The 41,198-nt window shown below is 72.9% G+C and carries 43 protein-coding genes and 2 pseudogenes; 17 read left to right on the top strand and 28 right to left on the bottom strand.

Features of this window, described 5'->3' with window-relative positions:
- Positions 1-144: 144 nt before the first annotated feature.
- Positions 145-420 carry a hypothetical protein gene (locus FM076_RS15395; RefSeq protein WP_173867895.1) on the bottom strand — a complete coding sequence of 92 codons (276 nt, stop codon included), beginning with the start codon at positions 418-420 and terminating at the stop codon, positions 145-147.
- A 278-nt stretch (positions 421-698) separates the two neighbouring features.
- Here FM076_RS15395 and FM076_RS15390 point away from each other — a divergent pair, with 278 nt between their 5' ends.
- Both FM076_RS15390 and FM076_RS15385 read left to right on the top strand, forming a co-directional pair.
- A complete protein-coding gene (locus FM076_RS15390) occupies positions 699-1,643 on the top strand; it encodes a hypothetical protein (RefSeq protein WP_345945027.1) in 945 nt (314 codons plus the stop codon).
- Between the two features lie 180 nt (positions 1,644-1,823).
- Positions 1,824-2,054 carry a hypothetical protein gene (locus FM076_RS15385; protein WP_173867894.1) on the top strand — a complete coding sequence of 77 codons (231 nt, stop codon included), beginning with the start codon at positions 1,824-1,826 and terminating at the stop codon, positions 2,052-2,054.
- A 42-nt stretch (positions 2,055-2,096) separates the two neighbouring features.
- Here FM076_RS15385 and FM076_RS33820 read toward each other — a convergent pair whose 3' ends face one another.
- Positions 2,097-2,465, bottom strand: a complete 369-nt coding sequence (locus tag FM076_RS33820) for a metal-sensitive transcriptional regulator (RefSeq protein ID WP_243274517.1) — start codon at positions 2,463-2,465, stop codon at positions 2,097-2,099.
- Between the two features lie 217 nt (positions 2,466-2,682).
- On the opposite strand from FM076_RS33820, the gene FM076_RS15375 reads away from it, so the two are divergent.
- Together FM076_RS15375 and FM076_RS15370 are read left to right on the top strand one after the other, a co-directional pair.
- Positions 2,683-3,303, top strand: a complete 621-nt coding sequence (locus tag FM076_RS15375; RefSeq protein WP_173871204.1) for a DUF47 family protein — start codon at positions 2,683-2,685, stop codon at positions 3,301-3,303.
- Positions 3,304-3,309: 6 nt separating this feature from the next.
- Entirely contained in the window at positions 3,310-4,305 is a 996-nt protein-coding gene (locus FM076_RS15370) for an inorganic phosphate transporter (protein ID WP_173871203.1), read from the top strand.
- A 223-nt stretch (positions 4,306-4,528) separates the two neighbouring features.
- Here the strand turns inward: FM076_RS15370 and pstB are convergent, their stop codons facing one another.
- The 4 genes from pstB to pstS all read right to left on the bottom strand — a co-directional run bounded on the left by pstB (position 4,529) and on the right by pstS (position 8,730).
- Positions 4,529-5,305 (bottom strand): phosphate ABC transporter ATP-binding protein PstB, encoded by a 777-nt coding sequence (gene pstB, locus FM076_RS15365; RefSeq protein WP_173871201.1) that lies wholly within the window; start codon positions 5,303-5,305, stop codon positions 4,529-4,531.
- 30 nt (positions 5,306-5,335) lie between these two features.
- Positions 5,336-6,409, bottom strand: a complete 1,074-nt coding sequence (pstA, locus tag FM076_RS15360) for a phosphate ABC transporter permease PstA (RefSeq protein ID WP_173871199.1) — start codon at positions 6,407-6,409, stop codon at positions 5,336-5,338.
- Complete coding sequence (gene pstC / locus FM076_RS15355; protein ID WP_173871197.1) at positions 6,406-7,374, bottom strand: phosphate ABC transporter permease subunit PstC; 969 nt, start codon at positions 7,372-7,374, stop codon at positions 6,406-6,408. The genes pstA and pstC overlap by 4 nt, the downstream gene beginning before the upstream one ends.
- A 231-nt stretch (positions 7,375-7,605) precedes the next feature.
- Positions 7,606-8,730, bottom strand: a complete 1,125-nt coding sequence (gene pstS, locus FM076_RS15350; protein ID WP_173871195.1) for a phosphate ABC transporter substrate-binding protein PstS — start codon at positions 8,728-8,730, stop codon at positions 7,606-7,608.
- A gap of 343 nt (positions 8,731-9,073) precedes the next feature.
- On the opposite strand from pstS, the gene FM076_RS15345 reads away from it, so the two are divergent.
- Both FM076_RS15345 and FM076_RS15340 read left to right on the top strand, forming a co-directional pair.
- Positions 9,074-10,162, top strand: coding sequence for an NlpC/P60 family protein (locus FM076_RS15345; RefSeq protein WP_173871193.1), 1,089 nt, complete (start codon positions 9,074-9,076; stop codon positions 10,160-10,162).
- Positions 10,163-10,567: 405 nt separating this feature from the next.
- Positions 10,568-12,061, top strand: coding sequence for a PP2C family protein-serine/threonine phosphatase (locus FM076_RS15340; protein WP_173871191.1), 1,494 nt, complete (start codon positions 10,568-10,570; stop codon positions 12,059-12,061).
- On the opposite strand, the gene FM076_RS15335 is transcribed toward FM076_RS15340, so the two are convergent.
- The 3 genes from FM076_RS15335 to FM076_RS15325 all read right to left on the bottom strand — a co-directional run bounded on the left by FM076_RS15335 (position 12,048) and on the right by FM076_RS15325 (position 14,052).
- A complete protein-coding gene (locus FM076_RS15335) occupies positions 12,048-12,392 on the bottom strand; it encodes a DUF2516 family protein (protein ID WP_173871189.1) in 345 nt (114 codons plus the stop codon). The two genes, FM076_RS15340 and FM076_RS15335, sit on opposite strands and share 14 nt — an antisense overlap.
- Before the next feature lie 124 nt (positions 12,393-12,516).
- The gene (locus tag FM076_RS15330; RefSeq protein WP_173871187.1) at positions 12,517-13,263 is read right to left on the bottom strand and encodes a hypothetical protein; all 747 of its coding nucleotides are present in this window, start codon (positions 13,261-13,263) and stop codon (positions 12,517-12,519) included.
- A gap of 384 nt (positions 13,264-13,647) precedes the next feature.
- Positions 13,648-14,052, bottom strand: coding sequence for a helix-turn-helix domain-containing protein (locus FM076_RS15325; RefSeq protein ID WP_173871184.1), 405 nt, complete (start codon positions 14,050-14,052; stop codon positions 13,648-13,650).
- Between the two features lie 224 nt (positions 14,053-14,276).
- Here FM076_RS15325 and FM076_RS15320 point away from each other — a divergent pair, with 224 nt between their 5' ends.
- The 4 genes and pseudogenes from FM076_RS15320 to FM076_RS15310 all read left to right on the top strand — a co-directional run bounded on the left by FM076_RS15320 (position 14,277) and on the right by FM076_RS15310 (position 16,911).
- The gene (locus tag FM076_RS15320) at positions 14,277-14,870 is read left to right on the top strand and encodes a CGNR zinc finger domain-containing protein (protein WP_173871182.1); all 594 of its coding nucleotides are present in this window, start codon (positions 14,277-14,279) and stop codon (positions 14,868-14,870) included.
- Positions 14,871-14,962: 92 nt separating this feature from the next.
- A pseudogene (locus FM076_RS33815) lies at positions 14,963-15,149 on the top strand (NAD(P)-dependent oxidoreductase); the annotation flags it as partial.
- Between the two features lie 217 nt (positions 15,150-15,366).
- Positions 15,367-15,570 (top strand): annotated as a pseudogene (locus FM076_RS33810) (MerR family transcriptional regulator); the annotation flags it as partial.
- Positions 15,571-15,819: 249 nt separating this feature from the next.
- Positions 15,820-16,911 (top strand): PP2C family protein-serine/threonine phosphatase, encoded by a 1,092-nt coding sequence (locus FM076_RS15310; RefSeq protein ID WP_243274933.1) that lies wholly within the window; start codon positions 15,820-15,822, stop codon positions 16,909-16,911.
- Positions 16,912-17,164: 253 nt separating this feature from the next.
- Here FM076_RS15310 and FM076_RS15305 read toward each other — a convergent pair whose 3' ends face one another.
- A complete protein-coding gene (locus tag FM076_RS15305) occupies positions 17,165-17,563 on the bottom strand; it encodes a MerR family transcriptional regulator (RefSeq protein WP_173871180.1) in 399 nt (132 codons plus the stop codon).
- Positions 17,564-17,658: 95 nt separating this feature from the next.
- Between FM076_RS15305 and FM076_RS15300 the strand changes: the two genes are divergently transcribed.
- The gene (locus tag FM076_RS15300; RefSeq protein WP_173871179.1) at positions 17,659-18,846 is read left to right on the top strand and encodes an alkene reductase; all 1,188 of its coding nucleotides are present in this window, start codon (positions 17,659-17,661) and stop codon (positions 18,844-18,846) included.
- Here FM076_RS15300 and FM076_RS15295 read toward each other — a convergent pair.
- The gene (locus FM076_RS15295) at positions 18,750-19,856 is read right to left on the bottom strand and encodes a LysR family transcriptional regulator (RefSeq protein WP_345945025.1); all 1,107 of its coding nucleotides are present in this window, start codon (positions 19,854-19,856) and stop codon (positions 18,750-18,752) included. The genes FM076_RS15300 and FM076_RS15295 overlap by 97 nt on opposite strands.
- 69 nt (positions 19,857-19,925) lie before the next feature.
- Between FM076_RS15295 and FM076_RS15290 the strand changes: the two genes are divergently transcribed.
- The gene (locus FM076_RS15290) at positions 19,926-20,537 is read left to right on the top strand and encodes a short chain dehydrogenase (RefSeq protein ID WP_173871177.1); all 612 of its coding nucleotides are present in this window, start codon (positions 19,926-19,928) and stop codon (positions 20,535-20,537) included.
- Positions 20,538-20,618: 81 nt separating this feature from the next.
- Here FM076_RS15290 and FM076_RS35325 read toward each other — a convergent pair whose 3' ends face one another.
- Positions 20,619-21,533, bottom strand: coding sequence for a TetR/AcrR family transcriptional regulator (locus FM076_RS35325; protein WP_428814865.1), 915 nt, complete (start codon positions 21,531-21,533; stop codon positions 20,619-20,621).
- Between the two features lie 264 nt (positions 21,534-21,797).
- On the opposite strand from FM076_RS35325, the gene FM076_RS15280 reads away from it, so the two are divergent.
- The 3 genes from FM076_RS15280 (at position 21,798) to FM076_RS15270 (ending at position 25,310) form a co-directional block, all read left to right on the top strand.
- Positions 21,798-23,531 (top strand): ABC-F family ATP-binding cassette domain-containing protein, encoded by a 1,734-nt coding sequence (locus FM076_RS15280; protein ID WP_173871175.1) that lies wholly within the window; start codon positions 21,798-21,800, stop codon positions 23,529-23,531.
- Positions 23,522-24,430, top strand: coding sequence for a virginiamycin B lyase family protein (locus FM076_RS15275; protein WP_173874761.1), 909 nt, complete (start codon positions 23,522-23,524; stop codon positions 24,428-24,430). The genes FM076_RS15280 and FM076_RS15275 overlap by 10 nt, the downstream gene beginning before the upstream one ends.
- Positions 24,431-24,551: 121 nt before the next feature.
- Positions 24,552-25,310: a class I SAM-dependent methyltransferase gene (locus tag FM076_RS15270; RefSeq protein WP_173871173.1), complete on the top strand. Its 759-nt coding sequence runs from the start codon at positions 24,552-24,554 to the stop codon at positions 25,308-25,310.
- Between the two features lie 183 nt (positions 25,311-25,493).
- Here FM076_RS15270 and FM076_RS15265 read toward each other — a convergent pair whose 3' ends face one another.
- The 4 genes from FM076_RS15265 to FM076_RS15250 all read right to left on the bottom strand — a co-directional run bounded on the left by FM076_RS15265 (position 25,494) and on the right by FM076_RS15250 (position 29,165).
- On the bottom strand, positions 25,494-25,913 hold the full coding sequence (locus FM076_RS15265) for an ankyrin repeat domain-containing protein (RefSeq protein ID WP_173871171.1): 420 nt from the start codon (positions 25,911-25,913) through the stop codon (positions 25,494-25,496).
- A gap of 139 nt (positions 25,914-26,052) precedes the next feature.
- Complete coding sequence (locus tag FM076_RS15260; RefSeq protein ID WP_173871169.1) at positions 26,053-26,742, bottom strand: HAD family hydrolase; 690 nt, start codon at positions 26,740-26,742, stop codon at positions 26,053-26,055.
- 113 nt (positions 26,743-26,855) lie between these two features.
- Positions 26,856-28,049, bottom strand: coding sequence for an aminoglycoside phosphotransferase family protein (locus tag FM076_RS15255; RefSeq protein ID WP_173871166.1), 1,194 nt, complete (start codon positions 28,047-28,049; stop codon positions 26,856-26,858).
- Between the two features lie 246 nt (positions 28,050-28,295).
- Complete coding sequence (locus FM076_RS15250) at positions 28,296-29,165, bottom strand: GntR family transcriptional regulator (protein ID WP_173871164.1); 870 nt, start codon at positions 29,163-29,165, stop codon at positions 28,296-28,298.
- Positions 29,166-29,486: 321 nt separating this feature from the next.
- On the opposite strand from FM076_RS15250, the gene FM076_RS15245 reads away from it, so the two are divergent.
- A complete protein-coding gene (locus FM076_RS15245; RefSeq protein WP_173871163.1) occupies positions 29,487-29,669 on the top strand; it encodes a hypothetical protein in 183 nt (60 codons plus the stop codon).
- Positions 29,670-29,847: 178 nt separating this feature from the next.
- Here the strand turns inward: FM076_RS15245 and FM076_RS15240 are convergent, their stop codons facing one another.
- The 3 genes from FM076_RS15240 to FM076_RS15230 form a co-directional block, all read right to left on the bottom strand.
- Positions 29,848-31,119 (bottom strand): GNAT family N-acetyltransferase, encoded by a 1,272-nt coding sequence (locus tag FM076_RS15240; RefSeq protein ID WP_173871161.1) that lies wholly within the window; start codon positions 31,117-31,119, stop codon positions 29,848-29,850.
- Between the two features lie 287 nt (positions 31,120-31,406).
- Positions 31,407-32,357 carry an asparaginase gene (locus FM076_RS15235; RefSeq protein ID WP_173871159.1) on the bottom strand — a complete coding sequence of 317 codons (951 nt, stop codon included), beginning with the start codon at positions 32,355-32,357 and terminating at the stop codon, positions 31,407-31,409.
- Between the two features lie 122 nt (positions 32,358-32,479).
- Complete coding sequence (locus FM076_RS15230) at positions 32,480-33,040, bottom strand: ABC transporter substrate-binding protein (protein ID WP_173871157.1); 561 nt, start codon at positions 33,038-33,040, stop codon at positions 32,480-32,482.
- Positions 33,041-33,202: 162 nt separating this feature from the next.
- On the opposite strand from FM076_RS15230, the gene dtd reads away from it, so the two are divergent.
- On the top strand, positions 33,203-33,628 hold the full coding sequence (dtd, locus tag FM076_RS15225) for a D-aminoacyl-tRNA deacylase (protein ID WP_173871155.1): 426 nt from the start codon (positions 33,203-33,205) through the stop codon (positions 33,626-33,628).
- Positions 33,629-33,706: 78 nt separating this feature from the next.
- On the opposite strand, the gene FM076_RS15220 is transcribed toward dtd, so the two are convergent.
- The 9 genes from FM076_RS15220 to FM076_RS15180 form a co-directional block, all read right to left on the bottom strand.
- Positions 33,707-34,717, bottom strand: coding sequence for a YgfZ/GcvT domain-containing protein (locus FM076_RS15220; RefSeq protein WP_173871154.1), 1,011 nt, complete (start codon positions 34,715-34,717; stop codon positions 33,707-33,709).
- A 9-nt stretch (positions 34,718-34,726) separates the two neighbouring features.
- A complete protein-coding gene (locus tag FM076_RS15215) occupies positions 34,727-35,173 on the bottom strand; it encodes a transcriptional repressor (protein ID WP_173871152.1) in 447 nt (148 codons plus the stop codon).
- A 90-nt stretch (positions 35,174-35,263) separates the two neighbouring features.
- On the bottom strand, positions 35,264-36,052 hold the full coding sequence (locus FM076_RS34975; RefSeq protein ID WP_202034919.1) for an LAETG motif-containing sortase-dependent surface protein: 789 nt from the start codon (positions 36,050-36,052) through the stop codon (positions 35,264-35,266).
- Positions 36,053-36,373: 321 nt separating this feature from the next.
- The gene (locus FM076_RS15205; protein ID WP_173871150.1) at positions 36,374-36,937 is read right to left on the bottom strand and encodes an FABP family protein; all 564 of its coding nucleotides are present in this window, start codon (positions 36,935-36,937) and stop codon (positions 36,374-36,376) included.
- 219 nt (positions 36,938-37,156) lie between these two features.
- Complete coding sequence (locus FM076_RS15200) at positions 37,157-37,528, bottom strand: DsrE family protein (protein WP_173871148.1); 372 nt, start codon at positions 37,526-37,528, stop codon at positions 37,157-37,159.
- A 93-nt stretch (positions 37,529-37,621) separates the two neighbouring features.
- Positions 37,622-37,909 carry a DUF1416 domain-containing protein gene (locus FM076_RS15195; protein WP_173871146.1) on the bottom strand — a complete coding sequence of 96 codons (288 nt, stop codon included), beginning with the start codon at positions 37,907-37,909 and terminating at the stop codon, positions 37,622-37,624.
- Between the two features lie 32 nt (positions 37,910-37,941).
- Entirely contained in the window at positions 37,942-38,778 is an 837-nt protein-coding gene (locus FM076_RS15190; protein ID WP_173871144.1) for a sulfurtransferase, read from the bottom strand.
- A gap of 578 nt (positions 38,779-39,356) precedes the next feature.
- Positions 39,357-40,073 carry an LmeA family phospholipid-binding protein gene (locus FM076_RS15185; RefSeq protein WP_173871142.1) on the bottom strand — a complete coding sequence of 239 codons (717 nt, stop codon included), beginning with the start codon at positions 40,071-40,073 and terminating at the stop codon, positions 39,357-39,359.
- Between the two features lie 97 nt (positions 40,074-40,170).
- A partial coding sequence (locus FM076_RS15180) for a hypothetical protein (RefSeq protein WP_207730269.1) occupies positions 40,171-41,198 on the bottom strand: 1,028 nt, incomplete at its 5' end.

The following is a 41,198-nucleotide window of genomic DNA, read 5'->3' as shown; positions in this document are numbered from 1 at the left end:
CCGTGACCTGTATGCGCGGCCTGCGGCCTGCGGCCTGTGCGCCGGCCGCCCCGTGGCCCGAGTCCCTGAGGACCGCGGCCCACGCCGTGGGAGGGCCGGGTCCCGGTGCCGCCCCGGTGTCCTGAACTGCCCGCCGCGAGCGGTCTACAGCGCCCCCGTCGGAGTGTCCGGCGGGGGCGCCGCCGTGTCCGGGCGGGCGGCATGGTCCGGGCGGCCTGACCGGTACTCGCCCGGGTGGCTCTGCTGGTGGTCGAGGGCGTCGGCGCGGGCCCTCTCGCGGGCGCGGCGGGCCGGTCCGCGCCAGCCGCAGGCGCAGGACGCGGAGCAGAAGGAGCCCCGTTCGCTCAGCGACGTCTCGTGGGGGATGCCGTCCGCGGCGGGGAGGGGGTCCGGCTGGTGTTCGGGGGCTCGCTCTCGCACGTGACCACCGTACTGGGGCCGTGACGGTCGGTTGGCGGGTCTCGTTGAACCGGTCGATCCGGACCGGCCGGTGAACCGGTACGGCGACGACGACCGGTGCGGCAGCGACCGGAACGAGGGGTCGGCGGATGACACTGGGGCGGCTGGAGCGGCGGTCACGAAACGGCGCGGCCGGCTCCCCGCCGCACGGCACGGTACTCCGGCCGCCGTACGGCACGGTACTCCGGCCGCCGTACGGCACGGTACTCCGGCCGCCGCCGACCTCGGTGTCGGCCGCGGTGTCGGGGGCCGTGCTCGCGGTCCTGGTGCTGTGCGGCTGCTCCGGGGACGGGGCGGTGGCGACCGGCGGCCTGCGGGCGGCCGGGCCCTCCCGTCCGGGCAGCGCGGCCGTCCTGGCGGCGGCCGACGCACTGGCCCGGGCGCGGACCGCGCGGGTGCGTACCGCGCTGGAGACGGTCAGCGGTGCCACCCGGGTCACCATCGAGGGCCGCGGCGTCTTCGATCTGGCGCGCGGCACCGGCAGGCTCCGCGTCGTCCTGCCGCCCGGTGCGGACGGGGCGCGGCCTGGGGAGCGCAGGCCCGTCGCCGAGCTGGTCACACCGGGCGCGCTCTACATGAGGAACCGCGCCGGGGTCCCGGACGACAAGTGGGTGCGGGTGGAGACGGCCGGCCTGCCCGACGGCAACCTGGTGACGGGCGGGGCCACCGACCCGGTCACCGCCGCCCGGCTGCTGCGCGGCGCCCGCCGTACGGTCTACCAGGGCGCTCCCGAGCTGGACGGCGCACGGGTGTGGCACTTCAGCGGTGTGGTGGACATCGAGCGCGCCGCTGCCGCGGCGCCGCCCCGGGCGCGGCGGCAGTTGCGCGCGGCGGAGCGGGGCTTCTTCGGCCGTACGGTGCCGTTCGACGCCCATCTCGACGCGCGGGGGCGGCTGCGGAAGATCCGGTACCGCTTCTCCTTCGCCGCCCACGCGGCCCGCGCCGCCCAGACCTACGGCGCGGCCGGCGGCCCCTCCGGGCCGTCGGCGCCCGCCCCGTCCGGCCCCGCCTCCGGCGGCCCGGCGACCGTACCCGGCACGCCGCCGTCCGCCGGACCGGGCGCCGGACCGGACGCCGGGCTGACGGTCTCCTCGACGACGACGCTGCACTCCTTCGGCACCGTGGTGCGGATTCCCCGGCCCGAGCCGGGTGACATCTGGGCGGGCACGATCGCCGCTCCCTGACCGGCCGTTCGGCCGGGGGCGGGCCGGAGGACGGCCACGGCGGGCCCGGACGTTCGTCAGGTAAATGGTTCGGAAGTGCCATGCGCGGACGGTGCGGCACTCCCTACGCTGGGAAGCCGGGCTCCGGCCCGGCCGCGGCGTTCCGCCCGGTGGATCCGTGCAGCACGGGAGGTGATACGTGTGCCTGTACCAAGGCCCGACGACAGGGGCGACGGCCGCGGGGGCCGCTGCGGACGGCGTTCGCTGATGCAGGACCACCAGGATCACGCGGCGCTGGCCGAGATCGAACTGTGCGGCGAACTGATGATCGCCGCCTCCGCCGCCGAGGGCCCCCTCAGCGCGGCCCGTATCGATGAGGTCCTGCGCCGCGCCGCCTGCGAGCTGGACGACGTCCCCGGCCCCGCCCGCTGAGGCGCCGGCCCGCGGTCCCGCCGCGGCGCGGGCCGCGTCCGCTCAGGTGCGCAGGAGGCGGGCGATGGCGGCGGTGGCCTCCTCCACCTTGGCGTCCATCTCGGCGCCGCCGTCCTGTGCCGCGTGGGCGACGCAGTGGCGCAGGTGCTCCTCCAGCAGCTGGAGGGCGAAGGACTGGAGCGCCTTGGTGGAGGCGGAGACCTGCGTGAGTATGTCGATGCAGTACACGTCCTCCTCCACCATGCGCTGGAGCCCGCGGATCTGGCCCTCGATGCGGCGCAGTCGCTTGATGTGAGCGTCCTTGTTCTTGGTGTAGCCGTGCTCGCCCGTGGCCGCGTGTGCCGAACAGCACTCCGAGGTGGCTTCGGCCACGGTGTCCGGGGTCTCCGGCGTGGTCTGGGGCGTCGTCATGCGGTCCTCCAGGTGGGGTCGAGGGGCGGGCGGGGATGGGTGTGGGGCCGTTTCGCCGGGATCCTCATACCCCCAGCGGGTATATGATACCGGACTTCTCGGAGCCCGCTTCAGTGTCCGAGCCTCCATGGGTGACACTGGGGGACACCGGTTCGCTGTGGCCGGATGATGCGCCTAGCATCAACGAGACCGTCATCGAGGCACCCGAGGACCCCCAGTGCGCTTTCGTCTGACCCCCAGGGAGACGAGCTTCTACGACATGTTCGCGGCCTCCGCGGACAACATCGTGACCGGCTCCAAGCTCCTCATGGAACTGCTCGGGGCGGATTCCTCCGCGCGGACCGAGATCTCCGAGCGGATGCGTGCGGCCGAACACGCGGGGGACGACGCGACACACGCGATCTTCCACCAGCTCAACTCCTCGTTCATCACGCCGTTCGACCGCGAGGACATCTACAATCTGGCGTCCTCCCTCGACGACATCATGGACTTCATGGAGGAGGCCGTCGACCTCGTCGTCCTCTACCAGATCGAGGAGCTGCCCAAGGGGGTCGAGCAGCAGATCGAGGTGCTCTCGCGGGCCGCCGAGCTGACCGCGGAGGCCATGCCGAACCTGCGGACCATGGACAACCTCACCGAGTACTGGATCGAGGTCAACCGGCTGGAGAACCAGGCCGACCAGATCCACCGCAAGCTGCTCGCCCACCTGTTCAACGGCAAGTACGACGCCATCGAGGTCATGAAGCTCAAGCAGGTCGTGGACGTCCTCGAGGAGGCCGCCGACGCGTTCGAGCACGTGGCCAACACCGTCGAGACCATCGCGGTCAAGGAGTCCTGACGCTCCGTGGACACCTTCGCGCTGATCGTGACCGTCGGTGTCGCGCTCTTCTTCACGTATACGAACGGCTTCCACGACTCCGCGAACGCCATCGCGACGTCGGTCTCCACCCGGGCGCTCACCCCGCGTGCCGCGCTGGCCATGGCCGCCGTGATGAACCTCGCGGGCGCCTTCCTCGGCAGCGGCGTCGCCAAGACGGTGAGCGAGGGGCTGATCGTGACCCCGCACGGCGACGCGGGGATGGGCGTCCTGTTCGCCGCGCTCGTCGGTGCCATCGCCTGGAACCTCGTCACCTGGTACTTCGGACTGCCCTCGTCCTCCAGCCACGCGCTGTTCGGCGGCATGGTGGGCGCGGCGCTGGCCGGCGGCATCACGGTCTTCTGGTCCGGCGTGGTCGAGAAGATCGTCCTGCCGATGTTCATCTCGCCCCTCATCGGCCTGGGCCTCGGCTACCTGGTCATGTGCGTGATCATGTGGCTGTTCCGCAAGTCGAACCCGCACCGGGCCAAGCGGGGCTTCCGCATCGCGCAGACCGTCTCGGCCGCCGGCATGGCGCTGGGCCACGGTCTCCAGGACGCGCAGAAGACCATGGGCGTCGTGGTGATGGCCCTCACCATCGCCGATGTGCAGGAGCACAACGAGATCCCGGTGTGGGTCAAGGTCGTCTGCGCGGCGATGCTGTCGCTGGGCACCTACGCGGGCGGCTGGCGCATCATGCGCACCCTGGGCCGGCGCATCATCGAGCTGGACCCGCCGCAGGGGTTCGCCGCGGAGACCACCGCGGCCTCCGTGATGTACAGCGCCTCGTTCATGTTCCACGCGCCCATCTCGACCACGCATGTGATCACCTCCGCGATCATGGGCGTCGGCGCCACCAAGCGGGTCAGCGCCGTGCGCTGGGGCGTGGCCAAGAACATCATCCTGGGCTGGTTCATCACCATGCCGGCCGCGGCCGTCGTGGCGGCCCTCATCTACTGGGCGGTCAAGCTCGTCTTCGGCTGATCCTCGCGGCCCGCACCCGGGCTTGCGGGGCAGCGATGCTTGCGGGGCAGCGATTCAGGGGCGCGGGGAACTGCGCGAGCGACCACGAAACGCACCCGTAGCCCGCAGGGAACGACGAGGGGTGCCCCCTCCCCGGAAGAACAGGGAGGGGGCGACAGGGAAGCCCGCGGTGGCACCGCCATGCAGCACCGCGGGCGGTCGAGGGCCGGCCCGGCCGGAGGGCCTAGCCGAAGCGCCCGGAGATGTAGTCCTCGGTGGCCTGGACCGACGGGTTGGAGAAGATCCGCTCCGTGTCGTCGATCTCGATCAGCTTGCCGGGGGCGCCGACCTCGGCGAGGTTGAAGAAGGCGGTGCGGTCGGAAACCCGTGCCGCCTGCTGCATGTTGTGCGTCACGATCACGATGGTGAAGCGCGACTTCAGTTCCCCGATGAGGTCCTCGATGGCGAGCGTGGAGATCGGGTCGAGGGCCGAGCAGGGCTCGTCCATCAGCAGGACCTGGGGCTCCACGGCGATGGCCCGCGCGATGCACAGGCGCTGCTGCTGGCCGCCGGAGAGGCCGGAGCCGGGCCGGTTCAGCCGGTCCTTGACCTCGTTCCACAGGTTGGCGCCCTTGAGGGACTTCTCGACGATCCCGTCCAGCTCGCTCTTCTTGTAGTCGCCGTTGAGCCGCAGGCCCGCCGCGACGTTGTCGTAGATGGACATCGTCGGGAACGGGTTGGGCCGCTGGAAGACCATGCCGATGGTGCGGCGGACGGAGACCGGGTCCACCCCGGTGCCGTACAGGTCCTCGTCGTCCAGCATCACCTTGCCCTCGACGCGCCCGCCGGGGGTGACCTCGTGCATGCGGTTGAGGGTGCGCAGGAAGGTGGACTTGCCGCAGCCGGAGGGGCCGATGAAGGCGGTCACGGAGCGCGGCTCGATCGTCATGGAGATGTCGTCGATGGCGCGGAAGCTGCCGTAGTAGGCGGAGAGGCCGCTGACGTCGATGCGCTTGGCCATGGGTCGCCCCTTTCTCGGTCGGGAGGGCTCTTAGTGCTTGGGGGCCTTCCAGCGGGCGATACCGCGGGCGACCAGGTTGAGGATCATGACGAAGGCGATCAGCACCAGGGCGGCCGCCCAGGCGCGGTCGTAGGAGGGCTCGTTGCCGTTGGCCCACTGCTCGTAGACGTAGTACGGCAGCGAGGACTGGGCGCCTTCGAACGGGTTGGCGTTGATCTGCGCCGAGCCGAAGACCAGCAGCAGGATGGGTGCCGACTCGCCCGCGATACGGGCGACGGCGAGCATGATGCCGGTGGTGATGCCGCCGACCGCGGTCGGCAGGACCACCTTGAGGATCGTCTTCCACTTCGGCACGCCCAGCGCCAGCGACGCCTCGCGCAGCTCGTTGGGGACGAGCTTGAGCATCTCCTCGGTGGAGCGCACCACGATCGGCATCATCAGGATCGCCAGCGCCATCGCGCCCGCGAAGCCGGAGTAGCCGAAGTCGAGGATGATGATCCAGAACGAGAGGATGAACAGGCCGGCGACGATCGAGGGGATGCCGGTCATGACGTCCACGAAGAACGTGACGGCCTTGGCGAGCCGGCCGGTGCCGTACTCGACCAGGTAGATCGCGGTCAGCAGCCCGACGGGCGCGGCGATCAGCGTGGCGAGGCCGACCTGTTCGAGGGTGCCGATCAGCGCGTGGTAGATCCCGCCGCCGGCCTCCATGGTGATGACGCCGTTCATGGAGTGGCTCAGGAAGTATCCGTCCAGGACCTTCACGCCCCGGGCGACGGTCTCCCAGATGAGGGAGGCCAGCGGGACGACGGCCAGCAGGAAGGAGACCCAGATGAAGCTGGTCGCCAGCCGGTCCTTGGCCTGCCGGGAGCCCTCGACCGCACCGGCGAGCACCGCCGTGAGGACGAGGTAGGCCGCGGCGGCGATCAGTCCCCACTGGATGCGGCTGTCGAGCCCCGCCACCAGGCCGGTGCCGATGCCGAGCGCGGCGGCGAGGGCGGCCAGGCCCAGCGGGGCCCAGCGCGGCAGCCGGGGCTGGCGCAGCGTGGCGGCCACCGGGGCGGCGTCGAGCGGGGCGGCGTCGGCCATGACTGTCTGGCTCATGCGTTCGCTCCCGAGTACTCCTTGCGGCGGGCGATGATCAGCCGGGCCGCGCCGTTGACCAGCAGGGTGATGACGAACAGGACGAGGCCGGAGGCGATCAGCGCGTCCCGGCCCGTGGAGCCGGCCTCCTTGAAGCCCGCGGCGATGTTCTGCGCGAACGTGCCGCCGCCCGGCTCCAGCAGGCTCGTCTGGATCAGGAAGCTGGGGGAGAGGACCGTGGCCACGGCCATCGTCTCGCCCAGCGCGCGGCCCAGGCCCAGCATGGAGGCGCTGATGACGCCGGAGCGGCCGAAGGGCAGCACCGACATGCGGATGACCTCCCACCGGGTGGCACCCAGCGCGAGGGCCGCCTCCTCCTGCATCTTCGGGGCCTGCCGGAAGACCTCGCGGGAGACGTTGGTGACGATCGGCAGGATCATGATCGCGAGCAGGATCCCGGCCGTGAACAGGGAGCGTGCCGCGCCGCCCTCGTAGGAGAAGATCCCGGTCCAGCCGAGGTAGTCGTCCAGCCACTCGTACAGGCCGGTCAGGTGCGGGACGAGGAAGAGCGCGCCCCACAGGCCGTAGACGATCGAGGGCACGGCCGCCAGCAGGTCGATGACGTAACCGAGCGGCGTCGCCAGCCTGCGGGGCGCGTAGTGCGAGATGAACAGCGCGATGCCGACCGCGATCGGTACGGCGACCACCATCGCGATCAGTGAGCTGACGACGGTGCCGAAGGCCAGGACGGCGATGCCGAAGCGGGGCGGTGTCGCGTTGGCGTCCCACTCGAAGGTGGTGAGGAAGTTGCCCTCGTCGGCGCTGATGGCGAGCGCCGCCCGCCAGGTGAGGAAGACGGCGATCGCGGCCATGATCGCCAGGAGGGCTATCCCGGAGCCCTTGGAGAGGCCCAGGAATATTCGGTCACCCTTGCGGGTCGCTGCCCGCGCGGGGCCCGCTGGGGCGGGTGGGTTTTCGGTAGCCATGGTTTCTCCGGTCTGGCTGGTGCGGGGCGCTGCGCGCTGGGCGTTGCTGCGCGGAGTGCCCCTTGGCGGTGCACCGGATCGTTGTGCCCAACCGGGCAATTGCCGACATTTGGGGCACGGTTGTGCATGGGTGAGGTGGGCGGCGGTGCGTTCGGCACCTCCCCCGGCCTTCGGCCGGGGGCGCCCCCACCACGCCCGTCGGGGCTCCCGCCGTCGCGGCGGGAATTTCTCTTACTTCAGGCCGTCGACCGTGGAGCGGACCTTGGTGATGATCTCGTCGGGGATCGGGGCGTAGCCCTTCTCCGTGAGGGCCTTCTGGCCGTCCTCGCTCGCCGTGTACGTCAGGAAGGACTTCGTCGCGTCCAGCGACTCCTTCTTGTTGCCCTTGTCGCAGGCGATCTCGTACGTGACGAGGGTGATCGGGTAGGCGCCCTCGGTCTTGGTCTTGTAGTTCAGCTCCAGGGACAGGTCCTTGCCCTGGCCGACGACCTTGGCGTCGGCGATGGCCTTGGAGGCGTTGTCCGTGGTGGCCTCGACGGGCTCCTTGGCGCCGGTGTCCAGCTTGACCGTGTTCAGGTCGTTGCCGGTGGCGTAGGACAGCTCGACGTAGCCGATGGAGCCGTCGTTCTGCTTGACGTTGGTGGCGATGCCGGAGGAACCGTCGGCGCCCTGGCCGCCCTTGCCGGCCCAGGCCTTGGCGGGCTCGTGCTTCCAGGAGCCGGGGGCCGCGGTGTTGAGGTACTTGGTGAAGTTGTCGGTGGTGCCCGACTCGTCGGAGCGGTGGAACGCCTGGATCTTGGTGCCCGGGAGCTTGGCGTCCGGGTTGAGCTTCTTGATGGCCGGGTCGTTCCACTTGGTGATCTTCGAGTCGAAGATCTTCGCCAGCGTGTCGGCGTCCAGCACCAGGTCGTCCACGCCGCTGACGTTGTAGGTGACGGCGACCGGGCCGCCGACCATCGGCAGGTCGATGGCCTGCCCGCCCTTGCAGACCTTCTTGGACTTGGCGACCTCGTCCGGCTTGAGCGCCGAGTCGGAGCCCGCGAAGGCCGTCTTGCCCTGGAGGAACTCCTGGATGCCCGCGCCCGAGCCGGTGGGCTTGTAGTTGAGCTGCGTGTTGCCGCACGCGGACTGGTAGGTCTGCGTCCACACGTCCATGGCGTTCTTCTGGGCGCTGGAGCCCGAGGCGAGGAGCTTGCCCTCGCCGTCGCACTTGATGTTGCTGGCGGCCTTGCTGGTCTCGCCACCGGAGCCGCCGGAGTTGTCGTCCGAGCCGCAGGCGCTCAGAACCAGGGCGCCAGAGACCACGAGAGCGCCGACAGCTGCGGTGCGGAGCCGGATCGTGCGCTGAAGCTTCACTTCGTTCAGTTCCTTCCTGGGCCCGGGAGCGACGACCGGCCGGCCGTCGGGCTCTCTGGCTATGGGGCGCGGTCCCTGTTTCACGGAGCGCCGCGCTCTTGGTAAGGCCGAAATTAGACAGATCAGGTGAAGCAGCCGACGGAGGTGAGTGAACGCCGAGTGAACCTCGGCGGTCAGCCCGGTGCCCCGCCCCGGGCGGGAGGCCACCCGGCCGCTCCCGGCCGTGCCCAGCGCGTTCCTCGCTCGTACTCGTCAGTACGCGACTCTGTTGCTTTCCGCACCGGCATGGCACTATCCGCTGCACCGGCCCGAGTTGACCATATCGACACAGGGGGTGGCCCGGGTGAGACGGCCGCAGATCTGCTCGACCTTCCCGTCCGGGCGGCACGGCACCCTCGTCGTGTCCTGCGCGTTGCTGCTGCTCGCGGGCCCCGCGCTCGGCACCGCGTACGCCGACCCCCCGGAGGCGGGGCCGGGCGGGTCCCCCGAGGGCGGCAGGCCGGGTCTGGAGCAGATCCGCAAGGACATCGAGCGGCTGCACGACAGGGCCGAGTCGGCGACGGACGCCTACAACGCGGCCGAGGCGGCGGCCAAGAGGCAGCAGAAGCACCTGGTCAGCCTCGCCAAGCGGATCGACACCACCCAGGGCAGGCTCGACAGGCTCAACGACACCGCGGGTGCCATGGCCCGTGCCCAGTACCGCAACGGCGGGATGCCGCCGGGTGCCAAGCTGGTGCTCGCCGACGACCCGGAGGACTTCCTGCGCGGCCTCTCCCTCGCCCACAAGGGCCAGCAGGCCACCCGCGCGTTCATCGGCACCCTCACCAAGGCCCGCTCCTCGCTCCGGGGGGACGCCGAGGACGCCGCCGAGCAGTGGACGAAGCTGGAGAAGACGCGCAAGAAGAAGGCGGCGGCGAAGAAGAGGATCACCGCCCAGCTGGCGAAGGCCGAGCGGATCGAGTCGGGCCTCAAGAAGGAGGAACGGGAGCGGCTGCGCCGGCTGGAGGAGGACGCGGCCAAGGCACGGCAGGCCAAGTGGCTGGACTCGGGCGCTCTGAAGGGGGCGGGCGGCACGGCGTCGCCGGCCGGGCGCCGGGCCATCGCCTGGGCGAGCAAGCAGATCGGCAAGGACTACGTCTGGGGCGCGGAGGGTCCCGACACCTTCGACTGCTCGGGCCTGACGATGCGGGCGTGGGAGGCCGCGGGGGAGTCCATTCCGCGGACCTCGCAGGAGCAGTGGAAGCGGCTGCCGCACGTGCCGGTGAACAAGATGCGCCCCGGGGACCTGATCATCTACAAGCGGGACGCGAGCCACGTCGGGATCTACGTCGGGGACGGCGCACTGCTGCACGCGCCGCGCACCGGGCGGCAGATCACCGTCGAGGGGGCCGGCTCGATGCCGATCCTGGGCGTCGTGCGCCCCGACAAGTGAGCCAGGTCACGCCGGGATGTGGTGGACGGACCGGCCGGTCCGGTTCGCGTGCTCGGCACTCTTCGCCCGGTGTGCACCCTTCCGGTGGAAGGTCCGACGATGGGTGTCGCGGCATGATTCCTTATGGGCGTCCCTGTGCGGATTTCGCGGTGTTCGGTGCGTGAGTTTGGTCATGTACGGGGCGGGTGCGCGAGTGTGAGGGGGCGGTCAACTCCCCCCGTCCACATGGGCATATGACCGTGGCGTGTCCGCATCCGCCATTCCGTCCGCACAGCCGAGGGCGTTAAGGTCCCTTCTCATAGCCCGGGATGACGAGCGCCCGACCACCGCGCGCCGTTCCGGGCCGGTCCATGGTGGCCGCCGCACGGCGCGCACCACGCCCTCGGGGGAGGGAGAGGTTTCAGCATGCCCGCAAGCGCGCCCGCGACCGGGGCGGCGGCACGGTCCGCCGACGCGCCGGCCCAGCAGGCCGCCCAGGGATCCGGCGGCAGTCTGACCCTGCTGGTCATCGAGGACGACCCCGGCGGTCCCGTGAGCGTGCCCCGCATGCTCGACGCGTACGGCAAGCCCGTGCGCGTGCGGACGGCCCGCAATCTCACCGAGGCCGCACGGCTGCTCACCGACGATGTGCACTGCATCCTGCTGGACCTCGCCCTGCCGTGCGAGGAGCGCGGGGACGGGCGTGCGGACGGCCGGGGCGACAGCCGCGCGGACGGGCACGGGGAGGGCCGCGAGGCGGGACGCGAGACGGGACGTGAGGCAGGTCGTCGGGACGGCGGCGGGGAAGAACCGGCCGTCCCCGGGCAGCCGGGCGCGCCCCCGCGGGAGGCGACCGGGCCCGGGGCGCCGGCGGCATCCGCAACCGCCGAGGGGGTGCCCGCCCCCGTGTCCGGGACGGACGAGCTGGACATCCTGCGCCGCGTCCTGCAGATGGCGCCCCGGCACGCGGTGCTCGCGCTCACCGACGGCAGCGACGCCGAGCGCGCCGCCGACGCCGTACGCGTCGGCGCCCAGGACTACCTCTTCCGCGACGAGCTGGACGGCAAGCTGCTGACCCGCGCCATCCGGTACGCCGTCGCCCGCAAGAAGGCCGACCTGGCGCAGCGGCAGCTGACCGAGTCGCGGCTGCGTGCCCAGGAGAACGCCCGGCTCGAACGCGGCCTGCTGCCCCGCCCGCTGCTGGAGGGCAGCGCGCTGCGGTTCGCCGCCCGCTACCGGCCCGGCCGCTCCCGCGCACTGCTGGGCGGCGACTTCTACGACACCGTCCGCACCCCCGACGGCGTCGTCCACGCCATGATCGGCGACGTGTGCGGCCACGGCCCGGACGAGGCGGCACTCGGCGTGGAACTGCGCATCGCCTGGCGCGCGCTCACCTTTGCGGGACTGTGCGGGGACGCCCTGCTGAGCACCCTCCAGAAGGTGCTGGAGAACGAGCGGGACAGCGAGGAGATCTTCGCGACGCTGTGCACCGTGGACATCGCCGCCGACGGCCGCAGCGCCGGCGTCTGCCTGGCCGGACATCCCTCACCGCTGTTCGCCGGGGGCGCGGGAGCGGCGCCCCGGCTGCTGCCGTACGACGAGAGCGGCCCCGCGCTCGGCCTGCTGCCGCACGCCCGCTGGCCCCGCCGCCAGGTCGCGCTGGGGCGCACATGGAGCCTGATGATGTACACCGACGGCCTGATCGAGGGCCGCGTGGACGAGGGGGGCACCCGCAGCCGGGAACGCCTCGGTCAGCAGGGGATGCTCGACATCGTCTCCCGGCGGATGGCCGAGGGGGCGCGCGGCGAACAGCTGCTGGAGGCCACGATGACCGACGTCCACCGCCTCAACGGCGGGGAGCTGACCGACGACGTGGCGGTGGTGCTGCTGGAGCGGGAGCGGTCCGTCACCGGCCGTTGAACGGTCCGTACGGACCGTCGCTGCTGCTGCCGCCGCGGCGGCGCCAGCCCTGGCCGCCGCCCATCACCTGCTTGAGGGCGGGGCGCACGTCGACGATGTAGACGATCGAGGCGATCAGCCCGATGAGTTGCAGCATCAGGAAGGGGATCAGCAGGTTCACCAGGATGGTGAGGCCCAGGATGATCAGCCAGAACTGCTTGTTCTGCTTATCGGCCGCGCGGTAGGCGTCCTCCCGCCGCAGCGCGCCGTCCACGAAGGCGAAGACCGCCAGGGCGAGCATCACGATGCCGATCAGCGCCATGACGGTGAGCTGGAAGCTCTCGAACAGCATGGTGCTCACACTCCAGGTCGGTCTCGGTCAGGGCCCTGTGCGGCCACCGTACCCCAGCACTCAGGGAACGGACCGGGTACGCGAAGAGTGCCCGGTCCGCCCCCGTCACGCCTTCCCGGGCGGCTCAGGACTCCGTCCCCTTCCCGGTCTCCCCCTTGGCCCCCTCGCCGTTCTGCTTCTTGGCCTCCGTCTGCTTCGAGGCCGGCTTCCGGGCGGTGGTGCCCGTGCTCTTGCGGGTGGCGGAGGTGCCGGTGCCCGCGCCATTGCTCGCGCTCTTGGCGGACGCGCTCCTGGCAGCCGTGCTCTTGGCGGCCGTGCTCTTGGCGTTGGTGCTCGTGGTCGCCGTGCTTGTGGCGTTCGTGTTCGTGGTCGCCGTGCTCTTGGGCGTCACACCCGTGTCGGGACTCTTGGGCGTCACACCCGTGTCGGGCGTCTCCTCGGCCGGCGGCTCGGCGACCTTCACGGACAGGACCGGCTCACGCTCCACGGTCACCTCCGGGGCCTCGCGCCGCTCGCCCTCGCCGCGCCAGTTCTTGACCGCCTCACGACCGCGCACGGCCAGCTCGTCGTAGGCCTCGCGCGCCTTGACGGCGTACTCCGCGGCGAAGCCGACCCCCTGGAGGGCCAGGTGCTGCGCCTGCTCGCGGAGCTTCTTGAGGTCGGTGTCGAGCCCGCTGAGCGTCTCGGTCACCTTCGCCTGGGTCTCCTTGGCCTGCTGGGCGAGCTTCGCCTGGACCTCCTTCGGGTCCGTCTCACGGACCGCAGCGAGGGCCTGCGGGGCCTCCTCGCGGAGCTTGTCGACGACACCCGCGGCGAAGTAGAGGGGCGTCGGGTCGGTGAGGGTCTTGCGCAGGTCGTTCGCGATGGGCATGAGGGTTCGCCTTTCGTGGCCGTGCTCGTCGTGGCCGTACTCGTCCGTGGCCGTACTCGTCGTGGTCGTCTCGTCCGTGGCCGTGCTCGTTGTGGCGGTACTCGCTCGGTCGTCCGCCCGGCCCCCGTGCCCGCCTGGCTGAACTCGCCGGGAGAGCCGGTCGGTGCGCTCGGTGCCGGTGCGCTCTGTCGCTGTGCCGGTGTTCGTTGTGTCGGTGTTCGTCGTGCTGGCGTTCGTTGTGCCGGCTGGCTGTTGCTCGGCCGGCTGTTGTCGGGCCGGCTGTCGCCGGATCCGCTGTGGTGTCCTGCGCCCCGCTGCGGGCACACGGCGCGCGCCGCACGGCGCACCTCGCCGCGCGCCGTCGTGCCACCCCGCCCCACCGCCCTACTCCGCCGGCCCCTCGGCCGGGGGAGCGGACGTGTCGCGGCCGGCCGCCCGCTGTTGCGCGTTCTCCTTGCGGAACGACTCGTAGATCTGGAGCAGCGCCTGCTTCTGCCGCTCGTTGATCGAGGAGTCCGCGAGAATCGCGGCGGGCACCTGCAGCAGGTCCTCCCGGTCCCGCTCGTCGAGAATCCCGGCCTGCACGTAGAGCGTCTCCGCCGAGATCCGCAGCGCCCTGGCCAGTTGCTGCAGGATCTCCGCGCTCGGTTTGCGCAGGCCGCGCTCGATCTGGCTCAGATACGGGTTCGAGACACCGGCGGCCTCCGCGAGCTGCCGCAGCGACAGCTTCGCGGTCCGCCGTTGTTCCCGCAGGAACTCCCCGAGGTTCCCGACGTTGAGCGAGGCCATGACTCCAGAGTGCACCCACCCGCTAACTTTTGCAAGCACCCTGCTTGCAACTGTGCTCCGCCTTGGTGTGTGACTGTGTGACTGAGCACGGTAGGTGCCGTACTGGGAGCGGAAGGGTCAGGTAAGACGCGCGAAAGGAGTCCCTCGCGGAGCGCTTGCTTGTCAACCGCGAGATGACGGGAGCCCGCGCCTCACGGATACATGCAACCCGTACCATGAGAAGTATGGAAGAGTCCGTGAGGGAAGAAGCCGTCCTTCCGTCGGCGCCGGGCGAGGCGGAGCACCCCGCCCTGGGGCTGGCCAACAGCGCCGTCGCGCTGCCCGGCGGGCATATGGCCGACCTCCTGGGCACCCCGGCGCGGGCCGAGCGGTGGCTGACGCAGCGCGACCTCGCTCCGGAGGACACCGGCATGGCCGAGATGTGCGCAACGCAGCTGCGTTCGCTGCGGGAACAGGTCAGGTCGCTGCTGGCCTCCCGCGTCGCCGGCCGGCCCGCCCTGCCCGCCGCCGTCAAGGCGGTCAACGACGCGATGACCCGCGTCCCGACCGCGTCCCTGCTGCTGTGGGACGAGAAGACCGGCCCCTACCGCGCCACCCCCCACCCCACCACCGCGATCGTCGAACACGCCCTGGCGGTCATCGCCGCCGACACCGCCGACCTGCTCACTTCCCCCGACGCCGCACGCTTGGCCGCCTGCGCCTCCCCGCCCTGCAACCGCTTCCTGCTCAAGCACGGCCGCCGCCAGTGGTGCTCCACCCGCTGCGGCGACCGCGCCCGCGCCGCCCGCGCCTACGCCCGCCGCACCGCAACGGAGTGACGACGCCGACGTCCGTGCCGGTCGTCCGGCGGACGGCGCCGTGCCGACATCGCCTCGATGCCGGGCGGTACGTCGCGTCCCGGAGCCGCTGCTCCGGCGAGCTGAACCCGCTCACCTCGGCGGCCTCCTCCATGGCCCACATCGTCCACGCCTCCGAGTCCCACGGCATCGACGCCGGTGTCATGCGGGCGGCGGAGGGGTGGGCCCGCCGCGCCATCGGATTGGGGCCACGGCGCGGACGGCTCCAGCCGGATCGTGGGAGTACTGAGCAGCCGCTGAGGCCCACGCCGGGCCTCCTTCCGGCACGGGGCCCCGGCCCGACCCGTCGACCTTCGCCCGACCTGCTGATCTCACCTGGCCCGTCGGCCTTCGCGCCGGCCCGTCGGCCTTCGCCTGGCCCGTCGGCCTTCGCCCGGGCCGTTGACCTTCACCTCGGGGGAAGCCCCAGCATCGATGGGGCCGGGCGAGGTGCCCGGCGCGAGAGGGAGGGACGGCCATGGAACTGCTGACCATCGGGGCCTTCGCGAAGGCGTCGCGGCTGTCACCGAAGGCTCTGCGGCTGTACGACGAGCTGGGACTGCTGACCCCCGCCCAGGTGGACCCGGTCAGCGGCTACCGCCTCTACGCCCCCGAACAGCTGGAAGCAGCCCGGCTGGTGGCCTGGCTGCGCCGCCTGGGCATGCCCCTCACCCGTATCCGGCGCGTGTGCGAGCTGGCGGCGACACCCGAGGTGCCCTCCGGCACCCCCGGCGCGCACGCGGACACGGACCCGCGCCCTCACTCGGACGTGGACCCGCGCCCTCACTCGGACGTGGACCCGTGCGCGACTGCGGGTGTGTCTGCGACCGCGAGTGCGTCTGCGGGCCGGGCAGCCGGTGCCGGTGCCGGTGCCGATGCGGCTCTGGACTCCGGCCCGGACCCGACCCTGGACCCGACCCCGGATCCGGGACTGGACCCGGTGCCGGGCCCCGGTCCGGGAAGGGGTGCGGGCGTCTCAGCCGCCGCACGGGAAGTCCGCGCGTACTGGGCGTCCGTCGAGGCCGGGTTCGCGGCGCGCAGGGACCTGGCCACCTTCCTCGTCGCCCACCTGTCGCGGAAGGAACCGATCCCCGTGATCCCCATGCCGGAGCACCCCGGTACGACCCCCTCAAAGGCGGCGACCGCCGCCGCACTCGGCATCCGTTACGCCGCCCTCTCGGACACCGGACGCGTACGGGAGAGCAACCAGGACGCCCTGTACGCCGGTTCGCGGCTGCTGGCCGTCGCCGACGGTTTCGGCAGCGGGGGCGGCCCCGCGAGTGCCGCCGCCGTCGAGGCGTTCCGGCGGCTGGAGCCGGACGCCGTCGCGGCCCCGGCCGGTGAGCTGCTGAACGCGCTGGAGGACACGCTCGCCGAGGCCGGCCGTGCCGTGCGGGACGTCGCGGAATCCGGCGCGGCACCGGACGCGGTACACAGTGCGGCACCCGGCGCGGCACACGACGAGGTCGGGACGACGCTCACCGCACTGCTGTGGACCGGCTCCCGCCTCGCCCTCGTCCACATCGGCGACTCCCGCGCCTACGTGCTGCGCGGGGGCGGCCTCTTCCAGATCACGCACGACCACACCGTCGTGCAGACGATGGTCGACGAGGGACGGCTCACCCCCGAGGAGGCCGCGTCCCATCCGCAACGCGCCCTGCTGGCCCGGGCCCTGACGGGGCACGGGTACGGGACGAGGCCCGGGTACGGGACGGGGCACGGGACCGGAACCGTTCCCGACCCCGACCCCGACCCCAACCCCAACCCCAACCCCAACCCCAACCCCGGACCCGATGCCGGTACCGGCGCCGAGTTGCGGCTGCACGACGCCCTCCCCGGCGACCGCTACCTGCTGTGCTCGGACGGCCTGTCCGCGGTCGTACCCGTCCCGGAGGTGCGGACAGTGCTCGCCTCGGTGCCCGAGCCCCGGGACGCGGTCCGCGCCCTGGTCGACCTGGCCAACCGCGCCGGCGGCCCCGACAACGTGAGCTGCGTGGTGGCGGACGTCGTGACATCCGGCTGACGCCCGGGCCGGCGCCGGGGAGCGCGGGCCGGACCGGCGGGCGCCCCGGCCGGGCCCGGGGCGGAGACCGGAACCGGCCGGGAGCAGCCGGGACGGACCGGGACGGACGCCGGAACCGGGCGGGAGCGGCCCGGGCGGGACGGGACCGTCGCCGGGAGCAGTCGGAGCAGTCGGAGCAGTCGGAGCAGTCGGAGCAGTCGGGAGCGGCCGGGACGGGACGGGCGCGGGGGCCTCGGTTCTGATGCCGGTGCCGTTACGCGGCGCGGGTGTCCGCCCGGCCGTCGTCGTCCGTTCCGCGGGCGCTCTCGATCACCTCGTCCAGGACGTCCCGTGAGCGCAGCAGGTCGCCGATCATGCGGTCGATCCGGGCGCGCTCCTGGGTCAGTTCGGCCACCAGATGCGGGGAGGCACTCCGCGCGGAGCCGCCGTCCCCGCCCGCGCCGGGGAGGCACGGCAGCAGCTGGGCGATCTTCTTGCTGCACAGCCCCGCGGCGTACAGCTCCTGGATGCGGATGACGCGGTCCACGGCCGCCTCGGTGTACTGCCGGTGCCCGCCGGGGGTACGCCAGGACGTCAGCAGGCCCTCCCTCTCGTAGTACCGGAGCGAGCGCTCGCTGACGCCGGTACGCTCCGCCAGTTCACCGATCCGCATCCGTCCCCGCCTCCTCGCGTCCGTGACCGGTCCACCCGGGATCCGGCACCGTTCTCCTTGAATCTGACACCGGTGACAACTTTTACCGTGCGGGCATGACGAACGGAACCACGCACAGCGCCGACAGCCCGCTCCTGACCCCGACCCGCCTGGCCGGCCCCGGCCTCGATCTGCCCAACCGGCTGGTGATGGCGCCCATGACCAGGAACCGCGCCGCCTCCGACGGCACCCCCACCCCTCTCATGGCGACGTACTACGCGCAGCGCGCCACCGCCGGGCTGATCATCGCCGAGGCGGCGACGCCGAACCCCGTCGGGCAGACCTACCCCGACATCACCGCCATCCACAGCCCCTCCCATGTGGCCGGGTGGCGGCAGGTCACCGACGCCGTACGGGCGGCGGGCGGCCGGATGTTCCTCCAGCTCCAGCACGGCGGCCGGATCGGACACCCCACCACCAGCGGACTCACCCCCCTCGCACCGTCACCGGTGCCGCTCCCCGACACCATCCACACTCCCAACGGACGGCAGGACGCCGTAGTGCCCCGCGAGATGAGCGCCGACGACATCCGGGCCACCGTCGCCGACTTCGCCGCCGCCGCGCGCAACGCCCTCGACGCGGGATTCGCCGGAGTGGAGGTGCACGCCGCGAACGGCTACCTGCTGCACCAGTTCCTGAGCCGGAACACCAACCGCCGTACGGACGCGTACGGGGGTGCCCCGGCCGGCCGGATCCGCTTCGTCCGCGAGGTCGTGGAGGCCGTCGCGGCACAGGTCGGTGCCGAGCGGGTCGGCGTCCGCCTCTCCCCGTACTTCACCGCAAACGGAATCCAGGAGGGCGACACCGAGGAGCTGTACCCGGTGCTGGTCGAGGCGCTGTCGGGCCTCGGTCTCGCCTACCTCCACCTCGCCTTCGCCGACCCGGACCGGCCCCTCTTCGCGACGATACGGAACGCCTGGAACGGCACTCTGATCGCCAACCCCGTACTGCCCCCGGACCGGATTCCGGCCGACGGCGGACGCAGCGCGGGCGAACGGGTCCTGGCCGAAGGAGCCGACCTCGTCTCCCTCGGCCGCCCCTTCCTGGCCAACCCCGACCTGGTCGAGCGCCTTCGCCGGGGCGCCCCCGTCAACCAGGTCCGCGACCGGTACCTGATGTACGTCGGCGGCGAGACGGGCTACACCGACTACCCGGTGCTGGACGGGAGTTCCGCGGTGACCGTCCCCGGGGTGGTGGCCGGCGCGGAGGGCGGTGCGGAGGCCGGTGCGGCGGCGCGGGTTTGAGCCGGCCCCGCCTCCTCCCCCCTCGGCGCCTCCTTCCCCGGGCTCGTTGCCTTCCCCGGCCTTGTGCCCTTCCCCGGACTTGTGCCCTTCCCCGGACTTGTGTCCTCTCCCGGCCTGGTTCCCTCCTCCAACCTGGTTCCCTCCTCCGGCCTCGTGGCCTTCGTCAGCCGGCGGACGGCGTGTTCGCGCAGGGCGCGGGTCGCCGGGTGGGTGGGGGTGTGGGGCCAGGCCAGGTGGACGGTGACGGGGGCGGAGTCCGCGAGAGGGAGGTAGCGGACGTCCGGGTGCGGGTGGCTGTCGGCGGTACCGGCGGCGGTCACCCCGACGGACTCACCGGTCGCGATCGAGGTGAGCCATTCGTCCACACCGGCCACCTCGAAGGTCTCGGGGCGGGCCTCCTCGGGCCACAGCTCGGCGCGCGTGGTGGAGGCGGTCGCGCAGATCGCCACCGGCCGGTGCGCCAGGTCGGAGAGGCGGAGGCCGGCGCGCCCGGCGAGCGGGTCGCCGGCCGGTACGGCTGCCAGGCGGGGTTCACGGTAGAGGGGAAGGACGTCCAGCCCGGCGCCGGGCGTCGGAGGCAGACGCAGGAACGCCGCATCGACCTCCCCCTGGCGCAGCGCGGCCTCGGGGTCGTCGCACCAGCGCACGGCGAGGGGCGTGGAGGGCTGTTCCGCGCGCCAGGAACGCAGCAGGGGAACGGTGTGGCGGCCCAGCGCCGCCCAGGGGAAACCGACCCGCAGCGGACGCGGCCCCGCGGTGGCCTCCTCCAGCGCGTCGTCGAGTTCGCGGAGGATCCGGTGGGCGTGCTCCCACAGCCGCTGCCCGGCCTCCGTGAGGGCGAGCCGACGGGTGGTCCGCTCGACGAGACGGGTGCCGAGCCGGGTCTCCAACTGGTCGAGGGTGCGGGAGAGGGCGGGCTGGGTGAGGTGCAGGGCGACCGCCGCCCGCGTCAGTGTGCCCTCGTCACCGATGGCCGCCAGGGCGCGCAGATGCCGCAGCTCCACATTCATGAGCGCCAAGCATAAGTGGAGCGCAATCGGCATTTCCCTCGCCCACGAGGGGGCCCCTAGCGTCGCGGCATGAACATTCTCCTGATCGGCGCGACCGGGAAACTCGGCACCGCCGTGCACTCCGCACTGGCCGACCGCGGCCACAGGATCCTCACCGTCGGCCGCACGGCCGGGGACCTGCGTCACGACATCACCGACCCGGATGAGATCACCGCCCTGTACGACGCGGCGCACGGGGCCGTCGGCACACTGGACGCGGTGGTCAGCGCGGCCGGGGACGTGCCGTACAAGCCCGTGGCGCAGATGACGCCCGACGACCATCTCGCGGCGTTCCGCGGTAAGGTCCTCAGCCAGATCGAACTCGTCCGGCAGGGCCTCACGCGGGTCGCCGAGCGCGGCTCGTTCACGCTGATCACCGGTGTGCTCGGGCACGACCCGATCCCTCTGGGCAGCGCCGCCTCCGTGGCCAACGGAGCCGTGGACGCGTTCGTGAGGGCCGCGGCCGTCAAGATCGCGCCGCGGCGCGTCAACGCCGTCTCGCCCACGCTCTTCACCGAGAGCGTGCCGGACTACGGCGACTTCTTCCCCGGCGTCCGGCCGGTCGATGTCGCCGACGTCGCCCAGGCGTACGTCCGCTCCGTCGAGGGCAGCCACACGGGACGGATCTTCGAACTCTCCTGAGAGTTTCGCCGTGTCGGGCGTCCAGTGCTGGGCTGGGCGTCCAGTGCTGGGCGGGCGTCCAGTGCTGGGCCTCCGGCGGTCTCAGCGCGCGCTGAAGGCGCCCGCGCGTGCGGCGAGCACCGCCGTGCGGGCCGCCTCCGCCGGGAGGCCGGGGCTCGGCGGCATCCGGAGCAGCACCAGGTGGTGGTAGAGCGGGGCGGTGGCGGAGAGCAGCAGCCGCCGGGCGTCGACGGGCGGGGACAGCTCGCCGCGCTCCACCGCCCGGCCGATGAGCGGCGTACAGCGCTCGTAGCGGTCCTCCCAGAACCGGCGCAGCGCCTTGGCGGCCCCGTCGGAGCGGAAGGAGGCGGCGATCAGCGCCATCGCGAGGGACGGCTCCTCGGTGAGCCCGTCCCGCACCTCCTCGTTCAGCGCCCGCAGATCCCCTTCGAGCGAGCCGGTGTCCGGCGGGGACCAGGAGTCGTCCCCCGCGGCGTCGAGCACATCCGCCAGCAGTCCGCCCACGTCCCGCCATCTGCGGTAGACCGTCGCGCGGTGCACGCCCGAGCGGGCGGCCACGGCGTCGACGGTCAGGCCGTCGAACCCGTACTCGACCAGCAGCGGCCCCACCGCGCCCAGCACCTGGTCGCGGACCCGCGCCGTCCGCCCGCCGGGGCGCCGCGTACCGGGCGCCGAGCCCTCGGCCTTGGTCCCGGTCCCGGTCCCGGACCCGGACCCGGACCTGGTCTGGGTTCCGGTCTTGGACCCGGTCTGGGTTCCGGCCATGGCCCTGGCCTTGGCCCTGGACCTGGATTCGGTCTCGGTCCCGGTCTCGGTCCCGACCTCGGCCTCGGGCTTGGTTCTTCCGGTCCGGGCTCCGGTGCGTTCCTCGCGGGCGGGCCCGCCCGACATGGCGGTGGTGGCGTCCGCCGTCCCACCCCTCGTCCCGGCGGCCGCGTGGCCGGCCGTCTCCTCGGCGCTCTCGCCGGTGGTCCCGTGCGGGCTGTGTGGGGTCATTTCCCGATCATTCTCCGATTGCCCTTGCTGCCGGCGTTCTCGTCGTGCCATCATCCTATCGCGACAGGTGTCGCGGTAAAAGTCCGCCGGTCCCGTCCCGGTCACGGCCATGGCCGTTATCGGGACGGCGATGGCGATGGCGAAGACAGCGAAAACGGCGAAAAGAAGACGAGACGAAGGAGTCACCGATGCTCATCCGAAGCGTGTCCCCGGTCCTGCGGCCCGCCCCGGCCGCCTCACCCTCGAGCGCTTTGGAGAGCACGTATGCCCACCCAGCTCACGGCTTCGGCCGTTTCGAAGTCGTACGAAGGCAGGATCGTTCTGGACGAGGTGAGCTGCGCGCTCTCGGCGGGTGAGCGGGCGGGGATCGTCGGCGAGAACGGTTCCGGGAAGACGACGCTGCTCCGCCTGTTCGCGGGGCAGGAGACACCTGATCAGGGAGAGATCGTCGCGCACGCCGAGGGCGGCATCGGCTACCTCCCGCAAGAGGACGCGCTGCCGTCTGAGTTGACCGTGCAGGAGGTCATCGACGGCGCGATGAGCGAGTTGCGCGCGACGGAACGGCGCCTGCGGGAGCTGGAAGCCGCGATGACGGCGGGGGACGAGTCGGCGCTCCAGGAGTACGGGGAACTGCTGACGGTCTTCGAGCTGCGCGGCGGCTACGAGGCCGAGGCCCGGGTCGAACGCGCTCTGCACGGGCTGGGCCTGGGCGTGCTGCCCCGCGAACGCACCGTGGGCCGCCTCTCCGGGGGCGAGCGGGTGCGGCTGAGGCTGGCCGCGCTGTTGGCGGCGAGCCCCGAGGTGCTGCTGCTGGACGAGCCCACCAACCATCTCGACGACGCCGCGCTGCGCTGGCTGGAGGAGCATCTGCGCAGCCGCAGGGGCACCACGGTCGCCGTTTCCCACGACCGCACGTTCCTGGAGCGGGTCGCCACGATGCTGCTGGAGGTGGACGGTGACCGCCGCAAGGTCGTGCGCTACGGCAACGGCTACGCGGGCTATCTGGCGCAGAAGGCCGCCGCCCGCCGCCGCTGGGCGGAGGCGTACGAGAACTGGCGGGCCGAGGCGGAGCGGCTCCGGGAGACCGCCGCCACCACGGCCCGCAGGGTCGCCCCCGGCAGGGCGATGAAGGACGGCAACAAGATGGCGTACGACCGCGCGGGGGGCCGGGTCCAGCAGTCCCTGGCCGGCCGGGTCCGCAACGCCGAGGAGCGGCTGCGCCGTCTGCTGGCCGACCCGGTGCCACCGCCGCCCGCCCCTTTGCACTTCACCCCGCCCCTGCGCGCTACCGCGGCGAACGGTGCCGGTCAGCCCTCCTCCGGTTCGCATGGTGCGGGTTCGTATGGCGCCGGTCCGCATGGTGCCGGTCCGCGTGGTGCCGGTCCGCGTGGCGCGGTGCTGGACGCGGAGGGTGTGGCCGTGGCCGGCCGGCTGGCCCGTACGGGTCTGACGGTCGCGCCGGGGGAGCGCGTGCTGGTGACGGGGCCGAACGGCGCGGGGAAGAGCACGTTGCTCGACGTCCTGGCCGGACGCCTGGAGCCGGACACCGGCCGGGTCGCCCGCCGGGGCCGCGTCGGCCATCTGCCGCAGGAACCCGTGGTCGGGGCCGCTCCGGGAGCCACCCTCCTGGACGCCTATGCCCAGGGCCGCCCCGGGCCGCGCGAGGAGCACGCGGAACGGCTGGTGTCGCTGGGCCTGTTCGGCCGGGAGCGGCTGGAGGTGCCGGTCGCCCGGCTCTCCACCGGCCAGCGGCAGCGTCTCGCACTGGCCCGGCTGGTGACGGAACCGGCCGATGTCCTGCTGCTGGACGAGCCCACGAACCATCTCTCGCCCGCCCTGGTGGAGGAGTTGGAGGCGGCGTTGGACGTCTACGACGGCGCGCTGGTCGTCGTCAGCCACGACCGCAGGCTGCGGGAGCGCTGGCGCGGCGGACACCTCGCCCTGGAAGGACCGAGCGCGTCGCCCGTGGGGGCGGCCGAGGAGAGGAGCTGCCTGTGACCGCCACCACCGTGGCCTCGTTCGGACCCGGGACGGGCCCCTACGACGTCGTGACCGGACCGGACGGGGGCCTGTGGGTCACGCTCGTCGAGGCGGGTGCCCTCGCCCGTGTGGGCCTCGACGGCCGGGTGGAGATCCACGACCTGGACGCCGCGGGCTGCGGACCGACGATCATCACACCGGGGCCCGACGGCGCCCTGTGGTTCGCCCGCACCCACGACCACCGCGTCGGCCGGATCACCGTGGACGGGAAGGCGGACTCCTTCGCCCTGCCGACGCCGGAGTGCGGCCCGTTCGGCATCGCGGCAGGGGCCGACGGCGCGCTGTGGTTCACGGAGACGAACGCGCACCGGATCGGCCGGATCACCACCGACGGCGAGGTCACCGAGTTCCCGCTGCCCCTGGAGGGCGCCTTCCCCTCGGCGCTCGTGGCGGGACCGGACGGCGCGCTGTGGTTCACGCTGAACCAGGCGGACGCCATCGGCAGGATCGACCTCCACGGCACGATCACCGTCCACCCTCTGCCCACGGAGGGGGCCGCTCCGGTGGGGATCGCTCCCAGGTCGGTCGAGGGCGGCGGTGCCGGGGAGCTGTGGTTCGCGGAGATCGGCGCCGGGCAGCTGGGCCGGATCACCACCGGCGGCGAGGTGACGGAGTTCCCGCTGCCGGACCGGGCCGCTCGGCCCCACGCCGTCGCCGTCACCCCGGACGGCACCTGCTGGGTGACGGAGTGGGGCACCGGCCGTGTCGCGGCCCGCACCCCCTCCGGACGGATCACCGAGTACCCCCTGCCCGGGTCCGACGCGGAACCGCACGGTCTGACCGTCGGGCCGGACGGCGCGCTGTATGTCGCGCTGGAACGGGGGGAGGTGGTCCGGCTCGGCACGGACGCACTCTGACTGTGCAGGCGCCCATACCGTCCGGTCGGTCGGTCAGTCATACGGGGTCGGCTGGGGGCGGTCCGGCGAGGCCGGGAGTAAACCGTTGGCCAGGGTGCGGCAGGGAGGCGAGGATGAGGGGATGGCACGTGCGTTTGACGACCTGGTGGCGGAGGCGTCATCCGTTTCCATGGACGGCTGGGACTTCTCCTGGCTGGAGGGCCGCGCCACCGAGGAGCGCCCCTCGTGGGGCTACCAGCGGCTGATGAGCGCCCGGCTCGCCACCGCCTCGGCCGCGCTCGACCTCCAGACCGGGGGCGGCGAGGTGCTGGCCGAGGCGGAGAGGCTGCCGCCCGCGATGGCCGCCACCGAGGCGTGGCCGCCCAACGTCGCCAAGGCGACCGCGCTGCTGCGTCCGCGCGGGGTGATCGTCGTCGCGGACACCGACGAGCCGCCCCTGCCGTTCGCCGACGGGGCCTTCGACCTGGTGACCAGTCGGCATCCGGTGCGCGCCTGGTGGCCGGAGATCGCGCGGGTGCTGGAGCCGGGCGGCACCTATCTGGCCCAGCACGTGGGCCCGGCCTCCGTGTTCGAACTGGTGGAGTACTTCCTCGGGCCCCAGCCGGAGGCCCGTCGCCACCGGCGCCCCGAGGACGCGCGCGCCGAGGCGGAGGCTGCCGGTCTGGAGGTCGTCGATCTGCGGTCCGAGCGGCTGCGCATGGAGTTCTTCGACATCGGCGCCGTCGTCTACTTCCTGCGCAAGGTCGTCTGGATGGTGCCGGGCTTCACCGTCGAGGGCTACCGCGACCGGCTCCGTGAACTCCACGACCGCATCGAGTCGGAGGGGCCCTTCGTCGCCCACTCGGCCCGCTTCCTCATCGAGGCCCGCAAGCCCGCCTGAGCCCGGGCCCGGGCTCAGGCCCGAGCCAGGGCCCGAACCGGCCAGGGCCCGATCCGGACCCGGCTCCTCCGGAACGCCCCGCGTCCCGGCCCCATTTCCGTCCCCGTGCCCGCGTCGCGGCCCCATTTCCGTCCCCGGGCCCCGTCCCCGGGCCCCGTGCCCGGTGCCCCGAGCCGCTACGGCTCACCGCTCGCCGAAGAGGTCGAGCAGGTGGCGCTTTTCGAACATGCGGGCCGTTTCCACGGCGGACGGGGTGCCGGCACGCGGGTCGGCGCCCGCCTCCACGAGGACCCGGACGACCTCCTCCTCGCCCTTGAACACCGCGCCCGCGATCGGGGACTGGCCCCTGTCGTTGGTGCGGTTCGGGTCGGCGCCGTGGGCCAGCAGGGCGCGGACCGTCTCCGGGTGGCCGTGGTAGGCGGCCAGCATGAGGAGGGAGTCGCCCTTGTCGTTGGTGAGATTCACCGGGACCCCGGCGGTGACGTAGGCGGCGAGGGTGTCGGTGTCGCCGTGCCGGGCCAGGTCGAAGACCTTCTGCGCCAGTTCCAGGACCTCGGGGTCGTGGGCGGGCTCGGCGCTCTCGGGCTTGGGTGCGTCGGTCATGGGGCCAGCGTACGGAGGGACGGCCGCCCCCGCCGCTCACGGCCCGCGGCCACCCGCGGACGGCAGCCGCACCCCCGGACGGGCCTCACAGACGGCAGCCGCACCCGCGTACCACCGCTGCCCGCCCCTCCCGGCCGTCCTAGACGTGGGCGAGGGGGTCCACGGTCAGCAGGATCTCCTTCAGGGAGCCGACGACGTGGATGGCTCCGGCGGTGCGCAGTTCCGCTTCCTTGCGGTCGTTGCGGGCGTATCCGACGAAGGCGACGCCTGCCGCGCGGGCCGCTCCCAGGTCGCGGGCGGAGTCGCCGATCATGACCGCGTCGGCGGCGGGGGTGCCCGTCGCCTCCAGTGCGCGCCGGACGCAGTCGGGGTCGGGCTTGAGGCGGGGGCCGTCCGCGTCGCAGCGCCGGCCGCAGACGCGGCCGGCGAAGGCGTCCAGCAGGCCGCGCCCGGCGAGGTAGCGCTCCACGGCCGCGGCGGAGTTGTCCGTGGCGACGGCCGGCCGCCGCCCGGTGGCACCCAGCGTGCGGACCAGCGCGTCGGCGTATCCGGTGGGGAAGGCGCCTTCCGCGGCGGCGATCTCCTCCTGGGTGAGGGAGTGTTCCAGTTCGTGCGCCGTACCGCGCGGCAGCGGGGAGGGTGCCTCGAAGGCGGTGGCGAGCAGCCGCAGCGGGTCGGGTGTGTGCGGCCAGGAGTCCCGCGGGGCGTGGGGCACGTACGTCTCCCACAGGCGTGCCGCCACCGAGGCGGCGGTGCGCCGGGCGAAGAGGCGGCACAGCGGGCCGTCGAAGTCGAATATGACGCACTGTGCGGAGGTGAGTTCACGCATGGCTGACCGTCCCTGTCGTCGCCGGGCCCGCGGGTGGGCTGCGATTGTTCCAGGCGCGGGCGTCACCGGGGATGGGTCGGCGGGCGGACGGATGGTGAGGTGCGGGTGGACGGTTACGCGTGGACGGACGGTGACGTGTGCACGGACGGTGTTGCGTGTCCGGACGGTGACGCGTGTCCGGACGGTGACGTCTGTCTGGACGGTGACGCCTGTCCGGACGGGGAGAGCGCGCAGAAATCGGCGTACGCCTCTTCGACCGCGCCCGCGTCCGGTACGGCGTCGAGGCCGAGGGCGGGAGCGGCGCGTTCCAGGACGGTGTGGACGAGGGCGGCGGCCGTGCGCAGCCGGTCGGGGAAGCCGGGGCAGGCGGCCGTGCCGGTGAGGGCGGCGGCCTGCCGGACCACGTCGGTGAAGACGGACTGGACGCGCTTGTAGTCCAGGTACCGGGGCAGGTCCTCGTCCAGGTGGGCGTCGGCCCCGGGCAGCAGGGCACCAGTGGTGCGGCGCCAGTCGTCGACGACCTGGTCGTGCTGCTGTGCCGGGTAGTCCATCAGGTACAGGTGAGTCGCCAGGTCGTAGAGCGGGTCGCCGACCGTGGCCAGTTCCCAGTCGATGGTCCACAGTGCGCCGGACCGGTCCACGATGAGGTTGGCCCGGTGGAGGTCGCCGTGCAGGAGGCAGAACGGCCGCCGGGCCAGCAGGGCGGCCTCGGCCACCGGGCGGGAGCGGGGGCCGAGCGCGTCGCGGGGTACGCCGAGCCTGTCGAACAGGGGGCCGTATCGGGGGAGATGGGCCCGGTGGGCGTGTTCGCGGGTGTAGTCGATCAGTGCGCGCAGGAAGCCGGCGCCGTCGCCCTCGGGGCCGTCGGCTCCGGCGCCGGCAGGGTGCCGGACCCGCCGTGCCCGTACGGCACCGGGCCGCAGCCGGCACAGCGAGGCGAACCGTTCCGTGATCTGCCGCAGGAGGGCGGGCGCCACCGGGTGCCCCCGGGGGGAGAGTGCGGCGAGTGTGGCGCCCTCGATGAAGCCGTGGATGACCAGGTCCGGGGAGCCGGGGGCGCGGACCCGGTGGACGGGGGGCACGCGCGGTACCCCGAGGCGGGCCAGTTCGCCGAGCAGTTCGTCCTCGGAGACGAAGCCGCGCCGGTCGAACCGCGGGGTGTCCGGGCGCGGTTCGCCCGTCTTGACCCGCCCCAGTCCGCGGAGTTCGCCCTCGGGCCGTACGACGTACCACTCGCGGTGGTGGCCCGCCAGGGGGCCGTCCACGGTGCCGACGGCTTGGGCGTGCCGGAGGGCGGGGGACGTCATCGGGCTGTCCTCGGACTGGTCTCGAACTGGTCTCGGGGCGGTCGGGCAGCGGGGGAGGGGGACGGGGTGGGGGCGGGGAGTGCCGGTGGGCGCGCGGGGCGGCGAAGAGCGCCGGGGTGCGGGCACCCTACCCGGCCGGGCGCCGCCTTCCCGCGCACAGCCCCGGCCGCTCACCCGAAGGGACCGCCGGGCCGGCCGAGCCCCCCGGAGGCGGAAGAGGCGGAGGGACTCACAACGGGGAGGGGCTCACTCGAAGGGGACGGCGATCGTGTCCCACAGGGAGTCGAAGAAGCGCTGCGACTCCGCGACGAAGGCGGACTCCTGCTCGTCCCGCGCCTCGGGCCCGTCCGTGGAGCGGAAGAGCTTGGTGGTGAGGCCGAGTACGTCGTAGAGGGCCAGCTGTTCGCCCTCGTAGACGGCCTTCTCGTTCCTGACCACCTGGTAGTAGCCGATCAGCGCCTCGTCCCGGTTGAGCAGGTACAGCTTGTGGGTGGGGGTGAGCGGGACGGCGCGGACCGTGAGGGAGACCTCGACGCCGAACCGGGCCAGGGAACTGAGGGAGTTCTCGACGGCGTGCACGTAGGCGGTCTGCATCTGGTGCAGCCGCCGACGGGGCTTGGGGTCCTCGGGGTCGTCGATCAGGCGGGGCAGGGCGAGGCGGGCGTCCAGGCTGGGGACGAGGAGGCGGGCCCGTACCGAGCGGGGGGCCGGCCGGCGGTCCATGACCTGGCGGATCGGCCAGGCCAGGGCGTTGTTGAGGGTCTCGGAGGTGAGGGAGAAGGAGTCGATGGTGACGTGCTCGGCCTGGAACGCCTCGTGGAGCCGGTCGGTCAGTTCGACGCCCGCGATGCGCGGGGTCTCCGCGTGGTGGTCGGGCGCGGCCACGGTGGGGGAGGAGCCGCGCCCCACGTTCTCCAGCAGCCCCTCGCGGGTGAGGGCGGCGAGGGCTTCGCGGACGGCGCTGCGGCCGACGGAGAACTCGGTCTCCAGGGCGCGTTGGGTGGGCAGCCGGGCGCCGGGCTCCAGTGCGCCGCTGCGGATGCGCTCGCGGAGGGCGTCGGCGACCACATCCCGCGGCCGACGGCCGCCGGCCGGGCCGGACGTTTTCCTGGTCACGCCAACGACCTTACAACTCCAGCCGATGGCCCGTCAGTTGTCCGCCAGGAGTTTTCAAATGGTGGACATGTGGGCATGTACTCAGTGAGTTGGTCGCCAACTGAGAGAGATGGCAGCAAAGTTCGCCGACTCCGGCCTGACGTTCGCCGCCCCACGCGGCTTCCCCCTCGGACCCGGGCCGCATGGAGACCGGTCTGTGCCGGTCCACGCCGGCCGCACCGGCCCACGCCGGACCGAGCCGTTCGCCCGTTCAACGACGCATGGGCGCCCCGTACCTCCAGCACAACCCGCTCCTCCCGTGCCTGAGAAGGAGGGATCGCCATGCCGCTCCTCGCGCTCGCTGTCGCAGCCGCCGTCGTTTTCTTCGAACAGCTCGTCCAGGTGCGCTTCGGGGTCCTCGGCCTCGCCGGGTTCCTGCTGCTGAGCGTCGGCCTCAAGGCCCGGCACACCGGGTGCAGCACCGCCGGAGCCCTTGTGCTCGCCACGCTCCTGCTGCATCCCTGACCGTGCCGCCCCCGCACCACCGGTGGGGGCCGCCGTCATGCCGCCTTCCCCACCTCGACCCACGCCACGGGGAAGGCGGTTTGACGACGGTCCCCACCCGGCTCTCCGCACCCATTCCCACCCGGCTCTCCGCACCCATCCCCACCGGGCCTCTCCGAACACATCCGGGCCCGGCCTCTCAGAACACGTCCGGGCACCAGGGCCGCCGTGCCGTGCGGAAGAGGACGTCCGCCCGCCGGACGGCTCCCTCCCGGTGCGCGGCCAGTCGGCCCAGCGCGGCGAGCCGAACGGCGGACTCGTCGCCCAGGTAGAGCGCGCCGAGGTCGGCGGCCTCCAGCGACAGGTCGGGCTCCTCGCGGGTGGGCCCGCACCGCGCGGCGCCGCCGGGCCCGTCGGTCTCCAGCCGGTACCGCCCGGCCGCGTAGCCGTCCTTGTCGCGCACGTCGAGCACGAGCGTCCCCGCGCTCGGGTAGGCGCGGGTCGCCAGCATGCGCGGGACGTCCAGCGGGCGGAGCCACAGCCAGTCGGCGTGCGTGACCGTGCGGGCGGCGCGCGGGTCGGGCAGCAGGAGCGGCAGCACGTCGTCGGGCGCCCGCGGCCCGGTGCGCACCCGCTGGATCCAGTCCATGGCCAGGACGAACCGCCACAGCGCCGCCTCGCCCGCCGCCGTGGCGGCGAACAGGTCCCGGACCGTGGCCGTCTGTTCGGGCTGCTTGCCCTGCCAGACGTTGTCGGAGGTGTAGGCGACACCGCCCTGCGGCCGCCCGTCGGCGTCCCGGTAGACGGCGTGGAAGGGCAGGGTGAAGCCGTCGTCGGGATGGCGCAGGTCGCCGGTGGCCAGCCGCCACCACTTCTCCGTCCGGTCGATGGCGCCCTGCCGGTCCGGCCCGGTGCGGAACCGCTCGTGGACGGCGGGCATCAGCGCGCGGAAGCCGTCGGCGTCCACCAGGTCCACCCGCCCGCCGTCCCCCGCGTCGGCCGGTCCCGCGTACCGCCGGTCCAGACCCGCCCGGGCGGTGTGGACCTCCCACTCGGTGGTCCACGCGGCGGGGCCGAAGCCGTAGCGTCCGTAGATCGGGTACTCCGCGGCGATCAGGGTCGCGAACGCGTCCCCGCGCTCCTTCGCCGCCGCCAGCGCGCCCGCCATCATCGCCGTCAGCAGCCCGCGCCGCCGGTGGGTGGGCGAGACGGTGACATTGGTGACCGCGCAGGCGGGCAGCACCGCACCGCCCGGCACGGTCATCTCCTGCGGCGTCGTACGGAAGGTGCCCACACACCGCCCGCCGTCGTAGGCCCCCTGGGTCCGCCCCGGGTCCAGGCCCTCCCGGCGGACGGCCACCTCCTGCGGGCTCACCGTCGGGCTGAGGAGGAACCCGGTGGAGACGGCCCGCAGCCACTCGGGGAGTTCGTCGGGGGAGGTCAGCGTGCGGATCTCGACACCGGTCGCCATGCGAGCACGCTAGGCGCCCGGTCTCCGCACCCGCACCCGGATTTCCCGGCCCCCTCTCCACCGGGGCACGGCCCGCCATCGCGCCGCGCGTTCCCCGACGCGTTCCGGCTTTCCAACGCCTCGGGGTCCTCTATCGCGCTGCGGTCCCATCGCCTCGGTCCCATCGCCTCGGGGTCCTCCACCGCACAGCGGCGGCCATCGCGCCGGCGGTTCCCATCGCGGCGCGCTCCCCGGAACGCGGCGCGCTCCCCGGAACGCGGCGCGCCGACCAGCACGCGGCGCGCCCCTCAGAACGCGGCGCGGACCTCGCCGACCCGGGTGCCGCCGCCCAGTACCGGCACCGTCGCCAGGCGGTCAAGGACCGGGGCGCTCACGCCCATGTGGGCGGAGAGGGCGCGGGCCGTCACGGGGCCCAGCGCGCGGGTGGCGCCGTCCTCGATCTTGAAGGCGAGGGCGCTGCCGTCCGGGAGGGCCAGCCCCTGCACGGCTTCGGCGCCCATCTTGCTGAGGGCGCCGGGTATCTCCCGCATCAGCCAGGTGTCGTGCCGCCGGGTGCCGCCCACGTACTCGGGGTGGGCGCGCATCGCGGCGGCGACCCGTCCCTCGGGGGAGTCGGCGGGGGCGAGGGCCAGCGCGCGGAAGCCGCGGGCCAGGCCCGTGAGGGACACGGCCATCAGCGGGGCACCGCAGCCGTCCACACCGATGTGCGCCACCGGGTCGCCGGTGGCCTCCTCCAGGGCGGTGCGGACCAGCTTCTGGAGCGGGTGTGCGGGATCCAGGTAGCTCTCCAGCGGCCAGCCGTTGGCGGCGCAGGCGGCGAGCATCGCGGCGTGCTTGCCGGAGCAGTCCATGGCCAGCGGTGTGCGGGTGCGGCCGGCGGCGAGGAAGCCCTCGGCCTCCTCCTCGTCCAGCGGCAGTGAGGCGGGGCAGCGCAGCCGCGATTCCGTCAGCCCGTGCTCGGCGAGCACGGTGCGCACCAGGTCGAGGTGGAAGTCCTCCCCGGAGTGGCTCGCCGCGGCCAGCGCCAGCCGCTCCCCGGACAGGTCGAGTCCGGAGCGCAGCACGGCGGCGGCCTGGAACGGCTTGTTCACCGAGCGGGGGTAGACCGGCGCCTCCGGGTCGCCCAGTGCCAGGGTGACGCTGCCGTCCGGCGCCAGGACGACCAGTGAGCCCCGGTGCCGTCCCTCGGTGAAGCCGGACCTGACGACCTCGGCGAGCACGGGGGGTATGTCGGGCATCTCGGGACCTTCCGGTGATGTGCGGCGTACGGTGCTGAGGGAGTACGTGGCCCTTCACCGTAACCGGACCCGGTGCCCCGCAGAACGGACACCCCCTGGGGCCGACGCGGGCGGGACCGGCGCTAGGGCAGCAGGTCGTCCACCTGCGCCTCTCCCTCCCGGTAGCGCCGGGCGATCTCCGTACTGCACTCGTCGGCGGTCCGCTGGAGGGCCTGGCGGCGGCGGGAGACCTGCTGTTCGTAGCGGACCAGCCGCCCCATCGCGTCCTGCAGCTCCGCGTCCGTGCGGGCCTCCAGGTCGCTCAGCTCCACCTCGGCCAGCATCCGCTCGGCCAGCTCCCGGTACTCCTCGCCGCGCGGTGCGGCGAGCGTCACATGGCGGGCCGAGCGGTGGCCGGCCGGGTGGCTGTCCGCGAGGATCTGCGGCAGCCGGTCCAGGAGCGGCGAGCCCGCCGAACTGCGCCGGGCCAGCTCGGCCCCGAGGATGTCGATCCGCCCCTGGAGCAGTCTGCGGACATAGCTCAGGTCCGCCTCGTCCTGCTGGGCGGTGCGCCGCAGGGTGCGCAGCTCGTGCAGGCGCAGTCCGTGCAGATCCGGCCGGTCCTCCTCCTCGGGTACCGCCTCGGCGGCGCCCGCTCCCGGCTGCTGCGGCGTGTGAGCCCGGCCCGCTCCGGTTGTGCTCATGGGCTTGTGTCCCCTCATCCCCATTGCGCGGTAGCTCGTGCGGTACTGCTGAACGCACCGCGTGTGCGCATCGTGCCACTCCGTGCCGGTCGCGTGCACCGCCTCCCACCCCGTACGGCGGCCCCGCGTTCGGCCGGACAGCGGCACGGCATCATGGGCGGCATGCGAGCAGTGGTGCAGAGAGTGGACGGCGCGAGCGTCACCGTGGAGGGGCGCACCGTTGGTCGGATAGTCGGTGAGGGCCTGTGCGTGCTGGTCGGAGTCACGCACGACGACACGAAGGAGAAGGCGGCCCAGCTGGCGCGGAAGCTGTGGTCGGTGCGCGTCCTGCACGGGGAGAAGTCCTGTTCGGACACCGGGGCGCCGCTGCTGGTGATCAGCCAGTTCACTCTCTACGGTGACGCGCGGAAGGGGAGGCGGCCCACGTGGAACGGGGCCGCGCCCGGACGGGTGGCCGAGCCGCTGGTGGACGAAGTCGTCGCCCGGCTGCGGGAGTTGGGGGCCGAGGTCGCCACCGGGGAGTTCGGCGCCGACATGAAGGTGGCGCTGACGAACGACGGCCCCTTCACGGTCCTGCTGGAGGTCTGAGCCGTTCCCCGGCCCCGGGGCGGGTACGGACGGACAACGGTACGGACGGACGGGCCGGCACCGGCCCGTCCGGTGCCGCTAGGGGGCGACCACCACTTCCTGCGCGGCGGCGGTGGCGTCGGGGCCGACGATCAGCTCCGCGTCCGGGTCGACGTTCCGCTTGACCAGGGCGAGGGCGATCGGCCCCAGCTCGTGGTGGCGGGCGGAGGTGGTGACGAAGCCGAGCTGCCGCCCCTCCACGCCCCCGGCGGCGAGCCGCACCGCGTCGCCGTGCACGGGCAGCCGCACCTCACTGCCGTCCAGGTGCAGGAAGACCAGCCGGCGCGGCGGTTTCCCCAGGTTGTGGACGCGGGCGACGGTCTCCTGTCCGCGGTAGCAGCCCTTGTCCAGATGCACGGCGGAGCCGATCCAGCCCACCTCGTGGGGGATCGTGCGGTGGTCGGTCTCCCGGCCGAGGCGCGGGCGCCGGGCCTCGACGCGCAGCGCCTCGTGGGCCAGCACGCCGATCGCCGGGCCGTGCGAGGCGGCGAACTCCGTCAGCTCCCCGCGCGGCAGGAACAGGTCCCGCCCGTGCGGGGTCTCCCGTACGGCAAGGACACTGCCGGGCACCTCGGCGATGGAGCCGGCGGGCAGGTGGACGAGGGCGGCCTCGGCGGTCCGGTCGGCGATCTCGACGCGGTAGAAGAACCGCATGCTCTCCAGGTAGGCGATCAGCTCGCCCTGCTTGCCGGGTTCGGTGTGCATCCACACCGTCGTCCCGTCGTCCACGAGCTGGAGCGCCTGCTCGATGTGCCCGTTGGCGGAGAGGATCAGCGCCTCGGTGGCCTGGCCGGGCGGGAGCTGCTCCACGTGCTGGGTGAGCAGCAGATGCAGCCAGGAGAGCCGGTCAGCGCCGGAGACGGTGACCACGCCGCGGTGCGAGAGGTCGACGAATCCGGTGCCGTCGGCGAGGGCGCGCTGCTCCTTGAACAGGTCGCCGTAGTGTGCCGCGACGCCCTCGTCGGGGGCTTCGGCGGCGACGGCGCCCGGCAGCGTGAGCAGGGGACTGGGAACGGGGGCGGAGCTGTCGCTCGGGCTGCTGGAGGACATGTGCCCAGCCTACGACGGGCCGCCCTCTGTCTCATCGGCCTTGGCCGCGCACCCGGCGCACCGGCCGAAGATGGCGAAGTGCTTCATGTCGGTGTCGAAGCCGAAGCGCTCGCGCAGGACGGCGGTGAACGGCTCGGCGACCGACAGGTCCGCCTCGATCACCTCCGTGCAGTCCCGGCAGACCAGGTGCATGTGGTGGTGCCGGTCGGCGAGGTGGTAGGTGGGGGCGCCGTGGCCGAGGTGGGCGTGGGAGACCAGGCCCAGCTCCTCCAGCAGCTCCAGCGTGCGGTAGACGGTCGAGATGTTGACGCTGCCGGCCGTACGGCGCACCTCGGCGAGGATGTCGTCCGGGGTGGAGTGCTCCAGTTTGTCCACGGCCTCCAGCACGAGCTGGCGCTGCGGGGTGAGCCGGTATCCGCGCGCCCGAAGATCGCTCTGCCAGTCGGTGGTAGCCACGGGGTCCAGTGTAGAAGCGGCGCGGGTCCGGGTGCCCCCGTGGCACCCGGACCCGCCCCTACCGGAATGTGGGATGTGCGGCTCGGTGTGTCAGTTCTGGCCGGCCTTCTTGCGGCGGGCCAGGAAGACGGCCGCGCCGCCGATCACCACGAGGGCGCCGGCGCCGCCGACGAGCAGCGGGGTGTTGGAGCCGCCGCCGGTCTCGGCGAGGTCGCCGCCGCTGCCGTTGCTCTTGTCGGAACCACCGGCGGGCGCCGGGGTGTTGGCCTCGGAGGAGTCGTCACCGGGCTTGCTGGTGGGCTTGCCGGTCGGCTCGTGGGAGGGCTTGGCGGTGGGCTTCGCGGTGGGCTTCTGTGTGGGCTTGGCGGTCGGCTTCCCGGTGGGCTTGGGACGGGTGGCGTCCACGCTGTAGGTCTGGGTGACCGTGTTGTTGCTGGTGTCCGGGTCGGGCTTGTCGCTCTTGATCTCGGCGCGCAGGGTCTGCTTCTTGCCGGACAGGCTGGCCGGCAGGTCCATGTTCTCCAGCTCGTCGCCGTTCGCGGCGAGGTTCGCCTCGATGACGACGGTCTTGGCGTTCCACGACTTCACGGTGCCCTTGTCGATCTTGGGCTTGGCCGTGAAGCGGACGTTCTTGACGGCGGTCACCGTGACGGTGGCCTTGCCGGCCTCCGGCCCGTGGTTGCCGAAGTTGCCGCCGATGCCGTCGCCCAGGACGCGGCCGGAGTTCTTGTCGAAGAGGATGCTCGACGTCAGGCCGACGTTCATCTCGGCACCGCTGTCGTACGCGAACGCGCCTGCCGCGCCGGCCAGCTGAGTGGCCGCCAGGCCGCCGAGGAGGGCGACGGATGCGGTGGCGGAGGTGAGACGAGAACGATTCACTGAAGAGCCTTTTCCCCGTTGGGCGGCCGAGCGCCTTGGGCGGCCCCGGCGGCATGGCGTGCGGCCGCGGCCGGACTTCGCCGGCGCTCGTGCCGGTGAATGGATTTACGCCATTCTTATCACTCAGGGGCACGCATTAGCACTCGTCACCCGAGGTGACCGAGCCGCTCGGCAGCGTAGGGGAGGGGCTCTGAGCAGGCGCTTCTCCCGGCGGAGGCGGGCCGGAGGGTGCTCAGTGGGACGGCGCGGAGGAACCGCTATTCCACAGTCTCCACATTCGTGACAGCTCTGAGACGAGAAGCGGACCGCCGTCCTTCGCTCTCAGCGGAAGAAGGCGATCCCGTCGTCCGGGAGGTCCACCACGTCCTTGGCCCATTCCTTGGGGTCGACGACCTTCTTCAGGTGTGCCGACATGTAGGGCCGCAGCGGCTTCCCCGGGGTGGCCTTCTCGCCCACCCACATCAGATCGCCGTTCACATAGCCGTACAGCCGCTTCCCACCGGTGTACTCATCCGCGGCGGCCGTGCGCGCCACGGCGTCGGTGGCCAGATCGATCTGCGGCTTCTTCTCGGCCAGCTCGCCGTACCAGACCTCGGCGATGCCCTGGTCGCGGATCATCACGACCTCGACCTTGCGCTCCTTGTCGACCCGCCAGTAGCCCGTCTCGGTCTCCAGGGGACGGACCTTTTTGCCCTCCGCGTCCAGCTCCCAGGTGTGCGAGAAGTACTCCAGGAAGTCCCGGCCGTCATGGGTGAAGGTGACTTCCTGCCCGAAGTTGCACTTGTCCCCTTCCGTGAACTCGGCGACCCCGGCGCCTGTCCAGTTGCCGAGGAGGAACGCGAGGGGGACGAGGTCCGGGGCGAGGTCGGACGGAATCTCGATCATGGTGGGCTCAGTCGGTCGAGGGGCGGCGGCGGGCGCGTCAGCGCTGGCCCTGGTACAGCTTCTTGAACGTCAGCCCGGCGAAGGCCACGGTGCCGATGCAGACCAGGACCATCAGGGCGGTGAAGAATGCCTCAAGCACGGGGCTGCTCTCCTTGCGCGGTGTTCGGTGACCCGACCGAGTCTAGTCGCCGCCGTGCGGGGCGGCCTCCCGAGGGCCGCTCAGTAGACGAGGGCCTGCACGCCCTCCGGCATGATCTCGCTGACGAAGACCTGGGCGCCCGCGATCCGGACCCCCTCGACGACGTCCTTCTCCTCGATGCCCCGGCGGGCGGCGCACTGGGTGCACAGCGTGATGCGGCCGCCGCCCCCCTGGATGGCGGCCATCAGATCGGGCAGCGGCGCCGCGTGCGGCAGCTCGAACTCCTCGGCGCGGCCGGGGAGGGCGAACCAGGCCGACTCGCCCGTCAGCCACAGGCTGACCTCCGTGCCGCTGGCCGCCGCCACGGACGCCACCGTGAACGCCTGCGAGCACCTCTCGGGGGCGTCCGCCCCCGCGGTCACCTTGATGACGAGCTTGCTGCGATTGCTCATGGGACCAAGCCTACGTTTCCCCTGTCGCGGGCAGGCGTTCCTTCCCCTGCCCGAAGAGCCCGGGGACGGAACGCCTGCCCGCGATCCGAGGGGTCAGACCGCGATGGAGACCTCGGCCAGGCCGCCGTCGCGGGCGACGACCGTGCGGTCGGCGGTGGCGCCGGGCACCAGCGCGCGGACGGTCCAGGTGCCCTCGGCGGCGTAGAAGCGGAACTGTCCCGTCGCGGAGGTGGGCACCTCCGCGGTGAACTCCCCGGTGGAGTCCAGGAGACGGACGTACCCGGTGACGGGCTCGCCGTCACGGGTGACGCTGCCCTGGATGGTCGTCTCGCCGGGCTTGATGGTGGAGGCGTCCGGGCCGCCTGCCTGTGCTCCGCACATGGTGGTGTTCTCCCTCGGTGCGTCGTGTGTGGTCAGTTGGAGCCCAGCTCGACGGGCACGCCGACGAGGGAGCCGTACTCGGTCCAGGAGCCGTCGTAGTTCTTGACGTTCTCCTGGCCCAGCAGCTCGTGCAGCACGAACCAGGTGTGCGCGGAGCGCTCACCGATGCGGCAGTAGGCGATGGTGTCCTTGCCCAGGTCCACGCCCTCGGCCTGGTACAGCTCCTTCAGCTCGTCGTCGGACTTGAAGGTGCCGTCGTCGTTGGCCGACTTGGACCAGGGGATGTTGCGCGCGCTGGGCACGTGCCCGGGACGCTGCGACTGCTCCTGGGGCAGGTGGGCGGGGGCGAGCAGCTTGCCGCTGAACTCGTCGGGGGAGCGCACGTCCACCAGGTTCTTGGTGCCGATGGCGTCGACGACCTCGTCGCGGAAGGCGCGGATGGAGGTGTCCTGCGGCTTGGCCTTGTACGAGGTGGCCGGGCGCTCGGGGACCTCGGCGACCAGGTCGCGGGAGTCCAGCTCCCACTTCTTGCGGCCGCCGTCGAGGAGGCGCACGTCCTGGTGGCCGTAGAGCTTGAAGTACCAGTAGGCGTAGGCGGCGAACCAGTTGTTGTTGCCGCCGTAGAGGACGACGGTGTCGTCGTTGGCGATGCCCTTGGCGGACAGGAGCTTCTCGAAGCCCTCCTGGTCCACGAAGTCGCGGCGCACCGGGTCCTGGAGGTCCTGCTTCCAGTCGATGCGGATCGCGTTTTTGATGTGGTTCTTGTCGTAGGCCGAGGTGTCCTCGTCCACCTCGACGAGCACCACCTTGGGGTCGTCGAGGTGGGCCTCGACCCAGTCGGCGTCGACGAGAACGTCGCTGCGGCTCATGCTGTCTCTCCTCATGGTGGATGGATGCGGCGGGGAGGGCGAAGAGGATCGCGTACGGGTGCTGCGGCACCGCACCGCTGCCCTGCGGTCCGATGGGTCTCGACGCGGATACGGGTCGGGCGCACGGTGCCGGCGGCCGCCGGGGGGCGGCCGGCCGGGACGGTGCGCGGGGACGTACGCGAGGGCTGCCGCGCTGCGCGGGGAGGCCGCGGGGCGGCGCCGCGGGGGTGTGCGCGGACGCGGCGGTCAGCGCGTCAGCGGGAGCCGCGACAGAGCATGGCGGCGATGCGGCACAGGTCCACTGCCCGGCGCTTCGTGAGGTCCGCCTGTCGCTTCATGGGCTCGATCGTAAGGACGACGGCGGGGCCGTGTCACCGCTGATCCGCGTATTGAGACGCCCGTGTCCGCCATACGGGACAGGGGGCGGTTGGGGAGAGGGTCCTGGGCGGGTTCGCGGGTGCGGGGCACCGCGCCCGGCTGCCTCGCGGACCAGGACGTCTCGGATACCGGGACCGGGAGGGGCTGGGGCACGGGGCCAGGAGGGGGCCCGGGGTCACGGGACCGGGAGGGTTCGGGGGTCAGCCGGCCAGCCGGACGCCGGTGCCCTCCATGGAGACGTCCACGCCGTCCTTGTCCGCCTCGACCCTGGTCAGTTCCAGGCCCTCGGGCAGCTGGCTGATCGTCCGGGCGAAGTCGATCTTCTTGCGGACGGCGGCCTCGACGCCGGGGATCTTCGAACCGGGCACCTCGTCGGCGTGCAGCCGCACCGTGTCGCCGCCCGTGACGCTCACGGTGCTGTAGACGCTGCGCTCGACGGCCCGGCCGACCAGCGGCAGGGTCACGCTGGCGGTGACCTTCACCTGGTCCTTGCCGGACGTGCTGGTGCCGCCGTAGCCGACACGGACCCCGTCGTCCGCCGCCCTGGTCAGGTCCGCGTACGACAGGTGCACGGTGCCGGTGGCCCGGTCGGCGACGGCCGAGCTGAAGTCGCCGCTCAGCTCGACGTCGTGCGCCTCCATCGTGACCTCGCTCAGCCGCACCTGGCGCCCGCCGGCCGACGCCGTCACGCCCTCGACCCCGACCGTGACCTTGTCCAGGTCCTTGGCGGCGACCTGGGTCAGGAAGGGGAAGCCGTCGATGGAGACGGACGGGTCGCCGGAGGAGACGGAGCCCAGCTGGGCCTTGAGCTTCTCGGCCACCTCGTCCTCGGCGAGGTTGACGGCGATCCGGTCGGCCGCCACGAAGAGCCCGGCGAGTACCACCAGGATCACAAGCACCGTGCGTAGTGCGCGCATCGCGTCCGTTTCCCCCATGAGTCGGCTGGCTAGCGGCGAGCGTAACCCGCTGCGCGCGGTTCCGTCCGGGCCGCCCGGACGGCCGCCGGGCGGCGGTCTACAGCAGGACGCCGCCCAGGACGGCCAGGGCGGGTGTGGCCAGGGTGAGGGGCAGCGCGACACCTGCCGTCATGTGGACGAAACGGGAGGGCCAGTCGTAACTGGCCACCCGCAGCCCCACCAGCGCGCACACCCCGGCCCCCAGGCCCAGCAGCGCGGCGGTGGCCGGTTCCACCCCGTTGAGCTGCGCCGTTCCCACCCCGGCGCCCGCCGCGGCGGCGAGCGCGAGCAGGAGCGAGAGCACCGCGGGCAGCGGCACCGCGCGCAGCAGCGCCGCACCCGCGACGGCGGCGGCGCCCAGCGTCACGGCCTCCGGCTCGGCCGGGACCAGCCCTGCGGCCAGCACGGTCAGCCCGGTCGCGGCGAAGCCCGCCGTGACGGCGTAGAGACGCTCGTCGGGGCTGGAGTTGTTGCGCAACTGCAGCACAAGCGACAGGACGCACCAGACCCCGGTCGCCCCCAGCAGCACCGCCGGCGCCCGGTCGCCGTCGGTCAGCAGCAGCCCGGCGTCGGCGGACAGCCCCGCCACGAACGCGAGCGCGATGCCCTGCCGGGCGGGCCACATGCCGTTGAGGCGGTACCAGCCCGCCGCCGTCAGCAACTGGAGCAGCACCACGGCACCGGTCAGCGCTCCCTGGCCCAGCGGCGCGGTGACCGCGAGCAGCGCGGCCAGCACGGTCGTGACGGCCGCCGAGGGGAGACCGGGCGCGATGATCGGCGACCCGGTGCGGGGGCGGGTGCCCCGCGCGGCAGGAGCGGAGGGCGCGGCGGGCGCCGCGTCGGGACCGGTCTCGGGCCCGGCGCCGCCCGGTGCGGGGGCACCGTCGCCGTGCGGGTGCGGGTGCGGGTGCGGTTGGGGCTGCGGGCCGGGGGACGGGTGGGGTGCGGCGTGCGGCCGGGGTTGCGGCTGTGCCCCCGGGTGCGGGTGCGCGGGCTGGGGAGGCCGGGCGTGCCGGGGCGGTGGCGGCGTGTGGGGCTGCGGCTGGGGCTGGGGCTGGGGCATCGGCTGGGACGGTGTGTGGTGTT

The sequence above is a fragment of the Streptomyces albus subsp. chlorinus genome (assembly GCF_013302895.1).
GTDB lineage: Bacteria > Actinomycetota > Actinomycetes > Streptomycetales > Streptomycetaceae > Streptomyces > Streptomyces chlorinus.
The sequence above is the reverse complement of the archived record's forward strand: the minus strand, read 5'-3'. Positions and strand labels throughout refer to the sequence as shown.

Bases quoted from the DNA above. Each gene is read 5' to 3' on its own strand.
- FM076_RS33820 (WP_243274517.1), bottom strand. From the start codon at position 2,465: ATGACGACGCCCCAGACCACGCCGGAGACCCCGGACACCGTGGCCGAA.
- pstB (WP_173871201.1), bottom strand. From the start codon at position 5,305: ATGGCCAAGCGCATCGACGTCAGCGGCCTCTCCGCCTACTACGGCAGC.
- pstA (WP_173871199.1), bottom strand. From the start codon at position 6,409: ATGAGCCAGACAGTCATGGCCGACGCCGCCCCGCTCGACGCCGCCCCG.
- pstC (WP_173871197.1), bottom strand. From the start codon at position 7,374: ATGGCTACCGAAAACCCACCCGCCCCAGCGGGCCCCGCGCGGGCAGCG.
- FM076_RS15340 (WP_173871191.1), top strand. From the start codon at position 10,568: ATGCCCGCAAGCGCGCCCGCGACCGGGGCGGCGGCACGGTCCGCCGAC.
- FM076_RS15335 (WP_173871189.1), bottom strand. From the start codon at position 12,392: ATGCTGTTCGAGAGCTTCCAGCTCACCGTCATGGCGCTGATCGGCATC.
- FM076_RS15330 (WP_173871187.1), bottom strand. From the start codon at position 13,263: ATGCCCATCGCGAACGACCTGCGCAAGACCCTCACCGACCCGACGCCC.
- FM076_RS15325 (WP_173871184.1), bottom strand. From the start codon at position 14,052: ATGGCCTCGCTCAACGTCGGGAACCTCGGGGAGTTCCTGCGGGAACAA.
- FM076_RS15320 (WP_173871182.1), top strand. From the start codon at position 14,277: ATGGAAGAGTCCGTGAGGGAAGAAGCCGTCCTTCCGTCGGCGCCGGGC.
- FM076_RS15305 (WP_173871180.1), bottom strand. From the start codon at position 17,563: ATGCGGATCGGTGAACTGGCGGAGCGTACCGGCGTCAGCGAGCGCTCG.
- FM076_RS15300 (WP_173871179.1), top strand. From the start codon at position 17,659: ATGACGAACGGAACCACGCACAGCGCCGACAGCCCGCTCCTGACCCCG.
- FM076_RS15295 (WP_345945025.1), bottom strand. From the start codon at position 19,856: ATGAATGTGGAGCTGCGGCATCTGCGCGCCCTGGCGGCCATCGGTGAC.
- FM076_RS15290 (WP_173871177.1), top strand. From the start codon at position 19,926: ATGAACATTCTCCTGATCGGCGCGACCGGGAAACTCGGCACCGCCGTG.
- FM076_RS35325 (WP_428814865.1), bottom strand. From the start codon at position 21,533: ATGACCCCACACAGCCCGCACGGGACCACCGGCGAGAGCGCCGAGGAG.
- FM076_RS15280 (WP_173871175.1), top strand. From the start codon at position 21,798: ATGCCCACCCAGCTCACGGCTTCGGCCGTTTCGAAGTCGTACGAAGGC.
- FM076_RS15270 (WP_173871173.1), top strand. From the start codon at position 24,552: ATGGCACGTGCGTTTGACGACCTGGTGGCGGAGGCGTCATCCGTTTCC.
- FM076_RS15265 (WP_173871171.1), bottom strand. From the start codon at position 25,913: ATGACCGACGCACCCAAGCCCGAGAGCGCCGAGCCCGCCCACGACCCC.
- FM076_RS15260 (WP_173871169.1), bottom strand. From the start codon at position 26,742: ATGCGTGAACTCACCTCCGCACAGTGCGTCATATTCGACTTCGACGGC.
- FM076_RS15255 (WP_173871166.1), bottom strand. From the start codon at position 28,049: ATGACGTCCCCCGCCCTCCGGCACGCCCAAGCCGTCGGCACCGTGGAC.
- FM076_RS15245 (WP_173871163.1), top strand. From the start codon at position 29,487: ATGCCGCTCCTCGCGCTCGCTGTCGCAGCCGCCGTCGTTTTCTTCGAA.
- FM076_RS15240 (WP_173871161.1), bottom strand. From the start codon at position 31,119: ATGGCGACCGGTGTCGAGATCCGCACGCTGACCTCCCCCGACGAACTC.
- FM076_RS15235 (WP_173871159.1), bottom strand. From the start codon at position 32,357: ATGCCCGACATACCCCCCGTGCTCGCCGAGGTCGTCAGGTCCGGCTTC.
- FM076_RS15230 (WP_173871157.1), bottom strand. From the start codon at position 33,040: ATGAGCACAACCGGAGCGGGCCGGGCTCACACGCCGCAGCAGCCGGGA.
- dtd (WP_173871155.1), top strand. From the start codon at position 33,203: ATGCGAGCAGTGGTGCAGAGAGTGGACGGCGCGAGCGTCACCGTGGAG.
- FM076_RS15220 (WP_173871154.1), bottom strand. From the start codon at position 34,717: ATGTCCTCCAGCAGCCCGAGCGACAGCTCCGCCCCCGTTCCCAGTCCC.
- FM076_RS15205 (WP_173871150.1), bottom strand. From the start codon at position 36,937: ATGATCGAGATTCCGTCCGACCTCGCCCCGGACCTCGTCCCCCTCGCG.
- FM076_RS15200 (WP_173871148.1), bottom strand. From the start codon at position 37,528: ATGAGCAATCGCAGCAAGCTCGTCATCAAGGTGACCGCGGGGGCGGAC.
- FM076_RS15195 (WP_173871146.1), bottom strand. From the start codon at position 37,909: ATGTGCGGAGCACAGGCAGGCGGCCCGGACGCCTCCACCATCAAGCCC.
- FM076_RS15190 (WP_173871144.1), bottom strand. From the start codon at position 38,778: ATGAGCCGCAGCGACGTTCTCGTCGACGCCGACTGGGTCGAGGCCCAC.
- FM076_RS15185 (WP_173871142.1), bottom strand. From the start codon at position 40,073: ATGCGCGCACTACGCACGGTGCTTGTGATCCTGGTGGTACTCGCCGGG.